Source organism: Tabrizicola oligotrophica (assembly GCF_011008935.1).
Classification (GTDB): Bacteria; Pseudomonadota; Alphaproteobacteria; order Rhodobacterales; family Rhodobacteraceae; genus Tabrizicola_A; species Tabrizicola_A oligotrophica.
Map to the genome: position 1 here is coordinate 111,723 of NZ_JAAIVJ010000004.1, position 55,969 is coordinate 167,691.

General features: G+C 65.5%; 52 protein-coding genes, 1 tRNA gene and 1 other RNA gene (2 of these 54 only partly in view). 26 read left to right on the top strand and 28 right to left on the bottom strand.

Going from position 1 to position 55,969, the window contains the following annotated elements:
• The 3 genes from G4Z14_RS09125 to G4Z14_RS09135 form a co-directional block, all read left to right on the top strand.
• Positions 1–430: the 3' portion of a 5-guanidino-2-oxopentanoate decarboxylase gene (locus tag G4Z14_RS09125; RefSeq protein ID WP_164624926.1), read on the top strand. 1,142 nt of this gene lie to the left of the window's left edge; the window shows 430 of its 1,572 coding nt (coding positions 1,143–1,572); the start codon falls outside the window, past its left edge; the stop codon is at positions 428–430.
• A 121-nt stretch (positions 431–551) separates the two neighbouring features.
• A complete protein-coding gene (locus tag G4Z14_RS09130) occupies positions 552–1,919 on the top strand; it encodes an aspartate aminotransferase family protein (protein WP_164624928.1) in 1,368 nt (455 codons plus the stop codon).
• A gap of 12 nt (positions 1,920–1,931) precedes the next feature.
• A complete protein-coding gene (locus G4Z14_RS09135; RefSeq protein WP_164624930.1) occupies positions 1,932–3,320 on the top strand; it encodes a glutamine synthetase family protein in 1,389 nt (462 codons plus the stop codon).
• A gap of 66 nt (positions 3,321–3,386) precedes the next feature.
• Here G4Z14_RS09135 and G4Z14_RS09140 read toward each other — a convergent pair whose 3' ends face one another.
• Positions 3,387–4,082, bottom strand: coding sequence for a sirohydrochlorin chelatase (locus G4Z14_RS09140; protein WP_164624932.1), 696 nt, complete (start codon positions 4,080–4,082; stop codon positions 3,387–3,389).
• Here G4Z14_RS09140 and G4Z14_RS09145 point away from each other — a divergent pair.
• The 3 genes from G4Z14_RS09145 (at position 4,056) to G4Z14_RS09155 (ending at position 8,017) form a co-directional block, all read left to right on the top strand.
• On the top strand, positions 4,056–5,309 hold the full coding sequence (locus G4Z14_RS09145; RefSeq protein WP_164624934.1) for a mandelate racemase/muconate lactonizing enzyme family protein: 1,254 nt from the start codon (positions 4,056–4,058) through the stop codon (positions 5,307–5,309). The two genes, G4Z14_RS09140 and G4Z14_RS09145, sit on opposite strands and share 27 nt — an antisense overlap.
• Positions 5,310–5,396: 87 nt before the next feature.
• Entirely contained in the window at positions 5,397–7,196 is a 1,800-nt protein-coding gene (lepA, locus tag G4Z14_RS09150) for a translation elongation factor 4 (RefSeq protein ID WP_164624936.1), read from the top strand.
• Positions 7,197–7,399: 203 nt separating this feature from the next.
• Entirely contained in the window at positions 7,400–8,017 is a 618-nt protein-coding gene (locus G4Z14_RS09155; protein WP_164624939.1) for a hypothetical protein, read from the top strand.
• 323 nt (positions 8,018–8,340) lie between these two features.
• Here G4Z14_RS09155 and G4Z14_RS09160 read toward each other — a convergent pair whose 3' ends face one another.
• From G4Z14_RS09160 to G4Z14_RS09190, 7 genes are all read right to left on the bottom strand, one after another.
• Positions 8,341–8,556: a hypothetical protein gene (locus G4Z14_RS09160; RefSeq protein WP_164624941.1), complete on the bottom strand. Its 216-nt coding sequence runs from the start codon at positions 8,554–8,556 to the stop codon at positions 8,341–8,343.
• A gap of 226 nt (positions 8,557–8,782) precedes the next feature.
• Positions 8,783–9,838, bottom strand: coding sequence for a dipeptidase (locus tag G4Z14_RS09165; RefSeq protein ID WP_164624943.1), 1,056 nt, complete (start codon positions 9,836–9,838; stop codon positions 8,783–8,785).
• An 11-nt stretch (positions 9,839–9,849) separates the two neighbouring features.
• The gene (locus G4Z14_RS09170; protein WP_164624946.1) at positions 9,850–10,608 is read right to left on the bottom strand and encodes an ABC transporter ATP-binding protein; all 759 of its coding nucleotides are present in this window, start codon (positions 10,606–10,608) and stop codon (positions 9,850–9,852) included.
• Between the two features lie 159 nt (positions 10,609–10,767).
• Positions 10,768–11,598: an ABC transporter ATP-binding protein gene (locus tag G4Z14_RS09175; protein ID WP_164624948.1), complete on the bottom strand. Its 831-nt coding sequence runs from the start codon at positions 11,596–11,598 to the stop codon at positions 10,768–10,770.
• Between the two features lie 13 nt (positions 11,599–11,611).
• Positions 11,612–12,517: a nickel transporter permease gene (gene nikC / locus G4Z14_RS09180; RefSeq protein WP_164624950.1), complete on the bottom strand. Its 906-nt coding sequence runs from the start codon at positions 12,515–12,517 to the stop codon at positions 11,612–11,614.
• Positions 12,518–12,525: 8 nt separating this feature from the next.
• On the bottom strand, positions 12,526–13,581 hold the full coding sequence (locus G4Z14_RS09185) for an ABC transporter permease (RefSeq protein WP_164624952.1): 1,056 nt from the start codon (positions 13,579–13,581) through the stop codon (positions 12,526–12,528).
• Positions 13,582–13,624: 43 nt separating this feature from the next.
• A complete protein-coding gene (locus G4Z14_RS09190; protein WP_164624954.1) occupies positions 13,625–15,223 on the bottom strand; it encodes an ABC transporter substrate-binding protein in 1,599 nt (532 codons plus the stop codon).
• A gap of 152 nt (positions 15,224–15,375) precedes the next feature.
• Between G4Z14_RS09190 and G4Z14_RS09195 the strand changes: the two genes are divergently transcribed.
• Positions 15,376–16,410: a dipeptidase gene (locus G4Z14_RS09195; protein WP_164624956.1), complete on the top strand. Its 1,035-nt coding sequence runs from the start codon at positions 15,376–15,378 to the stop codon at positions 16,408–16,410.
• Here G4Z14_RS09195 and pip read toward each other — a convergent pair.
• From pip to G4Z14_RS09220, 5 genes are all read right to left on the bottom strand, one after another.
• Positions 16,407–17,363, bottom strand: coding sequence for a prolyl aminopeptidase (gene pip / locus G4Z14_RS09200; RefSeq protein ID WP_164624958.1), 957 nt, complete (start codon positions 17,361–17,363; stop codon positions 16,407–16,409). The genes G4Z14_RS09195 and pip overlap by 4 nt on opposite strands.
• 19 nt (positions 17,364–17,382) lie before the next feature.
• On the bottom strand, positions 17,383–18,393 hold the full coding sequence (locus G4Z14_RS09205; RefSeq protein ID WP_164624960.1) for a histone deacetylase family protein: 1,011 nt from the start codon (positions 18,391–18,393) through the stop codon (positions 17,383–17,385).
• The gene (locus G4Z14_RS09210) at positions 18,390–18,857 is read right to left on the bottom strand and encodes a GNAT family N-acetyltransferase (RefSeq protein ID WP_164624962.1); all 468 of its coding nucleotides are present in this window, start codon (positions 18,855–18,857) and stop codon (positions 18,390–18,392) included. The genes G4Z14_RS09205 and G4Z14_RS09210 overlap by 4 nt, the downstream gene beginning before the upstream one ends.
• Positions 18,854–19,777, bottom strand: coding sequence for a BKACE family enzyme (locus tag G4Z14_RS09215; protein ID WP_164624964.1), 924 nt, complete (start codon positions 19,775–19,777; stop codon positions 18,854–18,856). The genes G4Z14_RS09210 and G4Z14_RS09215 overlap by 4 nt, the downstream gene beginning before the upstream one ends.
• A gap of 69 nt (positions 19,778–19,846) precedes the next feature.
• Complete coding sequence (locus G4Z14_RS09220) at positions 19,847–20,437, bottom strand: TetR family transcriptional regulator C-terminal domain-containing protein (RefSeq protein WP_164624966.1); 591 nt, start codon at positions 20,435–20,437, stop codon at positions 19,847–19,849.
• A gap of 85 nt (positions 20,438–20,522) precedes the next feature.
• Here G4Z14_RS09220 and G4Z14_RS09225 point away from each other — a divergent pair, with 85 nt between their 5' ends.
• Together G4Z14_RS09225 and G4Z14_RS09230 are read left to right on the top strand one after the other, a co-directional pair.
• The gene (locus G4Z14_RS09225) at positions 20,523–22,538 is read left to right on the top strand and encodes an oxidoreductase (protein WP_227751627.1); all 2,016 of its coding nucleotides are present in this window, start codon (positions 20,523–20,525) and stop codon (positions 22,536–22,538) included.
• Positions 22,538–24,046, top strand: a complete 1,509-nt coding sequence (locus G4Z14_RS09230; protein ID WP_164624967.1) for a trimethylamine methyltransferase family protein — start codon at positions 22,538–22,540, stop codon at positions 24,044–24,046. The genes G4Z14_RS09225 and G4Z14_RS09230 overlap by 1 nt, the downstream gene beginning before the upstream one ends.
• A gap of 236 nt (positions 24,047–24,282) precedes the next feature.
• Here G4Z14_RS09230 and G4Z14_RS09235 read toward each other — a convergent pair whose 3' ends face one another.
• The 5 genes from G4Z14_RS09235 to G4Z14_RS09255 all read right to left on the bottom strand — a co-directional run bounded on the left by G4Z14_RS09235 (position 24,283) and on the right by G4Z14_RS09255 (position 27,438).
• Positions 24,283–24,774 (bottom strand): type 1 periplasmic-binding domain-containing protein, encoded by a 492-nt coding sequence (locus G4Z14_RS09235; protein WP_164624969.1) that lies wholly within the window; start codon positions 24,772–24,774, stop codon positions 24,283–24,285.
• Between the two features lie 259 nt (positions 24,775–25,033).
• A tRNA-Arg gene (locus G4Z14_RS09240) sits at positions 25,034–25,110 on the bottom strand.
• An 11-nt stretch (positions 25,111–25,121) separates the two neighbouring features.
• Positions 25,122–25,589, bottom strand: a complete 468-nt coding sequence (locus G4Z14_RS09245; RefSeq protein WP_164624971.1) for a GNAT family N-acetyltransferase — start codon at positions 25,587–25,589, stop codon at positions 25,122–25,124.
• A 4-nt stretch (positions 25,590–25,593) separates the two neighbouring features.
• Positions 25,594–27,054 (bottom strand): hypothetical protein, encoded by a 1,461-nt coding sequence (locus G4Z14_RS09250; RefSeq protein WP_164624973.1) that lies wholly within the window; start codon positions 27,052–27,054, stop codon positions 25,594–25,596.
• Between the two features lie 72 nt (positions 27,055–27,126).
• Complete coding sequence (locus tag G4Z14_RS09255) at positions 27,127–27,438, bottom strand: ETC complex I subunit (RefSeq protein ID WP_164624975.1); 312 nt, start codon at positions 27,436–27,438, stop codon at positions 27,127–27,129.
• Between the two features lie 348 nt (positions 27,439–27,786).
• Between G4Z14_RS09255 and uvrB the strand changes: the two genes are divergently transcribed.
• A complete protein-coding gene (uvrB, locus tag G4Z14_RS09260) occupies positions 27,787–29,970 on the top strand; it encodes an excinuclease ABC subunit UvrB (RefSeq protein WP_164624977.1) in 2,184 nt (727 codons plus the stop codon).
• 243 nt (positions 29,971–30,213) lie between these two features.
• On the top strand, positions 30,214–30,729 hold the full coding sequence (locus G4Z14_RS09265) for an REP-associated tyrosine transposase (RefSeq protein WP_164624978.1): 516 nt from the start codon (positions 30,214–30,216) through the stop codon (positions 30,727–30,729).
• Between the two features lie 155 nt (positions 30,730–30,884).
• On the opposite strand, the gene ettA is transcribed toward G4Z14_RS09265, so the two are convergent.
• Both ettA and G4Z14_RS09275 read right to left on the bottom strand, forming a co-directional pair.
• Entirely contained in the window at positions 30,885–32,540 is a 1,656-nt protein-coding gene (ettA, locus tag G4Z14_RS09270; protein ID WP_164624981.1) for an energy-dependent translational throttle protein EttA, read from the bottom strand.
• 60 nt (positions 32,541–32,600) lie between these two features.
• Positions 32,601–33,476, bottom strand: a complete 876-nt coding sequence (locus G4Z14_RS09275) for a bifunctional helix-turn-helix transcriptional regulator/GNAT family N-acetyltransferase (RefSeq protein WP_164624983.1) — start codon at positions 33,474–33,476, stop codon at positions 32,601–32,603.
• Positions 33,477–33,613: 137 nt separating this feature from the next.
• Between G4Z14_RS09275 and G4Z14_RS09280 the strand changes: the two genes are divergently transcribed.
• Both G4Z14_RS09280 and dacB read left to right on the top strand, forming a co-directional pair.
• Complete coding sequence (locus G4Z14_RS09280) at positions 33,614–34,213, top strand: nicotinate-nucleotide adenylyltransferase (protein ID WP_164624985.1); 600 nt, start codon at positions 33,614–33,616, stop codon at positions 34,211–34,213.
• Positions 34,214–34,318: 105 nt separating this feature from the next.
• Entirely contained in the window at positions 34,319–35,752 is a 1,434-nt protein-coding gene (gene dacB, locus G4Z14_RS09285; RefSeq protein WP_164624987.1) for a D-alanyl-D-alanine carboxypeptidase/D-alanyl-D-alanine endopeptidase, read from the top strand.
• A 114-nt stretch (positions 35,753–35,866) separates the two neighbouring features.
• On the opposite strand, the gene G4Z14_RS09290 is transcribed toward dacB, so the two are convergent.
• Positions 35,867–36,742 (bottom strand): DMT family transporter, encoded by an 876-nt coding sequence (locus G4Z14_RS09290; protein WP_164624989.1) that lies wholly within the window; start codon positions 36,740–36,742, stop codon positions 35,867–35,869.
• A gap of 177 nt (positions 36,743–36,919) precedes the next feature.
• Between G4Z14_RS09290 and ffs the strand changes: the two genes are divergently transcribed.
• The 8 genes from ffs to G4Z14_RS09330 all read left to right on the top strand — a co-directional run bounded on the left by ffs (position 36,920) and on the right by G4Z14_RS09330 (position 45,569).
• Positions 36,920–37,017: signal recognition particle sRNA small type (gene ffs / locus G4Z14_RS09295), an RNA gene on the top strand.
• 94 nt (positions 37,018–37,111) lie between these two features.
• A complete protein-coding gene (locus tag G4Z14_RS09300; protein WP_164624991.1) occupies positions 37,112–38,368 on the top strand; it encodes an ABC transporter substrate-binding protein in 1,257 nt (418 codons plus the stop codon).
• A gap of 24 nt (positions 38,369–38,392) precedes the next feature.
• Complete coding sequence (locus tag G4Z14_RS09305) at positions 38,393–39,124, top strand: ABC transporter ATP-binding protein (RefSeq protein WP_164624993.1); 732 nt, start codon at positions 38,393–38,395, stop codon at positions 39,122–39,124.
• Positions 39,117–39,815, top strand: a complete 699-nt coding sequence (locus G4Z14_RS09310) for an ABC transporter ATP-binding protein (protein ID WP_164624994.1) — start codon at positions 39,117–39,119, stop codon at positions 39,813–39,815. The genes G4Z14_RS09305 and G4Z14_RS09310 overlap by 8 nt, the downstream gene beginning before the upstream one ends.
• Positions 39,815–40,744 (top strand): branched-chain amino acid ABC transporter permease, encoded by a 930-nt coding sequence (locus G4Z14_RS09315; RefSeq protein WP_164624996.1) that lies wholly within the window; start codon positions 39,815–39,817, stop codon positions 40,742–40,744. The genes G4Z14_RS09310 and G4Z14_RS09315 overlap by 1 nt, the downstream gene beginning before the upstream one ends.
• Positions 40,741–42,258 (top strand): branched-chain amino acid ABC transporter permease, encoded by a 1,518-nt coding sequence (locus G4Z14_RS09320; RefSeq protein WP_164624998.1) that lies wholly within the window; start codon positions 40,741–40,743, stop codon positions 42,256–42,258. The genes G4Z14_RS09315 and G4Z14_RS09320 overlap by 4 nt, the downstream gene beginning before the upstream one ends.
• A 3-nt stretch (positions 42,259–42,261) precedes the next feature.
• Complete coding sequence (locus G4Z14_RS09325) at positions 42,262–44,571, top strand: LamG domain-containing protein (protein ID WP_164625000.1); 2,310 nt, start codon at positions 42,262–42,264, stop codon at positions 44,569–44,571.
• A 23-nt stretch (positions 44,572–44,594) separates the two neighbouring features.
• Positions 44,595–45,569, top strand: a complete 975-nt coding sequence (locus G4Z14_RS09330) for a response regulator transcription factor (RefSeq protein WP_164625002.1) — start codon at positions 44,595–44,597, stop codon at positions 45,567–45,569.
• A 41-nt stretch (positions 45,570–45,610) separates the two neighbouring features.
• Here G4Z14_RS09330 and G4Z14_RS19170 read toward each other — a convergent pair whose 3' ends face one another.
• Positions 45,611–47,935 (bottom strand): Hint domain-containing protein, encoded by a 2,325-nt coding sequence (locus G4Z14_RS19170; RefSeq protein ID WP_164625004.1) that lies wholly within the window; start codon positions 47,933–47,935, stop codon positions 45,611–45,613.
• Between the two features lie 241 nt (positions 47,936–48,176).
• Between G4Z14_RS19170 and G4Z14_RS09340 the strand changes: the two genes are divergently transcribed.
• Complete coding sequence (locus G4Z14_RS09340) at positions 48,177–48,470, top strand: hypothetical protein (protein WP_164625005.1); 294 nt, start codon at positions 48,177–48,179, stop codon at positions 48,468–48,470.
• Here G4Z14_RS09340 and G4Z14_RS09345 read toward each other — a convergent pair.
• Positions 48,467–48,706 (bottom strand): hypothetical protein, encoded by a 240-nt coding sequence (locus G4Z14_RS09345; protein WP_164625007.1) that lies wholly within the window; start codon positions 48,704–48,706, stop codon positions 48,467–48,469. The two genes, G4Z14_RS09340 and G4Z14_RS09345, sit on opposite strands and share 4 nt — an antisense overlap.
• Positions 48,703–49,488: a formate/nitrite transporter family protein gene (locus G4Z14_RS09350; RefSeq protein ID WP_164625008.1), complete on the bottom strand. Its 786-nt coding sequence runs from the start codon at positions 49,486–49,488 to the stop codon at positions 48,703–48,705. Before G4Z14_RS09350 ends, G4Z14_RS09345 begins: the two co-directional genes overlap by 4 nt.
• Positions 49,489–49,587: 99 nt before the next feature.
• Between G4Z14_RS09350 and G4Z14_RS09355 the strand changes: the two genes are divergently transcribed.
• Positions 49,588–49,917, top strand: a complete 330-nt coding sequence (locus G4Z14_RS09355; protein ID WP_164625010.1) for an antibiotic biosynthesis monooxygenase family protein — start codon at positions 49,588–49,590, stop codon at positions 49,915–49,917.
• A 3-nt stretch (positions 49,918–49,920) separates the two neighbouring features.
• Here G4Z14_RS09355 and uvrC read toward each other — a convergent pair whose 3' ends face one another.
• From uvrC to G4Z14_RS09375, 4 genes are all read right to left on the bottom strand, one after another.
• The gene (uvrC, locus tag G4Z14_RS09360; protein ID WP_164625012.1) at positions 49,921–51,774 is read right to left on the bottom strand and encodes an excinuclease ABC subunit UvrC; all 1,854 of its coding nucleotides are present in this window, start codon (positions 51,772–51,774) and stop codon (positions 49,921–49,923) included.
• Between the two features lie 311 nt (positions 51,775–52,085).
• Entirely contained in the window at positions 52,086–52,862 is a 777-nt protein-coding gene (locus G4Z14_RS09365; protein WP_164625014.1) for an SDR family oxidoreductase, read from the bottom strand.
• Position 52,863: 1 nt separating this feature from the next.
• Positions 52,864–53,052 carry a hypothetical protein gene (locus G4Z14_RS09370; protein WP_164625016.1) on the bottom strand — a complete coding sequence of 63 codons (189 nt, stop codon included), beginning with the start codon at positions 53,050–53,052 and terminating at the stop codon, positions 52,864–52,866.
• Positions 53,053–53,844, bottom strand: coding sequence for a S49 family peptidase (locus G4Z14_RS09375; protein WP_164625018.1), 792 nt, complete (start codon positions 53,842–53,844; stop codon positions 53,053–53,055).
• Positions 53,845–53,932: 88 nt separating this feature from the next.
• On the opposite strand from G4Z14_RS09375, the gene G4Z14_RS09380 reads away from it, so the two are divergent.
• The 3 genes from G4Z14_RS09380 to G4Z14_RS09390 form a co-directional block, all read left to right on the top strand.
• Complete coding sequence (locus tag G4Z14_RS09380; RefSeq protein ID WP_164625020.1) at positions 53,933–54,817, top strand: LysR family transcriptional regulator; 885 nt, start codon at positions 53,933–53,935, stop codon at positions 54,815–54,817.
• An 86-nt stretch (positions 54,818–54,903) separates the two neighbouring features.
• Entirely contained in the window at positions 54,904–55,371 is a 468-nt protein-coding gene (locus G4Z14_RS09385) for a formate dehydrogenase subunit gamma (protein ID WP_164625022.1), read from the top strand.
• Positions 55,368–55,969, top strand: partial view of a formate dehydrogenase beta subunit gene (locus G4Z14_RS09390; RefSeq protein WP_164625024.1) — the 5' portion only. The gene runs 925 nt beyond the window's last position; 602 of the gene's 1,527 nt are visible here — the first part of the coding sequence; its start codon is at positions 55,368–55,370; its stop codon lies beyond the right edge, outside the window. The genes G4Z14_RS09385 and G4Z14_RS09390 overlap by 4 nt, the downstream gene beginning before the upstream one ends.

The window sequence follows — 55,969 nt, forward strand, 5'->3', positions numbered from 1 at the left end:
CAATCTCTATTACGACCACGACCGGCCCGACGGCTATTTCAATGCCGCCACCGGCTATGGCGCGCTCGGCTATGGCCCCGGCGCGGCCGTCGGCGCGGCGATCGGTGCGCCGGGAGAAAAGGTGGTCTGCCTGATCGGCGATGGCGGCCTGCAATTCTCGCCGGGCGAGCTGCGCACCGCCGTGGATGAGCGTCTGCCGATCACCTTTCTGGTCTGGAACAACGCCGCCTATAACGAGATTGCCGACGCCATGCGCGCCGCCAATACCGAGGTGATCGGCTGCCACCCCTCGCCCCTGAAGCTGGAGCCCTTCGCGGCGGCCTGCGACCTGCCCTTCGCCTCGGTTCCCTTCGACCCCGAGGCGCTGCACTGGGCGCTGGCTCAGCCGCACAGCGGCCCGCGGCTGATCGAGGTTCGCGTGCCGGCCTGACGCCCCGGATTTTCACCGAAAAAAGCGCCCGGCAAGAATTTTCACCGAAACTTCGCGCCGGCGCTTTAATTTGATCAAATTATGCGGCATAAGACTGCGACCATCTGTTGAGAGTCGCCCCATGGCCCAAGACCTGATTGCCGGTGTTGCCTCCGATCGCCTTGCCGCCTTCGCCGCGCGCGAGGCCAAACGCTATGCCGCCTCGCGGCCCAAGGCCAAGGCGGCGCTCGACAAGGGGGCGGAGGCCTTCCTCGGCGGCGTGCCGCTGCACTGGATGAAGGACTGGCCGATGCCGCATCTGCCCCTGGTCGCCAAGGCCAAGGGCGCGCGCCTGACCGACATCGACGGCTATGAGATCGACGATTTCTGCCTTGGCGACACCGGCAGCATGTTCGGCCATTCGCCCGAGCCGGTGGCCAAGGCCATCCGCCATCAGGCGACGCGCGGGCTGACCTACATGCTGCCGACTGAGGATGCGCTCGAAGCCGGCCGCCTGCTGCGCGAAGTGTTCGGCCCCTTCCGCTGGCAGATCGCCACCACCGCGACCGATGCCAACCGCTTTGCCATCCGCGTCGCCCGCGCCATCACCGGGCGGCCGAAGATCCTTGTGTTCAACGGCTGCTATCATGGCACCGTCGATGACGCGATGGTGGAGCTGTCGAACGGCAAGGTGCAGAACCGGCAGGGGCTGATGGGGCAGGTTGCCGATCTGACGCTCGGCGCCAGCTGTGTCGAGTTCAACGATCTCGCGGCCGTCGAGGCCGCGCTGCAGACCGGCGAGATTGCCGCCATCCTGACCGAGCCGGTGATGACCAACTCCTGCATGGTGCTGCCCGATGCCGGCTTCCATGACGGGCTGCGCACGCTGTCGCGCCGCTACGGTGCGCTCCTCATCATCGACGAGACCCACACGATTTCCTCGGGCCTTGGCGGCTATACGGGCGTGCATTCGCTGTCGCCTGACATGTTCGTCGTCGGCAAATGCGTCGCCGGCGGGCTGCCCACCGCGGTCTGGGGCATGACCGACGAGACCGCGCAGCGCTACGAGGCGGCCAACGCCCGGCGCGCGCCCGGCCATTCGGGCATGGGCACCACGCTCTCGGCCAACCCGCTGCAATTTGCCTGCCTGCGCGCCAATCTGTCCGAGGTCATGACCGCGCAGAATTATGACCACATGGAAAAGCTGGCCGAACGGCTGGCCCATGGCCTTGCCGCCGTCATCGACCGGGTGAAGGCGCCCTGGCATGTCGTCCGCGTCGGCGCGCGGGTGGAATTCATCTGCGCCCCCGGCCCGCTGAAGAACGGCGCCGAGGCCGCGCATGCCCATCAGCCGCAGGTCGAGGCCGCGCTCCACACCGCGCTCTTGAACCGCGGCAGCCTGATCGCGCCGTTTCACAACATGATGCTCATCAGCCCCAAGACGCGAAAACGTCAGGTTGATCGCCTGATCGCCGCCTTCGACGAAGTGCTGACCGAACTTTTCCGCTGAAAGACCAGAGACATGACCACCAACTCCCCCTCCGGCTCCACTGTGACCGAGGCCGAAGCCTTCCTCGCCGCCCATCCGGAGATCGAGGCGTTCGACATCATCCTGCACGATTCCAACGGCATCGGGCGCGGCAAGATCATCCGCCGGCACGAGCTGTTGTCGATCTACAAATCCGGCCGCCACATGCCGATCTCGATCCTCGGGCTCGATATCTGCGGCGAGGATGTGCATGAAACCGGGCTGATCTGGGATCAGGGCGACGGCGACCGCCGGGCCTGGCCCATTCCCGGCACGCTGGTGCCCCTGGCCGGCACCAACCCGCCCCGCGGTGAGCTGTTCCTGTCGCTTTACAATCTCGACGGCAGCCAGATGACCTCGGACCCGCGCCACGCGCTGCAAAATCAGGTCGATGCCTGGGCCGCCGAGGGGCTTTACCCCGCCGGGGCCTTCGAGCTGGAATTCTTCCTTCTGGAAAACGAGCGTGACCAGAACGGCAAGATGATCCCGGCGCGCGACGTGCTGGACCGCCGCCGCAATTCGAAAACCGACGTCTATTCGGTGGACCAGCTGCACGGCATGCTGCCCCTCTTCAACGACGTCTACGCCGGCGCCAAGGCCGCCGGCATCAAGGCCGAAACGCTGATTTCCGAATTCGCCCCCGGCCAGTATGAGCTGACGCTGCATTACCGCGAGAACGTGATGCAGGCCGCGGACGATCTGATGCGGCTGAAGCGGCTGGTGCGCATGCACGCCCGCCTCCACGGTGTCACCGCCTGCTTCATGGCCAAGCCGAACGAGAACTATGCCGGCTCGGGCATGCATTTCCACGTCTCGATGCTGGACAAGGCGGGCCGGAACGTCTTTGTCGAGCCGGTCGAGGGCCAGTATAACAACACCATCAAGCACGCCATCGGCGGGCTGCAGCAGACTATGGGCGAAAGCATGCTGGTCTTTGCGCCGCACGCCAATTCCTGGCGCCGCTTTGCCAGCCAGAGCTATGCGCCGGTCAGCCCGACCTGGGGCGTCAACAACCGCTCGGTCGCCTTGCGCATTCCGGCCGGCGACATCCGCGCCCGGCGGATCGAGCATCGCCCGGCCGGCGTGGATGCCAACCCCTATCTGGTGGCCGCGACGGTTCTGGCCGGCATCCGCCACGGGCTGAAGCACCAGATCGACCCCGGCCCGGAAACCACTGGCAACGGCTATGATGCCGAAACCACGGTCATCATCCCCGAGGACTGGCGCTCGGCGATCAAGCTGGCGCAGGATTCGGCCTTCCTGAAAGAGGCCCTGGGCGAAGACATGCACCGCACCTTCACCGCCGTGAAGGCCGCCGAATACGCCCGGGTGATGCGCACGGTGAGCGAAGTCGACTTCGACCTTTACCTGCACACGGTCTGAAACCTGCGCCCTCCCCTCCCCCTTGTGGGGAGGGGCCGGGGGTGGGGGCAGCCGGGTGACGAAAGCTCACCCCCAGCGGCAGCCGCCCGCACAGACCCCACGCCCTTCGCGCACTGCCTCGGCGATCAGCCCCGGCACCCGCGCATCCAGCCCCAGCGCCGGCAGGAGCCGGCCCTGAAACCCGGCCTTGGCCAGCGCGGCCGGGATATCTTCGGTCACATGGTCGCCGCCGGCGGCAAAGAACGGCAGGCAGACCGACCCCGGCCCAAAGCCGGTGATCCCTGCCAGTTGCGGCGCCTGGTCGATGAAGCCGCAGGCCACGCGCAGCCCCCGCGCCGCCACCATCGCCGCCACCCGCCCGGCAATCGCCGCCGGAACCCGGCTCTTGAAACTGCCATGGGCGGCGAGGATCGCCGCGGTCGCGCCGGTTTCCACCACCAGATCCACCGCCAGCGCCTGCACCGCCTCAAGACAGCCGAACGGCTCCAGCATCCGCCAGCCCACCGCGCCAGCCCGGGCCAATTCGCCCGGCAGATGCACGCGGGTAAACCAGCCCCCGGCCATGAACAGCGGAAAGACCACCAGCCCCGGCCCGAGCCGCGCCACTGCCGCCGCCAAGGCCCCCGGCGCGGCCAGCGTCGCCGATCCCACCGCCCGGCCCGGCAACAGCGCGCCGACCTGCCCGGCCAGCCCGGCCAGCGCCGCCTCGGCTGGCGCCGGATCAGACGGTTGGCCATGTGCCACGATCAGAACCGGTTCCATCCCATCCTCTCTGCCCAAATATCCCCGCCGGAGTCCTGCCCCGTCGCCACCGGGCCAGCCCTGTCGGGAAATGACCACCCCCCGCCGACTGCCCGGCTACTCTGCCCCAAAAGGGAGCGCCCGATGAAGATCGTCAAGCTGGAAAGCTTCACCACCCCCGCCGTCAGCTTTGTCCGCGTCACCTCCGACACCGGCGCCGAAGGCTGGGGCCAGATGTCGACCTACAACGCTGACATCACGGCGCAGGTGTTTCACCGGCAGGTGGCGCCGCATGCGCTTGGCACCGACGCGCTCGACTTTGAAGACACGATCCGGCGGATCTACGAAAAGGAACACAAGTTCCCCGGCAGCTACCTGCGCCGGGCGCAGACCGGGCTTGACACCGCGCTTTGGGATCTGCGCGGCAAGCTGGAAGGCAAGCCGGTGGCGACGCTTCTGGGCGGCAGCCCCGGCAAGGTCCGGGCCTATGCCTCCTCTATGAAGCGCGACATCACGCCCGCAGACGAGGCGCGGCGGTTCCAGCACCTGCGCGACACCTTTGGCTTCACCGCCTTCAAATGGCGCGTCGGCGCCGAATGCGGGCGGGACAACGACGAATGGCCGGGCCGCACCGAAGAGGTGATCCCGGTGGTTTCCAAGGCGCTTGGCGATGGCATCGACAAGCTGGTCGACGGCAATTCCTGCTATTCGCCCGCCCGCGCCATCGAAGTCGGCCGGATGCTCGAGGACAACGGCATCGGCCATTTCGAAGAGCCCTGCCCCTATTGGCACCCCGACCAGACCGCCGAGGTCCGCGCCGCGCTGGCGCTCGATGTGGCGGGGGGCGAGCAGGATTGCGAATTTTCCAGCTGGGAATTGATGTTCGATCGCCGCGCCGTCGACATCGCCCAACCCGACATCATGTATATGGGCGGGATGCACCGCACGCTGGAGGTCTGCCGCATGGCCGCCGCCCATGGCCTGCCGGTCACGCCACACGCCGCCAACCTCGGGTTGGTGACGATCTGCACCATGCACCTGCTGCGCGCCATTCCGAACGCCGGAAAGTATCTGGAGTTTTCCATCGAAGGCCCGGACTATTACCCGTGGCAGGAGGGGCTTTTCCTCGGCCAGCCCTATGCCATCACCGACGGCCACGCCACCGTCACCGACGCGCCGGGCTGGGGGGTGGAGATCAACCCGGGCTGGCTGGACAAGGCGCAGTATCAGGTCAGCGCCATGGCCTGACTGCTTTCCCGCGCTGGCGGAAACGGCCCCTGCGCCCCCCAACACAGGCCCTTCCCCGGCAGGCGGCACTCCTATATATCCGCCGCCATGACCCAGCTTGACCTCATCCGCAACTTCTCCATCGTGGCCCATATCGACCACGGCAAATCCACCCTTGCCGACCGGCTCATCCAGATGACCGGCACTGTGGCCGAACGCGACATGAAGGCGCAGATCCTTGACTCGATGGATATCGAGCGCGAGCGCGGCATCACCATCAAGGCCAACACCGTTCGCATCGAATACCCGGCCAAGGACGGCAAGACCTATATCCTGAACCTGATCGACACCCCCGGCCACGTCGACTTTGCCTATGAGGTCTCCCGTTCGATGCGCGCGGTCGAAGGCTCGCTTCTGGTGGTCGATGCCTCCCAGGGGGTCGAGGCGCAGACGCTGGCAAACGTCTATCACGCGCTGGATGCCGGCCACGAGATCGTGCCGGTGCTGAACAAGATCGACCTGCCGGCAGCTGAACCGGAGCGGGTCAAGCAGAACATCGAGGATGTCATCGGCCTTGACGCCTCGGACGCCATCGCCATTTCCGCCAAATCCGGCCTCGGCATTCCCGACGTGCTGGAGGCCATCGTCACCCGCCTGCCCGCCCCCAAGGGCGACCGCGACGCGCCGCTGAAGGCCATGCTGGTCGACAGCTGGTATGACCCCTATCTCGGCGTCGTCGTCATGGTCCGCATCATGGACGGCGTGATGAAAAAGGGCGACCGGGTGCGGATGATGCAGACCAATGCGGTCTACGGCATCGACAAGCTGGCGGTGCTGAAACCGCAGATGGTCGACATCGCCGAACTGGGGCCGGGCGAGATCGGCATCTTCACCGCCTCGATCAAGCAAGTCCGCGACACCCGCGTCGGCGACACCATCACCCACGAACGCGGCGGCTGCACTCAGGCCCTGCCCGGCTTCAAACCCGCGCAACCCGTGGTGTTCTGCGGGTTGTTCCCGGTCGACGCCAACGACTTCGAGGCGCTGCGCGACGCCATCGAGAAACTGTCGCTGAACGACGCCTCCTTCTCGACCGAAATGGAAACCTCCGCCGCGCTTGGCTTCGGCTTCCGCTGCGGCTTCCTTGGGCTTCTGCACCTGGAAGTCATCCGCGACCGTCTGGAACGCGAATATGACCTTGACCTGATTACCACCGCGCCTTCGGTGGTGTTCAAGCTCTACATGAAGGACGGTGAAGTGCGCGACCTGCACAACCCCGCCGACATGCCCGACCTGACCTATGTCGACCACATCGAGGAACCGCGGATCAAAGCCACCATCATGGTGCCCGATGACTACCTTGGCGACATCCTGAAACTGTGCCAGGAGCGCCGGGGCGTCCAGCTGAACCTGACCTATGCCGGCAACCGCGCCATGGTGGAATATGACCTGCCGCTGGCCGAAGTGGTGTTCGATTTCTACGACCGGTTGAAATCGGTGACCAAGGGATACGCCTCCTTTGACTATACGATTTCAGAATATCGTGAAGATTTCCTTGTCAAAATGTCGATCCTCGTGAACGAGGAACCCGTCGACGCCCTGTCGATCATGGTCCACCGCGACCGCGCCGAAGCCCGCGGCCGGGCGATGGTTGAAAAACTGAAAGACCTGATCCCCCGGCACATGTTCAAGATCCCGATCCAGGCGGCGATTGGCGCCCGTGTGATTGCGCGCGAGACCCTGAGCGCCATGCGCAAGGACGTGACCGCGAAGTGCTACGGCGGGGATGCCACGCGGAAGAAGAAGCTTCTGGAGAAGCAGAAGGCCGGCAAGAAGCGGATGCGGCAATTCGGGAAAGTGGAGATCCCGCAGGAGGCGTTTATTGCGGCGCTGAAGATGGACAATTGATTGTCCTATTTTGAGGGGCGGTGGGCGGCAGCGGTTGGCATGGCCAATCGCGTGCCAACCACCTAGATTATTGGTCGTGGATAGACGGATCTATTAGGATTGCGAAACCAGTTCCATTCGCTTACGAAGCAAGTTTCGCCGACACCGTCAATTCAGCGTGCAGAAAAATTCGCGACGGCATCTCTCATCGGAAAGTTTAGGTGATGGCAAGATTTTTAAGTTTCATCTTCAAACTTCTAGGTGTAACATCAGCGGTCTATTTGGTTTACTTAACATTGTTTACACTTTTTGAAGGCGTCAAGAATCTGTATGATGGCGTTGACGGGACAGTTAGAGCGGCCTCAATCACCGCTTTCGTAACTGTGGTTACTTTCTTGATCGGAAAACTTTGGGAACAGTCACGAGATCGAAAGGCGAAAATCAACTCCGAGAAAATAGCCGTTTACAAAAGATTCTTTGACTTCTATTTTGATATGTTCTCGTATGAGAAGATTCACGGGAAGCCGAAAGAACCTGGCGACATCCTTCGTGAACTTGTGGAATTTCAGAAGGATCTAGTTTTCTGGGGTTCCGACCAAGTCCTCCGTGCATTTCTAGGTTTTAAAGATGAACTTGCCATCTTTACCGAAAAGAGGCCAAACGATGCATCAAATGACGAAACTCAATTGGCCCTAGCTCGTGTAATGAAGTCGGTTGCTGCTCTCCTAGTCGCCATGAGGCGAGATATCGGTTACTCTTTTACAGCATTCAACGCTAAGGACCTTGGAAGACTCCAGTTAGCCGACGACGAGGAAAACAAACAGCTAATGAAGTATCTATAGCAAGCGTAGGGTGCGCATTTATGGCGCACCAACCCTCTCCCCCCACAGGCCCGCGCCCGACCTCGGGTGGGCGCTCCAACCGCTGTTCTAGGCGGTTTATGGTTCAGCCAATCCCACCGATGTTCTACCGGCAACCGGTGCAAACGCGCCCTCCCGGGGGGAGGTCGGGCGCGGGCCGGCGGCGCGTTCGCGCCTTGATTCCGGCCTTTGGCGCCCCGCAGGTCGGGCTTCAGCGCAACTCCCCGCTGCTGGCCTCCCGCCTTGTCATGGACGCCCCTGCGCGGGATCAGGCGGCCCGGCGCTTTCCTGATCCGCCATGCCCCCTATTCGACACAGCCCGGCACCCGCAAGTCGCGGCAGAAATAGCCGGCCGCGCCGCCGATGACGGCGCCGGTCAGGGGGCTGCCTCCGGTGGCGTCGGCAATCACCGCGCCGCCCGCAGCACCGACAAGGCCGCGTTCGGTGTCATTGGCAAGGCATCCCGTCAGGCCAAGGGCAGAGAGGATGACAAAGGCAAGAGCAATGGGGTTGCGTGTCATGGCAGGTCTCCGCTGCAAGAGTTCCCCGCCAAGCCTGCGCGCAAGTGCACGGATTTGCACGGGTGGCGCATCGGGCGCGGCCCGGACGGGCGGCTTTCGGGCCTGCGGCGGCCGCGAAACCGGCGACATTCCGCCAAGGGACCGGGCAGACGGGGCCATATGACGGGTTTCGCGCCGCGGGTCGGATCGCCGGCCTTTCGTCCGGTTTGACGGGGTCGGCCCCGCCCTACCCCCAGGTCCTGTCCAGCACCCGGAACCAGTTCTCATGCGCGATCTTGGCGATGAGCCGCTCGCCATAGCCATGCCTCCGCATCGCCTCGATCAGGTTCTGCTGGCCCGCCACATCGCCAATCCCCACCGGGATCGTCGCGCCGTCATAGTCGGACCCAAGGCCGACCCCGTCCTCTCCCAGATGCTGCAACAGGTGGTCCAGATGGGCCAGCACGTCCTCCCAGCCCATCTCGGCCGATTGCTTGCCGTCGCGGCGCAGGAAGGAGGTGGCGTAGTTCAGCCCCACCATGCCGCCGCTGTCGCGGATCGCGGCCAATTGCCTGTCGGTCAGGTTGCGCGAGGAGGGCGTGACCGCATGGGCGTTGGAATGGGTGGCGACCAGGGGCGCATCGGTCAGGGCGGCCACGTCCCAGAACCCCGCCTCATTGATATGGCTCATGTCCAGCATGATCCGCAGGCGGTTGCACTCCCGCACCAGCCGCTTGCCGGCCTTGGTCAGCCCCTTGCCGGTATCGGGGCCAGAGGGATAGGCAAAGGGCACGCCATGGCCAAACACCGTCGGCCGCGACCAGACCGGCCCCAGCGAGCGCAGGCCCATGGCGTGGAAGCTGTGCAACGCGTCAAGGTCGGGGTCGATGGCCTCGGCCCCTTCCATATGCAGGATGGCCGAAATCACCCCCTTGGCCAGACATTCGCGCAACTCCGCCACTGTGCGGCAGACCTTGAAAGCGCCACCCGAGGCCCGCTCCATCCACAGCAGATGCCCCGCCTTGGCCAGGGCAATCGGTTGGGCCGTGTGGTGGTCGATCAGGTCGGGCAAGGGCAGCGCGAAGGGTGGGTTTTCCATCGCGGCCATATAGTCGGGCGCGTCATGGGCGATGGGGGACGGGATATAGATGGCGAAAAACCCGCCGGCAAAGCCGCCCCTCTGCATCCGCGGCAGGTCGAGATGGCCTTCGCGGCCGTCCTTCAGCCACAGCGTGTCGCGCTGGTCCGGATGGTCCAGCAGGCGCAGGAGGAAATCGTTGTGACCGTCGAAAACGGGAATCATCAGGGGTCCTTTCAGCCGGCCAGCATCCGGTCGGCGCTGGCGGCAAACAGGCTGCGGGCATAGTCGGTTTTCATTTGCGCCCCGGCAAGCTGGTCGCGGGTGAGTTCCTCCACCGCCTGCCCGTGCTGCATCACCAGGATCCGGTCGCACATATGGTCGATGACGGCGAGATCATGAGAGACCATGAGGAACGTCAGCCCGCGCTCGGCGCGCAGGCGGTTCAGAAGGTTCAGCGTCTCGGCCTGCACCGAGGCATCGAGGGCGCTGGTCGGCTCGTCCAGAAGCAGGATTTCCGGCTCCAGCATCAGGGCGCGGGCGATGGCGACGCGCTGGCGCTGACCACCGGACAGCTGGTGGGGAAAGCGGAACCGGAAGCTGCGCGGCAGGCCAACATCATCCAGCGCCCGCATCACGCGGGCATCAGTGTCGCCGATGCCATGGATGGCCAGCGGTTCGGAGAGGGTGCGGTCGATGGTGTGGCGGGGATGCAGGCTCGCGTAGGGGTCTTGGAACACCATCTGCACCCGCCGGGCAAAGCCCTTGCCCGCGCCCCGATCCAACGGCTGCCCGTCAATCCGGATCGCCCCGCCCGACACCGGCGCCAGCCCGCAGATCGCCCGCAGGATGGTGGACTTGCCCGAGCCGCTTTCACCGACAAGGCCAAAGCTTTCGCGGGCCTCGACGGCAAGGGAAACATCCTTGACCGCCAGCACTCTGTGGCCCTTGGACAGGAAGGTGACGGAGAGGTTGTCGATTTCAATCAGGGCCATGTGCGGAGTCCTTTCGACACGCCTTGCGCCATGCCCCCCACCCCCAACCCCTCCCCACGAGGGGGAGGGGAGGTGACAGGATGGCAGGCAAAAGCGCCTCCCCTCCCCCTTTGTGGGGAGGGGTTGGGGGTGGGGGAGGACTGGCGCAACCAGACCATCCTACACCGCCCAATCCGCGTTGCGGTCCAGTCCCGGCAAGGGCTGGCGCGGGCCGCCGATGCGGGGCAGGCAATTCAGGAGGCCCTGCGTATAGGGGTGTTTCGCCTGCATCAGGTCCTGCGCGGCCAATTCCTCGACCACCTTGCCCTTGTACATCACCAGCACCCGGTCGCAGAACCGCGCCACCAGCCGCAGGTCATGGCTGATGAAGATCAGCCCCATGCCCCGGTTGCGCACAAGGCCATCGAGAATGGCCAGAACCTCGGCCTGCACGGTCACGTCCAGCGCGCTGGTCGGTTCATCGGCGATCAGGAGGTCGGGGTTCGGGATCAGCATCATGGCGATCATCACCCGCTGGCCCATGCCACCCGACAATTCATGCGGATAGGCCTCCATCACGCGGCCGGGGTCGCGGATCTGCACCGCCTCCAGCGCGGCGATGGCCTTGTCATGCGCTTCCATCCGCGACAGCCGGTCGCGCTGGCGCAGACCCTCCATCAGTTGTGCGCCGACTTTCATCACCGGGTTCAGCGAATATTTCGGGTCCTGCATCACCATGGCAATGCGCGGCCCGCGCAAGGCGCGCATCTCGCGTTCCGTGGCGCGCATCAGATCCTGCCCGTCGAACGCCATTCTGTCGGCCTCGATCCTTCCCGGCGGGCGGATCAGGCGCAGCACGGCGCGGCCAGTCATGGTCTTGCCCGAACCGCTTTCGCCAACAATGCCCAGCCGCTCGCGGCCAAGCTCGAAGGACACGCCGCGCACGGCCTCGACCAGACCCGCCTCGGTGTCGAAACTGACGCGCAGGTTCTTGACGGAAAGCAGGCTCATCTCCCGGCGCTCCTCATCTTCCGGCACTCCTTGGGTCCAGAACATCGCGCAGCCCGTCGCCCAAGAGGTTGAAGCCCAGCGAGACGATGAAGATGGCAAGGCCGGGCATGGTGGCGACCCACCATTGCTCGAACAGGTATTTCCGCCCCGCCGAAATCATCGCGCCCCATTCCGGCAAGGGCGGCTGCACGCCAAGGCCCAGAAAGCCAAGGCCGGCCGCGATCAGGATGACGCCGGCCATGTCCAGCGTCACCCGGATGATGACCGAGGGCAGGCACATCGGCATGACATGGCCAAGGATGATCCGCGCCGGCCCTGCGCCTTGCAGGCGGACGGCGGCGATATAGTCGGAGGTGCGCACCGTCAGCGTCTCGGCCCGCGCGACGCGGGCATAGGGCGGCCAGGAGGTGAGCGCGATGGCGAGGATGGCATTTTCCATCCCCGGCCCCAGAACCGCGACAAGGGCAAGGGCAAGGATCAGCTTCGGAAAGGCAAGGAAGATGTCGGTGATCCGCATCAGGATCTCATCGGTCCAACCGCCGAAATAACCCGCCACAGTGCCGACCAGAAGGCCGAAGACTGGCGCGGTGACGGCGACCAGCCCGATGATGAACAGCGTGATCCGGCTGCCGTAAAGAATGCGGCTGAGGATATCGCGGCCGAAATCGTCGGTGCCGAGGAGGTGGCCCGGCGTCAGCGGCGGCAGAAGCCGGTTCGACAGATCTTGCGTGATCGGGTCATGCGGGGCGAGCCACGGGGCGAAGGCGGCCATCACCAGAAGGACGGCGACAATGGCCAGGCCGACCATCGCCAAGGGGTTCCGCCGCATCCGGAGCCAGGCCATGAAAGCCTGCCCCAGCCGGGCCTGCCGACGCGAGGTCGGGTTCGGGTCGCGCAGCCATGTGGTGATCTGGCTCATGCCAGTGCTCATGTTCTGGCCCTCGGATCGACGAGTTTGTAGAGGATGTCGCTGAGCAGGTTCAGCCCGATATAGACCATGCCGACGACGATGGTGCCGCCCATCACGGCAGGCATGTTGTTGGCCATCAGCGCGTCGGTGATATAGCTGCCAAGGCCGGGCCAGCCAAAGATGGTTTCGGTCAGCACTGCACCTTCCAGCAGGCTCGCATAGCTGAGCGCCACAACGGTAATCAGCGGCACCATGACATTGCGCATGGCATGCACCCAGATCACCCGGCGCTCGGGCATGCCCTTGACGCGCGCCGTGGTGATGTATTCCTGCCCCAGCTCGTTCATCATGAAGCTGCGGGTCATCCGGCTGATATAGGCCATCGAGAGATAACCCAGCAGCCCCGCGGGCAGGATGATATGGGAAATCGCGTTGGCGAACATGTCCCAGCGCCCGGCCAGCGCGGTGTCGATCAGGATCATGCCGCTGCGCTGCGTCACCTCGAATTCGAACATCATGTCATAGGCGGCATCCAGCCGTCCTGGCCCGCCGACCCAGCCGAGAACGCCGTAGAACAGCAAAAGCCCCATCAGCCCCAGCCAGAACACCGGCATCGAATAGCCCATCAGCCCCACCAGCCGCACGATCTGGTCGGCCCATGACCCCGGCTTGGTGGCGGCCAGCACCCCCGCCGGCACGCCCAGCGCGACGCCGAAGATCGTGGCCAGCGTGGCGAGTTCCAGCGTGGCGGGGAAGAAGCGGGCGATCTCCGCGATCACCGGCTCGCGGGTTCGGATGGAAATGCCGAAATCGCCCTGCAAGGCCTGCCAGACATAGATGCCGAACTGCTTCCACAGCGGCTCGTCCAAACCGAGGCGCAGCCGCTCGGCGGCGATCTGGGCATCGGTGGCGCGGTCGCCAAGGATCGACAGCACCGGGTCGATCGGCACGATGCGGGCGATGATGAAAGTGACGAACAACAGCCCGATGAAGGTGAACAGCAGGGACGCGGCAACGCCGATCAGGCGTTTCACCGTGCGGGTCAGCGGGGATGCGGCAAGGGTGTCTGACATGCGGAAAGGGCCGGGCGATCTGCGGACCGCCCGGCCTTGGGTCTTACTTCGTCACGGTCCAGTAGGCCGCCGAGTCGGTGGCGCCGCCGGTGTAGAAGCCGTTCACATTGGCGCGCAGGCCAGTCTGATAGCCGATCTGGAACATCACGATGAAGGGCGAGGTCTCGCGGTGCGCCTTCTGGATTTCCTCGTACATCATCTTGCGCTTGGCGCCGTCACGCTCCATCACCGCCGCTTCGGTCTTGCCGTGCCATTCGCCCGGCTCATAGGCGTTGCGATAAGCCAGACCGCCGGTGCCGGCATCGTCGGCATTGTCGGCGTTCATCGAGAAGGCCGAGGCATTGGTGTGCGGGTCGGGATAATCCGGGCCCCAGCTTTGCAGCGTGCCGTCATGCTGACGCGCGCGGTAGCGCTTCAGCTGTTCGGCCCCCTCGCCGATGTTCAGCTCCACCGTGATGCCGGCCTGCCCGAAGGTGTTCTGGATCGACTGCGCCATCTCCATCCGGTCGGTGGCGTTGCGCACGTCCAGCACGATCTTGGGGTTCTCGATGCCGCTTTCCGCGACCAGCGCCTTGGCCTTTTCGATGTCGAGCTTGTAGGGCTGATCTTCCAGCGCGCCGAGATAGCCTTTCGGCAGATAGGCCTGATGCACCACCATGTTGCCCTTGAGGAAGCTGTTCGCCATGCCGTCATAGTCAACGGCCCAGCGCATCGCTTCCAGAAGCTTCTGGTTCTTGTACATCTCGTTCTTCTGGTTGAACGACAGGTAGAAGATCTGCCCGCCGACGTCGCCTTGAATCTTCACGTCGGCATTGCCGGCCATGCCTTCGATGTCCACCGGGGTCAGCTCGCGCGCGATGTCGATGTCGCCCTTTTCCAGTTGCAGGCGCTGGGTGGCGGCTTCGGGGACGTGCTGCATGAAGACCTTGGCCAGCGCCGGGGCGCCGCGCCAGTGGGTCGGGTTGGCCTCAAGGATGTAGCCTTCGTTCGGTTTGAAGGATTTCAGCACATAGGCGCCGGTGCCGGCCGAGTTCGACTTCAGCCATTCATTGCCGAAATCGCCGGCAACCTCGTTCGGCATGACCAGTTCCTTGTCCACCACCGAGGCGATGCCCGCCGTCAGGCAGTTGTAAAGGAAAGTCGGCGCATAGGGCTTGTCGACGGTCAGCGTCAGGGTATCGCCGTCGGCCTTGACCATGCTGTCGACGTTTTCAGCCGTCCAGCCGAACTGGTTCAGGATGAAGGCGGGGGACTTGTTCAGCTTGACCGCGCGCTGCAGCGACCATGCGGCATCTTCGGCGCGCACCGGATTGCCAGAGGCAAAGGTCACGCCCGGCTTCATCTTGAAGCTGAAGGTCAGCCCGTCCTCCGACACCGACCAGCTTTCGGCAAGGCCCGGAATCAGCTCGCCCGGTTTGGCCGGATCAAGCTCGATCAGCCCGTCATAGACGTTGTTGACCACATCGAGACCCGAGAATTCATAGGCCTCGCCGGGATCGAGCGCGACGATGTCGTCAATGGCGTCGGCAATCACCAGCGTATCGGCGGGGGTTTCGGCGAAAAGCGCAGCCGGGGCGGTACCGATCAGCAGGCCGGCGACGGCAGCTGCGCCAAGGCGGCGAAGAACGGGATCAAGCTTCATCATCAACTCCCTGATTTTGTTTATTATTTACGGAAATGCCCTGAGTCTTCGGGCCATTCCTTGACCAATTGGGCAGTTTTCGTCATGGCTTGTCAACACGCGCGGCGGGATTTGATGTCGCATTCAGACAACTTGGCGAAAAGGCGGGCAGGATGACGGATTTTCCGATCTTTGACGGGCACAATGACCTTTTGTCCTGCCTGCAGCGCGAAGGAGAGACGGCGCAATCGGGATTCTTTGCCGGGCGCGACGGCGACATCACGCTGGAAAAATGCCGTGCCGGGGGCTTTGCCGGTGGGCTTTTCGCAATCTGGCCCACCAATGATCCGGCCACCCGGGTAGACCCGATGGCAACCCTGCGGGAGTTCCCCGAAATCCCGCAAGGCCGGGCGCTGGCCGACACGCTGGCGCAGGCGGCGCTTTTTGCCCGCCTCACCCGGTCGTGGCCCGACGCGCTGCGTGCCTGCCGCTCGGTGGCCGAGATCGAGACGGCGCGGGCGGAGGGGGCGATTGCCGCCGTGCTGCACCTGGAGGGCGCCGAAGCGATTGGCCCGGACATGGACCTTCTGCACCTGCTCTATGCCGCCGGGCTGCGCTCGCTCGGGCCGGTGTGGAGCCGCCCGAACGCCTTTGGCCATGGCGTGCCGTTCAACTTTCCGGCCAGCCCCGACACCGGGCCGGGGCTGAGCGAGGCGGGCCGGGCGCTGGTGCGCGAATGCGACCGGCTGGGGATTCTGGTCGACCTTGCCCACCTGAACGAAGCCGGGTTCTGGGATGTCGCCGCGACCAGCACGCGCCCGCTGGTCGCCACCCATTCCGCCGCCCATGCCGTGACCCCGGCGACGCGCAACCTGACCGACCGCCAGCTGGATGCCATGGCCGAGCGCGGCGGGCTGGTGGGGCTGAACTTCGGCTGCGCCTTCGTGCGGGCGGACGGGGCGAAGACCCCCGATACCGCGCCCGAAGTGCTGATCCGCCATCTCGATCACCTGCTGGAAAAGTTGGGCGAAACCGGCGTCGCGCTTGGCTCCGACTTTGACGGCACGATGATTCCGGCCTTCCTGAAGGATGCCGCCGGCCTGCCGAAACTGGTGCAAGCCATGCGCGACGCGGATTATGGCGAGGGGCTGGTCAGCCGCATCTGCTGGGGCAACTGGATGGGCCTTCTGTCCCGCGTGATCGGCTAAAGACCGGCGAACCCATCCGTCGCCCGCACCATGGCGTCGGCAATGCCCGGCTCGGTTCCGGTGTGCCCCGCGTCGGGGACCATGACGAGTTGCGCCTCTGGCCAAGCCCGGTGCAGATCCCATGCGGTGCGGGCCGGGGTGACGACGTCATACCGGCCTTGGATGATCACCGCCGGAATGCCGCGCAGCCGGCGCGCATTGGCGATGATCCAGCCGTCATGGTCGAAAAACCCGCCATGAACGAAGTAGTGGCATTCGATCGCCGCCATCGCCGCGGCATAGTGATCTGCGGCAAAGGCCTTCTCGCGAACCGGATTGGGCAGAAGCGACAGCGTCACCCCCTCCCACAGGCTCCAGGCCCGCGCAGCCCTCTGGCGCTCGGCTTCGTCGGGGCCGGTGAGGCGGCGGTAATAGGCGGCGACCATATCGGCCCGCTCCCGGGCGGGGATTACCGAAAGGTAATCCTCCCAGGCCTCGGGAAAGATCTGATCGGCGCCCGCCTGATAGAACCAGTCGATCTCGGATTTCCGGATGGTGAAGATGCCGCGCAGCACCAGTTCGGTCACCCTCTCCGCATGGGTCAGCGCATAGCTGAGCGCCAGCGTCGAGCCCCAGCTGCCCCCGACCACCTGCCAGCGCTCGACCCCAAGATGCTGGCGCAGCGCCTCGATATCGGCCACCAGATGCCATGTGGTGTTGTCGACCAGCGAGGCGTGCGGGGTGGACTGGCCGCAGCCGCGCTGATCGAACAGGATGATGCGATACTTCGCCGGATCGTGGCCTTGCCGCAGGAAGGGCGATACGCCGCCGCCCGGTCCGCCATGCAGCACCAGCGCGGGCTTGCCCGCCGGGTTACCGCATTCCTCGAAATGGATCTCGTGCAGGTCCGACACCCGCAGCCGGCCGGTGCGGTAGGGGGAAATCTCGGGGTAAAGGCCACGCCGGTTTGTCATGATGATTTCCCTTGCCGCGTCAGAACCCGCTCAGCACCGCGGCGAGGTTGTCGCCAAGCTCGGGGCAAAGATAGCCGCCCTCCTGCACGATCAGCACCGGCAGGCCCATGCCGGCCACCGCGCGGCCGATGCGGGCAAAGCCCGGCGTCGTCACCGCCAGTCCGGCAAAGGGATCGCCTTCAAAGGCGTCCAGCCCCAGCGCCAGCACCAGCGTATCGGCGCCCCAGTCGGCCACCGCCTGCATGGCCCGGTCGAGCGCGGCCATGAACCCCTCGTCGCCAGTGCCGCGATCGAGGCAGAGGTTCAGGTTCGCCCCATCGCCCGCGCCCCGGCCCCGCTCGTCGGGATAGCCCCAGAAGAACGGGTAGTAGCGCTCGGGATGGGCATGGATCGATACGGTCAGCACATCAGGCCGGTCATAGAAAATGCCTTGCGTGCCGTTGCCATGGTGCAGGTCGACATCAAGGATCGCCACTCTGCGCCCCGCATCGGTCAGGCGCTGCGCGGCGATGGCGGAGTTGTTCAGATAGCAGAACCCGCCCGCCAGTTCGGCAAACGCATGGTGGCCCGGCGGACGGCAGAGGGCGTAGACCACGCGTTCCGCGCGCAACAGATCGGCGCCATGGATCGCCGTCTGCGCGCTGGCATAGGCGGCCGCCCAGGTGTTCGCGCTGATCGGGCAGGAGGTGTCGGTCTGGTGAAACCCCGCCTGCCCCACGGCGGACAGGGGATAGCCGTCGGAGCGGTTCGCCGGGTGGATGTTGGGGATCACCTCGGCCGAGGCGCCGGGAATCCGGCTCCAGCGGGCGTGGATGGTCTGCAGGAAGGTGACATAACGCTGCGGATGGAGGCGCAGGATCGGCTCCAGCCCGGCATCCGGCGCCTGCACCACCGGACCGCCCAGACGCCGGACCGCGCCCAGAAGCGCATCGACCCGCGCCGGCTTTTCCGGGCAGGGCTGCGGCGCCCCCGAGGACAGGAAGAACTGCGGGTCATGCGCCCGCTGGGCATCGTCAAACACGGTAATCATGGGCGCATCAGGGCGGCAAGGCCCTCTCCTTCTAGGATCATCTGGTCGGCCTCGTCCCGCAGCGACAGGCCGAGGGCGGCATAGAACGCGCGCGCGGCGGTGTTCTTCCGCGCGACCATTAGGGTCAGGAACTGCGGTTGCCAGTCGGCACGGACCATTGCGGCGGCAAGAAGCTTGCGGCCAAGGCCAAGACCCCGGCCTGCGGGGCTGACGTAGACGTCCTGCACGAAAAGCCCGATCTCGCCGCGCCAGGTGGAATATTCGGGAAAGTAGAGGATCAGCCCCAGCGGATCACCCGCCCGCTCGGCCAGGAGCGCATGAAACCGCGGGCTGGGGCCGAAACCATGGGCCAGGAGACTGGCTTCGGTCGAGCCGATAGCCTCTCCCGTCTCGGCGGCCATGGCAACCAGGAAGCGCAGAAGTGTGGGAACATCGGCGGCGGCGGCCTTGCGGATGGTGGTCAAAACCCTACCTCCGCCGCGCCTTTCAGCGCCAGCATCGCACGCGCCTCGGCCGGGGTGGCCACCTCGCGGCCCATGCCCTCGACGATGGCGCGGATCTGCCGGACCTGCTGGGCATTGCTGCTCGCCAGCACGCCTTTGGAAATGTAGAGATTGTCCTCCAGCCCCACCCGCACATGCCCGCCCATGGCGGCGGCCATGCTGGCCATGGGAATTTGTTGCCGCCCGGCGGCAAGGACGGAAAACAGGTACTGCGCGCCGAACAGCCGGTCGGCGGTGCGTTTCATCAGCACCAGCATGTCGGGATCGGCCGCCATGCCGCCCAGAACGCCGAACACGAACTGGATATAGAGCGGTCCCGTCACCGCGCCGCGATCGACGAAATGCTTCAGCATGTAGAGATGCGAGACATCGTAGCATTCGAATTCGAACCGCGCGCCGCGGCTGCCCATTTCGGCCAGCACCTGCGCAATGTCGCGGGGGGTGTTCTTGAACACCAGATCATCGGAATTCTCGAGGAAAGGTCTTTCCCAGTCAAACCGCCAGCCCTTGATCCGCGCCGCCATCGGGTAAAGCGCGAAGTTCATGCTGCCCATGTTCAGACTGCACATCTCGGGCCGGAACTGCCGGGGCGCAGCAAGGCGGCTTTCCAGCGTCATCACCGCCGAACCGCCGGTGGTCATGTTGACGACGGCCTGACACCCAGCCTTGAGGGCCGGCAGGAAGCCCGCCCAATGCGCGGGATCGGCCGAGGGCCGGCCATTCGCCGGGTCACGGGCATGCAGGTGCAGGATGGTCGCCCCGGCCTCGGCCGCTTCCATGCCCGCGCGGGCAATTTCCGCGCCGGTGATCGGCAGATAGGGCGACATCGAGGGGGTGTGGATCGAGCCGGTGATGGCACAGGAGATGATGATCTTTGACATGAGGCCAGATTGACCGCGGATGCGCCGCGTCGCAAGCCCCCGGGATATTTGCGCCACATTGAAGGCGGCTCAGCGCAGCGGGCCGGTATGGGGCGCAAGGAAGGCCTCGACCAGTTGGCGGGCCGCAGGCGGGTCCATCCGGTCGGGCGCGATGCAGATTTCGACCCAGAGCCCGTCAATGAGCGCAATCAGGCCGGATGCAAGGCGGGAGGGGTCCACCTGTCGCCCGTGTGCAAGGGCGTGGCTCGCAATCGCGGCGGCGATGGCGCGGTGGTAGCGGTCATACTGGCGCAGATGTTCAGCCCGGAGGGCGGGGTTCACCGCGATCTCGCCCCAGAGCGCCAGCCAGATGTTCAGCCCGTCGCGCTGAAACTGACGGTCGGAGAGGAGGTCATCGAGGAGCGCACCAAGGGGAAGCGGCGTGTCAGTCCCGATGACTTGCAGCAAGGGTGCATAGGCGGCCGCGTAGCAGGCGGCCAGAAGCCCGTCCTTGCCGCCGAAGTGATGGCCGATCAGCCCGCGCGAGGCGCCCGAGGCCTTGCAGAGGTTGTCGATGGTGAAGGCGGTGATGCCGCCCTTGGCCAGCACCTTCAACCCGGCCTCGACCAGTTCGGCGGCGCGGTCTTCTGGCGCAAGGCGTTTGTATTTCGGCGCAGTCATGGTGCGGCCTTGTTGAACGGCGGCGGCCGGGTTTCTTGTTGAACACACATACAACAGTGCTAGCCTGCCGCCAAGGAGGATTGCCATGGACCCCCGCCACGCCATTCTGTTCGAGCCGGTCAGGATCGGCCCGGTCACTGCGCCGAACCGGTTCTACCAGACGCCGCATGCCACCGGCTTTGGCTGGCAGCGCCCGCAATCGGGTGCCGCCCTGCGCGGGATCAAGGCCGAGGGCGGCTGGGGTGTGGTCTGCACCGAATATTGCAGCATCCACCCGACCAGCGACGACAGCCCGCATGCTTTCCTGACGCTGTGGGACGATGATGACATCGCCCCCTTGGCCGCCACGGCCGACGCCATCCACACCCACGGCGCACTGGCCGGGATCGAGCTGTGGCATGGTGGCGCGCATGCCTCGAACCGGATGACCCGGCTGCCAACGCTGGCGCCGCAGGTGCAACCGGCACTGTTCCATTTGCCCACCACCGCGCGGGCGATGGATCTTGCCGACATCCGCGCCTTCCGCGGCTGGCAGCGCGACGCGGCGCGGCGGGCGAAACAGGCGGGGTTCGACATCGTCTATGTCTATGCCGGCCATGACTACCTGCCCTTCCAGTACCTGTCGCGCCGCAGCAACACCCGCGGCGATGCCTATGGCGGGTCGCTGGAGAACCGCGCGCGGCTGCTGCGCGAGATGCTGGAGGACACCCGCGAGGCGGTGGGCGATACCTGCGCCGTGGCGATCCGGCTGGCGGTGGACGAGTTGCACGGGCCGGACGGCGTCTGCGCCGAGGCCGAGGGCCGCGAGGTAGTCGAGATGCTGGCCGACTTGCCCGACCTTTGGGATGTGAACATCGCCGGCGCCTTGGGCAATGACAGCAAATCAGCCCGTTTCTCCGGCGAAGGGTTTCAGGAGGACTATATCCGCTTCGTCAAAGGCCTGACCTCGAAGCCCGTGGTCTCGGTCGGCCGCTTCACCTCGCCTGACCGCATGGTCGAGCAGATCAGGAAAGGCGTGCAGGATTTCATCGGCGCGGCCCGGCCCTCGATTGCCGATCCGTTCCTGCCGGCAAAGATCCGCGCGGGGCGGGCGGACGAAATCCGCGAATGCATCGGCTGCAACATCTGCCGGGCCGCGAACAACGAGGCCGTGCCGCTGCGCTGCACCCAGAACCCCACTATGGGCGAGGAATGGCGGCGTGGCTGGCACCCCGAGCGGATCGCGGCCTATCCCCGGCGCGAGACCGCGCTGGTGGTGGGGGCCGGTCCCGCCGGGCTGGAGGCGGCGCTGACGCTGGCGCGGCGGGGCCTTGAGGTGACGCTGGCCGAGGCTTCGCGGCAGCTTGGCGGCCGGGTTTCTCGCGAAAGCACTTTGCCGGGGCTGGCGACCTGGGCCCGGGTGCGCGACTGGCGGCTGACGATGCTGGGCAAGCTGCCGAATGTGCAGATCTATCGTGAAAGCCGGATGGCGGCGGACGACATTGCCGATCTGGCCCCCGATCATGTGGTGCTGGCGACCGGCTCGCACTGGCGGCGCGACGGGGTGGGCGTGGTGGAAATGCAGCCGCGACAGTTTCCGCGCGCCCTGACCCCGGACGACATCTTCGCCGGCGCAGAGATCATCGGGCCAGTGGTGATCCATGATGACGAGCACTATTTCATGGGCGGCGCGCTGGCCGAGAAACTGGCGCGCGCGGGGCATCCGGTCACGCTGGTCACGCCCTATCCGCAGGTGTCGGGCTGGACGGTCCTGACCGACGAGCAAGGCTTCATTCAGGAGCGGCTGATGGGGCTTGGCGTCACGATCCTGCCGCAGCACAGCGTGACGGAACAGGGCGCGACCCATGCCCGCGCCACCTGCCTGACGACGGGGCAGGCCCGTGACATCGCCTGCGGAGCGCTGATCCTTGTCACCGGGCGCCTGCCGGATGACCGGCTTTGGCAAGCTCTGCAAACCCGCCCTAACACCGTGCGCCTCGGCGATTGCCTGACCCCGTCCTCGATCGCCGATGCGGTCTATTCCGCCCACCGTTTTGCCCGGCTGCTGGGCGAACCGGACCGCCCCCCGCGCCGCGAGCGCCCTGCCCATGAAGGTATCTGATGCGCCAGCGCCGCCCGGCCCGCTCTGCCCATGCCATTCCGCAACGCCCCTTCGGGCAGGTTCCGCGCGGCTATGAGCCGATCCGGGTGCTTTCGGACGATCAGGTGGAGGCGATCCACAACGCCGCGCTGCGGGTCTTGGCCGAGCAGGGCATGCGGGTGCTGAACGGCCGCGCCCTCGCACTTTACCGCAGCGCTGGGGCGCGGGTGGAGGGCAACATGGTGTTCCTTGATCCTGCGATGGTGCAGGAGCGTCTGGCCACCCTGCCCGCCCGCTTCACCATTGCGGCGCGCAACCGGGGCAAGGATTTGCGCTTTGGCGGCAATGACATGGTGTTTTCCTCGGTCGGCGGCCCGGCCTATGTGATGGACCTTGACCGCGGCCGGCGCGACGGCACGCTTGCCGACATGCAGGATTTCCTGCGGCTCTGCCAAAGCCTGAACGTGATCCAGCAGGAGTCCGGTGGCCCGCTGGAGCCGATGGACCTGCCGGCCAGCACAAGGCATCTTGACCTTTACCTCAGCCAGATCACGCTGCTGGACAAGAGCTGGAACCTCAACGCGCTTGGCACCGAGCGCACGATGGACGGGCTACAGATGGCGGCCCTCTCGATGGGCTGGTCGCTGGACGATCTCGCGCGCCAGCCGATGATGATGGGGGTCATCAACACCAACTCGCCCCGGCAACTGGATGACCCGATGAGCCAGGGGCTGATTGCGCTGGCCGAACACGGGCAGGTCGCAATTGTCACGCCTTTCACGCTGGCCGGGGCGATGGCGCCGGTCAGCCTCGCGGGCGCGCTGGTCTTGCAACATGCCGAGGCGATGTTCGGGCTGGTGCTGACCCAGATCGTGCGCCCCGGCGTGCCGGCGATGTATGGCGGCTTCACCTCGAATGTCGACATGAAGACCGGCGCTCCGGCCTTCGGCACGCCGGAATATGCCAAGGCGGCACAGGCCTCCGGTCAGCTTGCCCGCCGGATCGGGGCGCCGTTCCGCTCGTCGAACACCACGGCGGCCAATGCACTGGACGCCCAGGCGGCCTATGAATCCCAGATGTCGCTCTGGGGCTGCCTGATGGGCGGGGCACATCTGGTGATCCATGCCGCCGGGTGGATGCACGGCGGGCTGACCGCGAGTTTCGAGAAGCTGATCCTTGATGCCGAGATGCTGGGCATGATGCAGGCCTATTTCACCCCGATGCGGGTGGACGGCGAAGCCCTGTCGCTGGAGGCCATCGCCGAGGCCGGGGTGGGCGGGCATTTCTTCGGCACGGCGCAGACCATGGCGCAATATGAAACCGCCTTCCACGCGCCAATGCTGTCGAACTGGGACAGCTATCCGAACTGGCAGCTGCGCGGCTCGGAAGAGGCGCCGGTGCGGGCCAACCGGATCTGGAAGGATCTGCTGGCCGGTTACGAGGCCCCGGCGCTGGACGCGGGCATCCGCGAGGAACTCGAAGCCTTCGTCGCCCGCCGCAAGGCCGAGGGTGGGGCGCCAACCAACTAGGCGCGGCGTCGCCCGGGCTGGTGGCAGACGACTGTAACCAAGCGGCCATGGCCATGCCCCCGGGGACTGCCCTTACGCGGCCACGTTCCTTTGCCCGCCGGCAGTTGCGCCGGTTCCTGACCCGGCCCCTGACTGGAAACCATCACCTCCGGGCGCGCAGCCCCCTGCCGCAGGGAACGCGAGGGAGTGCAGAATGAAGATCGGATTGGTTGCGGACAGCCTTGGCAGCCCATCCTTCAAGGCCATGCATGGACCATGCCGCAAGGATCGGCGTCTCGGGGGTGGAGGTCAACACCGGCGGCTGGTCCACCGCGCCGCATTTCGACCTTGCCGCCATGACGTCGAGCGCCCCGCCCCGTCAGGCGTTTCGCGCGGCCTTTGACGCTTGCGGGCTGGAAGTCGTCTGCCTGCATGCCAATGGCAACCCAACGCACCCACCGACCGCAAGCAGGCCGATTGCCTGCGCGACACCCTCCGCGTCGCCGGCGATAGGGGAAGCACGACGGTCTGCACCATGTCGGGCCTGCCGGCGGGGCGGCGGAACCGGTCAGGGCAGTGGCAAGGGTCACGACCGAGTCGATCGCCGGGTCCTTGAGCAACTCGGCCTTGAGCGCTTCGGCGGTGGCGGCGTTACCGTCGATGTTGGCGGGCAGCGGCAAGCCGATGATCTCGGAGCCGCCTGCCCTGGCGCCTTCTTCCAGCCCGGTGCAACGGGTTTCCAGATTCACCGCCCCGGATGCCGGCAACCATTTCGGCGGTGCCAAAGCAATTGAGGGCCCCGATCCTGTCCTTGTCGCCCGCACCCGACGATCCTGACCGCTTCAATCCGGCCAAGCCGTTGTGCCGCATCGTCGGGGCGGGCCCGCGGCAACCGCCGCCGCTGCCGGCCGAAGCTCTGGCCGAACAGGTCGTGTCCTGGCTCTGCGCCGCTGCGGCGACAGACAGTCAGCCACCCCGCCAAGCCTTGCCTTTGAAAAGGAAGAAGACTGGCGATCCCGGGAGGATTCGAACCCCCGACCAGCCGCTTAGAAGGCGGCTGCTCTATCCAGCTGAGCTACGGGACCGTTGCTGCCTTTTAGACCAACGACTTGGTCATGAAAAGGCTGTTGGGATCGTCCCAATAGCCTTCGAAGGGTCCGCAGACGGCATAGCCCGCGCGTTCATAGAGCGCACGGGCGGCGATGAAGGTGGGTTGCACCCCGGTCTCCAGCGACAGCCGGGTGACACCGGCGGCGCGGGCGGTGGCCTCGACGTGGGACAACATGGCCTTGGAAAGCCCCCTGCCCCGCGCCTCGTGCAGCACATGCATCGACTTGATCTCGGCATGGGCCGGATCGGCAAGCACCTTGAACGCCCCCATCGCCAGCGGTTTGCCCGCCTCGCGCGCGACGAAGAAATGCACTGCCGGGATGTCGAGCTCCGAGGCGTCCATCATGTGGATGCTTTCGGGCGGCGTATCGGCGTGCATGTCCGCGGTGTGACGCGCGAACAGCAGGTCCAGATCGTTGCCGACAGGGTTTTCGCGGGCGATGGTGACGGTCATGGGTTTACTGGCCGCCGCCCATCATGTCCTGGCCGTTGACCAGCAGACCGCCGGCCTCGGTGGTCTCGATCTCCCAGATCAGCTCGCCGTCGACACCGGGTTGGGCCATCATCTTGGCCATTTCCAGCATCGGAGCCATCTCGGCCATGCCCATCTCGGGCGGGCTGGCCTTGAGCGCCTCGCCGATCGCGTCGATCCCGGTCAGGCCAAGGCGGGCCTTGCCCACCGGCATCGGCAGGGCCGGGCCGACGGTCATCGCGCCTTCATAGGTCAGCCGGTAGGCGGGCGCGTTGGTCTCGCCGGGGGCAATGGCGATATCCACCGCGCCTGCAGGCAGGATCGCGGCCAGCATCTGCGCCTCGAAGTCGGCAGGAGGCGTGCCGCCCGCCGGCAGATCCAGCAGGCCAAGGCCCAGCCCGGCCGCGGCGGCGAGGTCAAACTTCGAGGCGGTCACGTCGATCGTCAGATCCGACGGGACCAGCGGTGCGGCGAAGGGCGGCAGCACACCTTCGGGCAGGCTCAGCCCTTTCAGGTTGAATGCCTCGCGGAACTTGCCGTCGGCCACGGCACCGTTCATGTCGATGGTCACGCCCACCTCGTCCAGCCCCACCGGCCCCATCGGGGTTTCAACCGCGATGGTCTTGTAGACCCCGGTCATCTGCACGTTCTGGAACAGCGGCATGGCGGTTTCCAAGGCGGTCTTCAGCCCGGCCTTGTCAGCCTCGATCAGCGCGGCGTCGGGGTGGGCGACAAAGAAGGCCAGCAGGCCATAAAGGCCCTGCGGCTGATAACCAGTCAGCCCGCCGGTGGCCGACCCTTCGGCCACGCTGGCGGTAAAGGCCATCGGCGGCATCCCCTCGCCGCCCGGCATCGTCATCTCATAGCCCAGATTGGCGGTCGTCGTGGTGAACTGGCTGTCCACGCCCGCCTCTCCCGCAACGGCAGTACCGTCCGCGGTCATGCTGTCCTGGGTCATCTTGATGGCCATTTCGCCCATCGTCGGGTCGGTCTGCGTCTGCTCGCTGACCATGTCGTTCAGCTCGAGATGATATTCGCTGCTGTCGCCCAGCGCTTCGTCAAAGGTGCCGGTCAGGATGACCTGACCGTAATCGGTCCTGGTCTTCATCGCGTTCGGGACTTCATAGGCCAGCGAGGCTGGCTGATCGACCGAGTAATCCCAGGTGCCGTCGCCATTGTCGATGACGGTCATGTCGATCTTGGAAACCGTCGCCGTCAGGCCGACATCGGCCGGAACCTTGGCCAGCAGCGGCGCGGCGTCGAACGTCACCTTGTAGGCGTCGCCATCCACCGCCACCGCCACAACGCCTTCGGTGGCGCCGACATAGGTCTGGAGCAGCGCCAGAAGCCCGGCCGCGCCTTCCTCGGTCGCTTCGGCCAGCGCGGTGGTTGACCACAGCGCCATGGCGCAGGTCAGGGAAATCGCGGAAAGGGACTGAATGCGCATGAGAAATCCTTTCATGAGGCGTTTGAAAATGAAAACGCCCACCAGCTGGGGCGGGCGCCGCGCGATGATGTCTCAGTGCGTCCAGGCGCCCCTGCGACCCGTGGCGAAGTTTTCGCCATAGCCGCCGGCGCGGACATTGTGCTTGCGGGGCTTCGGTTCCACCACCTCGGCCTCGATCCCCTTGGCGGCCGCATAGGCCAGCGCCGCCTCGCGGCTGTCAAAGCGCAGCTTGACCTGGGTTTGCGTGTCCGTGGACGAGGTCCACCCCATCAGCGGATCAACCGTGCGGCTGGAGGCCGGTGCATATTCCAGCACCCAGAGCTTGGTCTTGCCGACGCCCGATTGCATGGCGGTTTTCGCGGGCTGGTAGATACGGGCGCGCATGGCGGAAACTCCCTTGGCTTTGGCTGGTTTATTCCGAAATCCGGGGAAACATGCAAGGGCTTCCGGGCCTTTCAGGCGGCGTTCCGGGCAGGAAGCCGCTGCCGGCTGGTCACGGGGAGTGTGGGTGGGGTGTGTGGTGCGACCAACCGGCAGCTTCGTTGCTGCTTGCCCCGTCAATCTGCCCCAGTCTTTTCCGTCTGGCAACCATAAGATGTGATTTCCTGCGACGTTTCCCCTAAAATTGAATTGTTTCCGTCAATCCTTTCCCCATCAAGGTTAACGCCGGGTTGGGCCGCCCCTTTAACCGGAACAAAAACAGAATAGATTGGGCCGAGAAGGGAATCACCCATGCCCCACAACAACACCAACCTGCCCACCGAACGCCCCGACGTGCTGACCCGCCCCAAGCTGGAGGGCGGCAAGCGCTTTGTCATGCAGACACCGTTTCAGGCGGCGGGCGACCAGCCGACGGCGATTGCCGAACTTGCGGCGGGCGTTCTGGCGGGCGAGCGCGATCAGGTGCTGCTGGGCGCCACCGGCACCGGCAAGACCTTTACCATGGCCAAGGTGATCGAGGAAACCCAGCGCCCGGCGATCATCCTCGCCCCGAACAAAACGCTGGCCGCGCAATTATACGGCGAATTCAAAAGCTTCTTTCCCGACAACTCGGTCGAATACTTCGTCAGCTACTACGACTATTACCAGCCCGAAGCCTATGTCGCCCGCACCGACACCTATATCGAGAAGGAATCCCAGATCAACGAACAGATCGACCGCATGCGCCACTCGGCTACCCGGGCGCTTCTGGAACGTGACGACGTGATCATCGTGGCTTCGGTCAGCTGCATCTACGGCATCGGCTCGGTCGAGACCTATTCGGCGATGACGCAGGATCTGACGGTGGGCGGGATCTACGACCAGCGCAAGGTGATTGCCGAACTCGTGGCCCAGCAATACCGCCGGCAGGACGCCGCCTTCCAGCGCGGGGCGTTCCGGGTGCGGGGCGATGTGGTGGAGCTGTGGCCGGCCCACCTTGAAGACCGGGCCTGGCGGTTTTCCTTCTTTGGCGAAGAACTGGAATCGATTGTCGAATTCGATCCGCTGACCGGGGCCAGGACCGACAATTTCCGCCAGATCCGTATCTATGCCAACAGCCACTACGTCACCCCCCGCCCGACGCTGCAACAGGCGATCAAGGGCATCAAGGACGAGCTGTTCCACCGGCTGAAGCAACTCAACGCCGAGGGCAAGCTGCTGGAGGCGCAGCGGCTGGAACAGCGCTGCAACTTCGATCTGGAGATGCTGGAGGCGACCGGCAGTTGCGCCGGGATCGAGAACTATTCGCGCTGGCTGACCGGGCGCGGCCCCGGCGAGCCGCCGCCGACGCTTTTCGAATTCATCCCCGACAATGCCATCGTCTTTGCCGATGAATCCCACGTCTCGGTGCCGCAGATCGGCGGCATGTATCGCGGCGACTACCGGCGCAAGTTCACGCTGGCGGAACACGGCTTCCGCCTGCCGTCCTGCATGGACAACCGACCCTTGAAGTTCGAGGAATGGGACGCGATGCGCCCGCAATCGGTGTTTGTCTCGGCCACCCCGGCGGCATGGGAGCTGGAACAGACCGGCGGGGTGTTCACCGAACAGGTGATCCGCCCCACCGGCCTGATTGACCCGCCGGTGGAAATCCGCCCGGTCGAGATGCAGGTCGACGACCTTCTCGACGAAATCCGCAAGGTGGCCGCTCAGGGCCTGCGGGTGCTTGTCACCACCCTGACCAAGCGCATGGCCGAGGACCTGACCGAGTATTTCCATGAACAGGGCATCCGCATCCGCTATATGCATTCCGACATCGACACCATCGAACGCATTGAAATCCTGCGCGACCTGCGGCTTGGGGCCTTCGATGTTCTGGTCGGCATCAACCTTCTGCGCGAGGGATTGGACATTCCCGAATGCGGCCTTGTGGCCATTCTCGATGCCGACAAGGAGGGCTTCCTGCGCTCGGAAACCTCGCTGATCCAGACCATCGGCCGCGCCGCGCGCAACGCCGAAGGCCGCGTCATCATGTATGCCGACCGCATCACCGGCAGCATGGAGCGGGCGCTGGCCGAAACCAACCGCCGTCGCGCCAAGCAGGAGGCCTATAACGCCGCCCATGGCATCACGCCGACGACGATCCGGAAGAACGTCGAGGACATCCTGCTGGGCATCTATCAGGGCGACACCGATCAGGCGCGGGTCACGGCCAAGGTCGACAGGGCCAATGTCGGGCAGAACCTTGCCACGCATCTCGAGGCGCTGCGCCTTGCGATGCGCAAGGCCGCCGAGAATCTGGAGTTCGAGGAAGCCGCCCGTATCCGCGATGAGGTCAAGCGGCTGGAGGCGGTGGAACTGGCCGTCGCCGATGACCCGCTGGCCCGGCAATCGGTGATCGAGGAGGCGGTGGAGGAGGCCGTGAAATCCCGCGGCCGCTCCACGGCAGGTCGCGCCGGGCAGCGGGGCGGCAAGCGGAGCAACCGGGGGCGGTAGGGCGGAGCCCCCTCATTTGCCCGGAATCAAGGCGCTTGCACCGCCGGGTATGCCATTGGTTCGAGAAACCAATGGCATGGCCCGACCTCCCCCTGGGAGGGCGCGTTTGCACCGTCAACCCCTAGCCGGCTACGCGTAGGGTGGGTGGTTCCAAGGATTTGCCAAGGCAAATCATTGGGTTCACCCACCCTGCTCCCCCCTCGATTTAACCGCCTGTTAACCTTGCCACCGCAATCTGCGGTCATGTCGCATTACATCCGCCCCCGCATTGACGCCGCCTGCATCTTCTTCACGCTCGCCCTGGCGCGGCGCGGCAGCGACCTGTTGTTGCGCGAGGTGAACAGGTTGCGACAGGCTGTGGCTATCACCAAACGCGACCTGCCGTTCGAGATCAACGCTTGGGTGGTGCTGCCCGATCACCTGCATGCGGTCTGGACTTTGCCTGCGGGCGACAGCGACTATCCCCTGCGCTGGCGGCTCATCAAATCGCGGTTCTCACATGGGCTGGACGCGCAACCGCGCAGCCCAAGCAAGGTGGCGCAGGCGGAAAAAGGGATCTGGCAGCGGCGCTACTGGGACCACCACATTCGCGACGAAGCCGATTATGCCGCGCATTTGCGCTATTGCTGGGGAAATCCAGTCAAACACGGATTGGTTGCTCGCGCCTCGGATTGGCCGTTTTCCTCCATTCATCGCGATATGCGTTTCGGCTTGGTCGAGCCGGAATGGGCTGAGGTGGCAGGCGAGTTTGGCGAATAGTGGTGGGTGAACCCGCGCCCTTGGCGCAGAACCACCCACCCTACGGTGTTGGCAGGGCAGGTGGTTCCGCGAATTTGCCCACCACGGGGTTCATGTAGGGTGGGTGGTTCCAAGGATTTGCCCTCCAAATCGTTGGGTTCACCCACCAGCCGACCTTACCTGCTGAACCGCTTGTATTTCACCCGCTTCGGCTCCAGCGCATCCGGACCCAGGCGCCGGACCTTGTCTTGCTCATAGGCCTCGAAGTTGCCCTCGAACCATTCGACATGCGCGTCGCCTTCGAAGGCCAGGATATGCGTGCAGAGGCGGTCAAGGAAGAAGCGGTCGTGCGAAATGATGATGGCGCAGCCGGCGAAGTCCTCGATGGCGGCTTCCAGCGCCTGCAGGGTTTCGACGTCCAGATCGTTGGTCGGTTCGTCAAGCAGCAGGACGTTGCCGCCCGACTTCAACAGCTTGGCCATGTGGACGCGGTTGCGTTCCCCGCCCGACAGCAGGCCCACCTTCTTCTGCTGGTCGGTGCCCTTGAAGTTGAAGGCCCCGGTATAGACGCGGGAGTTCATCTGCATGTCGCCAAGGTGAATGACCTCGGCCCCGCCCGAGATTTCCTCCCAGACGTTCTTGTTCGGGTCGAGCGCGTCGCGCGACTGGTCGACATAGGCCAGTTGTACGGTGTCGCCCAGCGTGATGTTGCCCTCGTCGGGCTGTTCCGAGCCGGTGATCATGCGGAACAGCGTCGACTTGCCGGCGCCGTTCGGGCCGATCACGCCGACAATGGCGCCCGGCGGCACGGTGAAGCTGAGATCCTCGATCAAGAGCTTGTCGCCCATGTGCTTTTTCAGGCCCGTGACCTCGATCACCTTGTTGCCCAGACGCTCGCCGTTCGGGATGATGATCTGCGCGCTGGTGGCGCGTTCCATGACGGTCTGGCCTGCCATTTCGTTATAGCGCGCCAGACGCGCCTTGCCCTTGGACTGCCGGGCCTTGGCGCCGGAGCGGATCCATTCCAGTTCCTTTTCCAGCGCCTTCTGCTTGGACTTGTCCTCGCGGGCTTCCTGCGCCATGCGCTTGGCCTTCTGGTCAAGCCAGGCCGAATAGTTGCCCTCGTAGGGGATGCCCCGGCCGCGGTCGAGTTCCAGAATCCAGGTGGTGATGTCATCCAGGAAATAGCGGTCGTGGGTGACGATCAGGATGGTGCCCTTGTAGTCGATCAGGTGCTTTTGCAGCCAGGCGATCGATTCCGCGTCAAGGTGGTTGGTCGGTTCGTCGAGAAGCAGCATGTCGGGCTTTTCCAGCAGCAGCTTGCACAGCGCGATGCGGCGGCGCTCGCCGCCCGACAGGCTTTCGACATTGGCGTCATCGGGCGGGCAGCGCAGCGCGTCCATGGCGACGCCGACGGTGGCTTCCAGTTCCCACAGGTTGCCGGCGTCGATCTGGTCCTGCAGCTGCGCCATTTCCTCGGCGGTCTCGTCCGAGTAGTTCATCGCCAGCTCGTTGTAGCGGTCAAGGATCGCCTGCTGCTCGGCCACGCCCAGCATGACGTTCTCTTTCGCCGTCAGCTTGGGGTCGAGATAGGGTTCCTGCGCCAGATAGCCGACCTTGGCGCCCTTGGCGGCCCAGGCCTCGCCTTTGAAATCCTTGTCCATGCCGGCCATGATCTTCAGAAGCGTCGATTTACCGGCACCGTTGACGCCCACGACCCCGATCTTGACGCCGGGCAGGAAGTTCAGGTGGATGTTCTCGAAACAGGTCTTGCCGCCCGGATAGGTCTTGGAGACGTTCTCCATGTGATAGACGTATTGATAGCTGGCCATGATGATCTCCAATCGCGGGGTTGCGCCCCATGTAGCGACTGGGGGCCGGGGCTGCAACTCTTAGAGGGGCTTCTCCATCCAGACATCCGCCGGAAACCCGGTATAGGCGGCGCAGTCGATCCAGCCCATGCGGCGATACAGGGTGATGGCCTCGGTCAGGGCCGAATTGCTGTCGAGTTTCAGGTGCTGATAACCCAGTTCGCGGGCGCGCGTCTCCAGCAGCACCATCAGGCGGCGGGCAAGGCCCTGCCCCCGCGCGTCGGGATGCACCCAGAGGCGCTTCACTTCGGCCACCCCCGGCTCCAGCGGGCGCAGCGAGGCGCAGCCGATGGGCAGGCCGTCGCTGCGCGCGATCAGAAACGCCCCCTGTGGCAGGCGGTAAAGCGGGGCGTCGGCCAAGGGCAGCGGCAGCTTTTCGGCGGGCAGGCCGGGAATGGTGTCAAGAAGCAGCTGGAAATAGGCCGCAAGGCAGATCAGGGCGGCGGGGTCGTCGGGATCGGCGTCGACGATCTCGGTGACATCGTGCAGAAGCTGGGTGGCGATCAGGTCCATGGCCGCCAGGAGCGCAGGGCCTTGGCGACCGGCGCGGGCGAGGGTGGTCTCGGCGGCGAGATGGCCGATGGCGCGATAGGCGGCATTCTCGGCGGCGCCTGTGGGCGTCAGCCGGGCGATGCGCCGGCGCCGGTCGGCCGGGTCGGCTCCGGTTTCCACCAACCCCTCGTCTTCCAGCGCGCGCAACAGCCGCGACATCAACCCGGAATCCAGCGCCAGCTGGTCGCGGATCCGGGCAACGTCGGTTCCCCCTGCTGTCACAAGTTGCAGTACCCGCGCTGCGCCGAGGGGACGACCGCGCCCGAGATACGAGTGGTCGAGCGCCCCCACCTCGCGGGTGACGGCACGGTTGAACCGGCGAAGGCGGTCGATGTCCGAGAGCATGAGAGGTTTCCCCGAAGGACTATACCTGACTGTAGTCAGATATAATTTCCACAGTCAAGCCGTTGAAACTCGGCGGAGGCATTGTTTCCGCCCGCCGTTTGCGGTCAATTGCCGGGCAGGACAGGAAAGCGGGATGAATGCGCGCGGGATTTCCCATCGCAAGCAAGGGTATGGTCATCGGCCTTCTGGGCGGGTCGTTCGACCCGGCCCATGAGGGCCATGCCCATATCACCCGCGAGGCGCTGAAGCGGATGAACCTCGATCAGGTCTGGTGGCTGGTGACACCCGGCAACCCGCTGAAGCCCCGGCAGCCCGCTCCGCTGGCTGATCGGGTGCTGCGGGCGAAGCGGATGCTTGGCGGGCATCCCCGGGTCAAGGTGACGGTGCTGGAACAGGCCCTGGGCACCCGCCTGACCGCCGACACGATCGACCGGCTGCGGGCGCTCTATCCCGGCGTCCGGTTTGTCTGGCTGATGGGGGCGGACAATCTGGTGCAGTTCCACAAATGGGGACGCTGGCGGGATATCCTGCGCAGCGTGGCCGTCGGCGTGCTGGCGCGGCCCGGGTCGGGCGTGGCAGCACGGCTTTCGGTTGCGGCGCAGTCGTTCCGGGTGCATCGCGTGCAGCGCGGCGAGGGGCTGGGCCGGCAGAAGCCGCCGGCCTGGGTCTTTGTGAACCTGCCGATGAATGATAGCTCTTCAAGCGAGATCCGGGCCAGGGGGTTGTGGCGGAAGTAGGGGGCTGTCCGCCCCCCGTCTGCGATTGCATCGCAGCCTTCCCCCCGAGGATATTTGGGAACAGATGAATGGCAGAGGTTTGCACAGGTGATCGCACGGCGTGAGATGTTGGCAGGGGTCCTGGCAGGCCTGGCCGGGGCGGCGCTGGCCGAGGCGCCCGCCGTAGTGCCGCGCCCGCCGCGTCGTCCGGAACCGGGAGAGGACCGCGCGACGCAGCAGTTGATCGAGGCGGCAAAGCTGTCGGGCAGCCTGGCTTTCGTGGTCGCCGACCGGGCGACCGGGCGGGTTCTGGCCGCGCGCGAGGCCGATACACCCCTGCCGCCCGCCAGCGTCGCCAAAGCCGTCACCGCGCTTTATGCGCTGGAAAAGCTGGGGCCGGCGTTCCGCTTTCGGACGCGGGTGATGCGGGTGGGCGATATCGTTCAGGGCCGGCTGGAGGGTGATCTCTACCTGGTCGGCGGCGGCGATCCGAATCTTGACACCGACCAGATGGGCGATCTGGCCGCGGCTCTGGCAGCCGAAGGGATCCGGGAAGTCGCCGGGCGCTTCTTCGCCTGCGACGGCGCCCTGCCCTATCGTTTCCAGATCGACGCCGAGCAGCCGGAGTACCTTGGCTACAACCCCGCCATTTGCGGGCTGAACCTGAATTACAACCGGGTGAATTTCGAATGGAAGCAGGCCGGCGACGGCTATGACCTGACGATGGACGCGCGGGGCGCGCGCTTCCTGCCGCTGGTCAAGGGCGCCAGCATCCGGCTTGCCGAGCGCAATGTGCCGCTTTTTGCCTATGAGGGCGACGAAAGCTGGACGGTGTCGCAGGCGGCGCTTGGCGAGGCGGGCAGTCGCTGGCTTCCGGTGCGCGCGCCGGCACCCTATGCGGCAGAGGTGTTCGCAACGCTCTGCGCGGCGCAGGGGCTGAGGCTGCCCAAGGCAGAGATCGTGGCGCGCGCGCCAGTCGAGGCGGTCGAGGTGGCGGCCCATTCTGGCGAGGCGCTGCCCGGGGTCTTGCGCTCGATGCTGAAGTTCTCCACCAACCTGACGGCGGAAATCGTCGGCTTGACCGCCAGCGGCGCGGGCACGCTGGAGGGCTCGGCCACCGCAATGACCGACTGGGCGCGGCGGCGGTTCGGGATTGCGGCGGTGTTTGGCGATCATTCCGGCCTCGGACCAAGATCGCGGATCACCGCGGCAGAGCTTGCGCAGGTCATGCTGCGCGCGGGCGAGGCGCGGAACGGCGCGATGCTCGCTGGCCTCCTGCGCGAGGCAGGCCTGACCGATGCCCAAGGTGAGGCGGTCAAGGGCAGCCCGGTGCGCATCCATGCCAAGAGCGGGACGCTGAATTTCGTGTCCAATCTGGCGGGCTATATTTCCGAGCCCGGGGGCGAACTGGCCTTTGCCATTCTCGCCGCCGACCCCGCGCGCCGCGCCGCTGTGCCGATGGCAGAGCGCGAGGAGCCGAAGGGCGGCCGCGGCTGGACCCGACGCGCGCGCAGGCTGCAGCAAGGGCTGATCCGGCGCTGGGTGGAAAGCTATCTTTGAGGCCGTCCAGGGCGAGGCTGCAGCGCGCGCAACCCGAAGGCATGTCGGACGCCGGGCCTTGCGCCGCGGTCGGGTGCTTGCAGGTCGGGCGCTTGCAGGTCGGGCGCTTGCGGGTCAGGCGCGCAGGTGGCGCAGCTGCCATGTGGCATGCGCCAGAATCGCCGTGATGATCGCGGCCCCGCCCCAAAGCGTCGCCATGCCGGGGTATTCCCCCAGAATCCACCACACCAGCAGCGGCCCCATGACGATTTCCAGCATGGTGATGAGCGAGACTTCGGCCGCCGGCAGATAGCGCGGTCCAATCTGGAGCAGGCCGACACCTCCGGCAAGGATCACGCCCCCCGAAAGCGCCAGAAGGCCCCATTGCCGGGGCTCCAGCGGCTCGAACGAGGCGAAGGGCAGCGCGAGAAGGGCGGTCACCAGATAGCCAAAGGCAATCGCGACGATCAGGTTCTGACCCCGCTCCTTGCGCAGCAGGACGTAATACCCGGCGATGGTCAGGGCGTTCAGCAGCGACATGGCGTCCCCCAGAAGCGTGCCGCCGCCCAGAGACCCGACGGCAATCACCGCCACCCCGCCAAAGACGACAAGGATCGTCAGCCCCGTGCCGCGGTCGATGGTCTCGTGCAGGAAGAGGCGCGACAGGATGGCCGAAAGAAAGGGCGCAGTGGCGAGGATCAGCAGGCTGTTGGCAACCGAGGTGTGTTGCAGCGAGGTCAGGAAGAAGATCGACCCGGTGCCTTGCAGGGCCATCATGGCAAGCGCGGCCGGGGTCAGAAGCGCGCGGAACCCGGGCCAGGCCGAAGGCAGGAAAAGGGCGACGAAGGCCAGCGTGGTGCAGGCCCCGGCCAACCCGCGCCAGAAGGCGATGGTCATGGCGTCGGCGCCGATCATCCGCACCACAAGCGCATCGGGAAAGAAAAAGGCGACGCCGGCAAAGGTGACAAGCAGGCCAAAGGCCTTGGGGTTCCGGGTGGCAAGGGTGTTCATGAAAATGTCCTGTCGCCGCCCGCCTGATAGCGCATGCGGGCGGGTCTGGCTTGTTCAAAGCCGACCTCGGCCCCGCCGCCTCGTCGGTCTTCGACCGCTCGTCGTCCGCCCCAGCCATGCGGCGGCGGGCAGTCGCGCGGGCCTTGCAACCGCGCCCGTCCCGGCCTATATGGGCCGTGAGAGGTTGGCGCGGGCAGGTGCCTCGCCAACCCGGTCAGGTCCGGAAGGAAGCAGCCGTAACGAGCCCCACTTGGGTCGTTGTCAGCCTCTCACCCCTCCCCCCCTCGCTCGGCGGCCTTAGTGCATTTGCACCATGGACAGGTGCGGCGCTTTGCCCTCCCCTTGGAAAAAACACCAAGGGAGGAATTCATGTTTACGCTCACCCGCCGGCACTTCCTGATGACCTCGGCCGCGACCGTTGCCGCCGCCGCCATTTCGGCCCCCGCCTTTGCGACCGACCCGATCCTGATCGGCGTGCCCACCGCGCAATCCGGTCCCGTCGGGGTGGCCGATCAGGCGGACTGGCTGAACGGTGTCACCATGGCGGTCAAAGAGATCAACGCCGCTGGCGGGGTGAACGGCCGCATGCTGGAGACCCGCGTGGTCGACATCGACCTCTTGACCCCCGAGGGCACGGTGGCCGCCTTCCAGAGCCTTGTCGAACAGGGCGTGCAGGCCTTGGCGCATTCCTTTGCCATCATTCCGCAGCCGGCGATGGACGTGGCGGCGACCACGGGTGTTCCCTACCTGCACGGCAACACCAGCCAGGCGAGCCTTGATCTTGTGAAATCCGACCCGCAGAAATACCGCAACATCTTCCAGATCGACGTGGCGGAAACCTATTACGGCGCGGGTTTTGTCAAGTTCCTGTCGAACCAGAAAGCCGCCGGTTGGGTGCCGAAGAACAACAAGGTCCACATCGTCCAGGAGCAGATCGGCTATACGCAGGTGATCTCAAAGGCCACGCAGGCGGCCATTGCGGCGTCGGGCGGCGAATGGGAGCAAGGTCCGGTCACCGACATCCAGTTCCCGGTCGCGGATTGGACGCCGATCATCCAGGCGCTGAAAGAGGCCGATTGCGGCACCATCATGATCGACCACTGGGTCGCCGCCGAGCTTGCCAGCTTCGCGCAATCCTATGTGCTGGACCCGGTTCCGGGCGCGCTGGTCTATCTGCAATACGGCCCCTCGCAGCCGGAGTTCCTTGATCTGGCAGGTGATGCGGCTGAAGGGTTTGTCTGGGGGTCGGTCATCGGGGTCTATGCCGACGAAAAGGGCATGGCCTTCCGCGAGGCCTATCAGGCCAAGTATCCCGGTACGATGGGCATGGTCTATACCGGCTCGGGCTATGACACGGTCAACATTCTGGCCGAGGTCTGGAAAACCGTCGACCCCGCCGATTTCGACGCGGTGGGTGCGGCGATCAAGGCGATCAGCCATCGCGGCGTCTGCGGCACCTATACTTTCGGCAATGCCGAACAGACCCCGGTCAGCTATCCGAACATGACCGATGATCCCGAAGCAGGCCAGGCCCACCTGATTTTCCAGGTACAGGACGGCGCGCATACCATCATTTCGCCCTCCACCCACAAGCAGGCCGACATGCGGCCCGCGCCCTGGATGTAAGCAGACACGTCAGGGGACAGGCCAATGACGGACGTGGACGGTATCTTCGGCTGCCGGGGGATCGGGATTTCCTTCGGCAACCGGGCGATCCTGAAGAATGTGTCTCTCGCTGTATCCCCCGGCGAGGTGCTTGGTCTTGTCGGCCCGAACGGGGCCGGCAAGACCTCTTTGTTCGAAATTCTCTGCGGGCGCTATACGGCGACCGCGGGGCAGGTGTTCATGGAGGGCCGCGACATCACCGCCATGGCGGTGCATGACCGTGCCCGCGCCGGTCTGGCGCGCACCTATCAAAGCCCGGTGGTGCCGGGCGCGCTGACCATCGGCGAGACGCTGCGGGCGGCGCGCTATGCCTACCGGCCTTTCAAGACAAGGATGGAGGCGGAATGGGCCTGCCATCTGGCCAACCTGCGCCAGCCCTGGGACCGGCTGGCGGGCAGTCTGGACACCTTCGACCGGCGCAAGCTGCTTCTCGCCTGCCTTCTGATGCGCAAGCCCAAGGTGCTCTTGCTGGACGAGCCGGCCTCGGGTCTCATCAATTCGGAAATCGACGAGCTTGATCTCATCATCCGCCGGCTGGTGGATGAATACGGCATCGCCGCCATCCTGATCGAGCACCGGCTGGAGCTTTTGTCCGCCATCGCTGACCGCGCGGTTGTGCTGGACATGGGCGAGGTGATCGCCACAGGCACCCCGCGCGAGGTCTTTGAAAACCCGCGGGTTCTGGCCGCCTATTTCGAGGAGCCGGCGCATGGCTGAAGTGTTGAAGATCACCGGGCTGACTGCCGGCTATGGCCCCTTGCGCGTGCTGCATGAGATCGACTTCAGGGTCTTGGAAGGCGAGCGGGTGGGGCTGGTCGGCCTCAACGGCCACGGCAAGACTACGCTGTTTCGGGCGATTTCCAGCCTTGTCGGCTGGCAGTCGGGGTCGATCCTGCTGCATGGCCGCGAAATCGGCGGCAGCCGGTCTGCCGGGCCGGGGCGCAAGACGCCCGCCATCGTGCGCGCCGGGTTGGCGATGACACCGCAGGGCGACGCGATCTTTCCCGGCCTGACCGTGGCGCAACATCTCGACTGCGGGGCCTATACGGTGAAGGCGTGGCGCGACCGCAAGGCGCGGCGTGAGATGGTGTTCGACATCTTCCCGCCCTTGCGCAAGCTGGAACATGCCTTGGTCGGCCGGCTTTCGGGCGGCGAGCGGCGGATGGTCTCGGTCGGCCGGGCGCTGATGGTGGAGGCGTCGCTTTACCTCATCGACGAGCCGTCGCTGGGCTTGGCGCCGAAGATCAGCGCCTCGGTGATCGAGGCGCTTTTCGCCCTGCCGAAAGACGGCCGCGCCATGGTGATCGCCGAACAGAACGTCGCGCTTCTGTCAGGAAAGGTCGACCGCATGGTCGGCATGCACGCCGGCCGCATCCGCGGCGACGTTGGCCATGTGAGTTTGTACTGATGGATATCTTCGTCACCCTCGTCCACGGGCTGAACCTTGCCGCGATTTACGGGCTGATGGCCATTGGCATTTCGCTTTTGTGGTCGTCGATCGGCATGATCAACATGGCCCATGGCGCGACCTTTGCGGTGTCGGGCTATGCTGCGTGGTTCATGGCCGATCTGATGAAGCCGGTCCTTCTGGCCGCCTTTGGCAAGGGCTTTGTCGGCACCGCCGCCATGGCCGGCATCACGCTGACGACCGGGGCGGCGATGGGGGCGCTCTTTGGCGCGCTGATCTATGCGCTGGCCTTCCTGCCCATTCATGACAAGCCGAACTTTCCGGTCCGCAGCCTGATCGTGACCTTGGCGATCAACCTCGCCACGGTGCAACTGCTGCTGTGGTATTTCGGACCCAAGCAGAAAAACCTGCCGAAGATCTTCGGCACCGGCAAGCTGGACCTTGGCCCGCTGTCGGCCCGCTATGACCAGATCGGCGCGATTGTGGCGACGGCGGCGATCCTTGGGCTGGTGCTGACGTGGCTCAGGGTTTCCCGCAAGGGGCTGGAAATCCGCGCCATGATGCAAAACCCCGAAGGCGCGGTCTTGTCCGGCATTTCGGTGCGCTGGACGGCGCTGCCCGTCACCATGCTGACCGGGGCCTTGGCAGGGCTTGCGGCGGTTCTCCTGTCGCAAACTATCTTCGTCTCGCCCACCTCGGGCACCATGCCGCTCATCAAGGGGCTGACCATCGCGCTGCTGGGCGGCCTCGGATCGGTGCCCGGCGCGGTCGCCGGCGCAGTCATCATCGGCTTTCTCGAAGCCATCGTCGGCGCCGTGCCCTTCCTTGGCCAGCGCTATGTGCTGTTCGCCACCTTCGTCTTCATCATCACCGTCCTCATCCTCCGCCCGCGCGGGATTGGTGGCCTTCTGGACGAGGCCCGCAAATGACCGAAAAGAAGTTCTACGAAATCGGCCAGCGCCCCTCCGAGGTCATCCTGCATCCGGCGGGGGATGCGCCCCTGCATCGCCGCCGCCTGCCCTTCACCCGGCGGCACTGGTTCAAATGGCGGTCACGCCTGAACGCCAAGACGCTGGAGCAGGAGCGGATGCTGGCCGACAAGCGCCCGCTGTGGTGGGCGCTGGGGCTGCTGGCGCTGGCGCTTGCCGCGCCCTTCCTGTCGAACCCGATGCTGACCATCGCCGCGATCTTCTGCATCTTTTCCGCGATCAACGTGCTTTGGACGCTCATCATCGGCACGGCGGGGATCTTCAGCCTTGCCACCTTGGCCATCGTCGGCATCGGCGCCTATGTGTCGGCCGCGCTGAACGTCTATCTCGGCCTGCCCTGGCCCTTGATGTTCGTGGCGGGCGGGCTGGCCGGGCTGGTGATCGGCGGCTTTCTCGCCTTGCCCTCGACCCGTCTGGATGGGCTTTACTATGCCCTCCTGACCATGGGCTTTGCCGAGATCTGCCGGGTGTTCGTCCAGCAGTTGAAGCCCCTCGGCCCGCAAAACGGCTCGATCAACAACGTCGCCAGCTTCATCCCCTCCGACTGGCAATTGCAAAGGCCGGGGCTGCTTCTGGGCTTTGCCGGGGCCTTCGTGATCCTGCTGCTGGCACTGCTGACCTTCCGGGTCGTCAATTCCGAACGGCTGGGGATGCTCCTGCAAACCGCGCGCGAGGATGAGGCCTTTGCCGAGGCGACCGGCATCGACTATCGCCGGGCGCGGCTGCATGTGTTCCTGATCTCGTCCGCGGGGCTGGGGGTGATCGGCGCGTTCTATGCGCAGTTCTACGGCTCGATCTCGCCGCAGGTGTTCTCGCTGGACCAGCTCATGCTCTTGTTTGCGATGATCGTCATCGGCGGGCTGGGGCGCAGCGAGGGCGCGGTGATCGGCACCGCCATCGTCGTGCTGATCGACAAGGGGTTTCTGAACCTGGGCCCGATCCGCATCCTTCTGGTCGCCGCCATCATGCTGGGCGTGACCTTGTTCCTTCACAACGGCCTTGCCGGCGCGCGCGAGCAATTTCGCGGCTGGCGCCGCCGCAAACAATCCGAGGCGCGCGCGCGCCGCACCGAAAAGGGGGGTGAGGTCATGCCCGAAGAAGCCATCGAAATCGCCGACAAGCAGGAAATCTACTATCGCCGGTTCCAGAAACGCCTGCGCGACCGGCTGAAGGCGCTCATCACGCCCGAGCTGATCGAGGAACACCGCCAGAACCCGCTTGGCCATCACTCCGACGCCTTGTCCCGCGTGCTGAACCACTTCCGCCGCGCCGAGGTGGCCGACAAATACGCCATCATGCGCCAGCCCGAGGCCTTTCACGCCTACAAGATCGTCGCCTTCTCCGGCACCCGCGGCGCCCCGCCCCGGCTGGTCGACGACCGCACCTACCATGACATCAACGAGGCCTATCACGCGGTCTTCCTGCTCCGCGTCAATGACCTGATGGAAGCCTGACCCATGACCAATACCCGGATTTTCGGCTATGCCGACCCTTTGGCCGCCCGCGCCGGCAGCCGCGTGGATTTCATGATTTCGGTCGAGGGCCGCGACGAGGTGGAGGCGCGGCTGGTTCGGGTGATCCATGGCGATGAAAACCCCGAGGGGCCGGGCTATCTGGAAGAAGCGGTCGATATTGACCTGCCGAAGGTGCTGAAGGTGAAGCGGCAGTTCACGCAAGTCGGCAGCTTCGCCCGCGCCGATGACCCCGAGGGGCGGCTGGACGGGCTGCAAAACTTCACGCTCTTTGCCCATGTCTTCCCGACCTTGCCCAAGGCCGAGCGCCAGCAGGTTCTGGGCCGCTGGGACATCGAAGGCTCCAGGGGGTTCGGTCTGGGTATTGACCCCGACGGCCATGTGGCGATGTGGCTGGGCGACGGCGCGGGGGTGGACGAGATCCGCACCGAGATCACGCTGGTGCCGCGCTGCTGGTATTTCGTCGCCGCCTCCTATGACGCGGCCAGCAAGGAAGCGCAGCTTCACGTCATCAACTGCGTGAGCCAGTGGAACAGCCGGATTTCCACCGTCGTCCCGTTCGAGGCCGACAGCTGGATCAAGGAGACCTTGCGCCATGGTCCGGGGGCGACAGCAGGGGCGGCGAGTTTCAAGCTGGCCTCCGCCACCGCCTGCAACCCGGTGCGCGGCCATTACGGCGCCTTCCTGTTCAACGGCAAGATTGACCGTTCTGGCGTCTACAGCCGCCCGCTGTCCCGCGCCGAGGTGATGGCGCTGGCCAAGGGCGATGCACCGGCGAAAGACGGGCTTCTGGCCTATTGGGACCCGACGGCGAACCTTGCGCGCGAGGGCGTCGGCGACACCATTCCTGACACTGGCCCGCATGGCCTGCACATGCAGGGCATCAACCGCCCGGTGCGCTGCATGACCGGCTTCAACTGGCGGGGCGAGGAAAGCTATCGGCTTGCCCCGGAAACCTTCGGCGGCGTGCATTACCACGACGACGCGATGACCGATTGTGCCTGGGACGTGACCCATTCGCTGACGCTTCCCGATGACCTGAAATCCGGGGTCTATTGCCTGAAGGTGTCGGGCGGCGGCGGCGAGGATTCCATTCCCTTCATCGTGCGGCCCAAGACGTCCAAGGCGAAACTCGCCTTCCTCTTGCCGACCTTCACCTATCTCGCCTATGGCAACGAACACCTGTCCTACGAGGCGCCGATCGCGCAGGCCATCACCGCCCATACCCCGGTGATCGTGGCGGAAGACCTTGAATACAAGAAGCTCGAGGAATTCGGCCTTTCGACCTATGACCATCACACCGACGGGGCCGGCTGCTGCTATTCGTCGTGGAAACGCCCGATCATCACCCTGCGCCCGCGCTACCGGCTGCCGGCGATGAACTTCCCTTGGGCGCTGCCGGCGGATCTCTCGCTGGTCTGGTGGCTGGAGCATGCGGGATATGACTATGACCTCATCACCGACCATGACCTGCACGCCGAAGGGCTGGACTGCCTGAAGCCTTATACTTGCGTGATGAACGGCACTCATCCTGAGTATTACTCGGAGGAGATGATGGACGCGACCGAGGCCTATCTGCGGCAGGGCGGGCGGGTGATGTATCTCGGCGGCAATGGCTATTACTGGGTCACCGGCACGCGGTCCGGTGATCCCGCCTGCATCGAGGTGCGCAAGCTCGATTCTGGCAGCCGCGCCTGGCAGGCCGAACCGGGCGAGGGCTATCTGGCCTCCACCGGCCAGCGCTCGGGCCTGTGGCGCAACCGCGGCCGCGCGCCGCAAAAGATCGTCGGTCTTGGCTTCACCACCGAAGGCATGGATGCCTCGGAACCCTTCGAGCGCATGCCCGACAGCTTCCACCGCCGGGTGTCGTGGATCTTTGACGGCTTGGGCGACGAGGACCTGATCGGCGATTTCGGCCTTGCCGGCGGCGGCGCGGGCGGGATCGAACTGGACCGCTATGACCTGGGCCTTGGCACGCCACCGCATACGATGCTGATGGCCTCGACCATCGGGCATTCCGACAACTACCCCCTCGTCAGCGAGGAAGTCACCTATGCCTTCCCCGGTCGCGGCGGCACGCAGGATGCGCAGGTGCGCGGCGACATGATCTATTTCACCACGCCCCGGCACGGCGCCTGCTTTGCCGCCGGCTCGATCGCCTGGTCCCAGGCCCTGCCCTGCAAGGACGGCGAAAACAACGTGGCCCGAATCATGCGGAACGTGCTCAATGCGTTCTTGAAGGAAGGGGATCTGCCGGGGGCGGCCTACAAGGGCGACGAAAAGCTCTGGCGGTAAGCGCGCGCGATCGGGGAGGGCGCATGGGCCTTGGCATCGCCAGCTTCTCTCGGTTCGTCACCGAGATGAACGACCGCACCCGCGAGGAAGATGCGGAAGGGCTGGCGCGCTGGGCGGTGGCCGAACTGTCGCAGACGATCGGCTTTGATGCCGCCTGGTATGGCTGGGCCAAGCTGCGCCCCGAAGGGGTGGAGGTCTACGCCAACGCCACGCTGAACCTGCCGGATGGCTTTTACGACTACTGGCGGACCATGTCGGATCAGGACCTGCTGGCGCGCTACATGATCGAAAACCCCGGCAAAGTGGCGATCTATGACCGCAAGCAGCCGCGCCAGACCGACGGCATGGCAAGCCTGTCGGATCAATTCGGGCTGAACCGGATGACCACGGCGATGAACGGGCATTACGGCGACTATGCCTCGTTCTACATCTCGTCCTACCGGGTGGGCGCGCAGGCCAGAAACTGGTCCGAGACCGAGCGCGACTATCTGCAATGCGCGGTGGATCAGCTGTCGTCGGCCATGAAACTGACCTCGGCCGAACCGGGCCGGCCTGACCGGCCCGGCACGGTGACCATTCTCGCCTCGGAAAACGGCATCGGCCTTTTGGGTCTGACCGCCCTTCGCGCCCAGTTCGGCGAGATCTGGCCGCGCTGGACCGGCGATCACCTGCCCGAACAACTGGCCCGGCTGATCGGCACGCCCGGCACCCACATCCTGCCAGACCGCGATCTGGTGGTGACGGTCGAGACCACCCCGCGCTTTCAGGGCATGGGCCTGCGCCGCCTGACCCTGCGTCGCCTGACGCGAATCGACATGCTGACTCCGCGTGAGCGCGAGGTGGCGCGCGCGCTGTCGGATGGACACAGCCACAAGGAGGTCGCCCGGCTTCTGGGGCTGGCGCCGGCAACGGTCCGGAACCAGACGCAATCCATCTACCACAAGCTTGGCATCGACAACCGCGCCAGCCTTTCGGCCATGCTGAACCAGCCCTCCTGACCCTTTGCCCTGCGACAAACCCGCAGGGCGAGGAGGCGGCGTCAGGCCGCCTTGCGCCGCGCTCCTTCGGGCGCGAGCAAGAGCCGCGCCTCATGCGCTTTCAGGATCAGCCTTGCCGCGTGATATTTCTCCGGGTCGGCAGCATCCGGCATCGTGGCGAAAATCTTGAACAGCTCGTCCCGCGCAGCTGCCTCCAATCCGCCGATGTTGCGCGCCGCGGGTTGGAAGCTCTCGCTCCAGACCCCGTCGGCCATAATCACCTCGTGGTGGTCGAACATCAGGTGGATATAGGTCACCTCCTGCACCATGGCCTGCAGGATTCCCGGCTGATCGGCCATGTGCAGCGCCCGCACCAACACTTCTTCGGCGCCGAAATACAGCGCCGCCCGCGGACCTTCGACCAGCATGCAATGCTGGCGCGACACCATCATGTCGCGGGCCGGCAGGTTCGGCCCGAGCGCCCCCTTGCGGAACAGGATCGGCTGCAGGCCCGCATCCGCCTGCAGGTCGGCCGTGTCAAAGCTGCGGCGGCCGACCCAGCGGATCGGCTGCAAGCCGCGGTCCCGGGTCAGAACCAGATCGCCCGGGCGCAGTGTCTCGATCGCGCGCGCGCCCGTCGCGGTTTCCACCAGGGCGCCGGGTGTGAAGCAGGCGATGCCGGTCTCGATCCCCGAAAAGGTCAGCGTGCCGATGGTGTTGCCGAAAGCGTCAAGGAACTGGACCACCCCCGACATCGGATCGAGCGGGTCGCGGATGATGAGGTAGGGGCCGGCGCTGGACAGGTCCAGCACGTCATTGTCCCCCGCCCCGCCGACGATGGTGTCGCCAACCCCGCCGACAAAGGTGTCAGACCCGGTTCCGCCGACCAACAGGTCATTGCCGGCGCCGCCGCTGAGCAGGTCATTGCCGGCCCCGCCTTCCAGGAGATCGTTGCCGTCGCCGCCGCCAAGCGTATCGTTGCCGGCCCCGCCATAGCCGCTGTCATTGCCGGTACCGCCGTCGATCAGGTCCTCGCCGGCCCCGCCGTCAAGGCTGTCATTGCCGGCGCCGCCGTAGACGGCGTCATTGCCCTCGCCACCAGAAGCGCTGTCATTGCCCGCGCCGCCATAGACGGAATCATTGCCGTCGTCGCCGCTCAGCGCGTCATCGCCGGCGCGGCCATCCATATAGTCGTTGCCACCGCCGCCAAAGAAGACGTTGGTATAGACGTCGCCGGAAAGGCCTTCGTTGTCGAAGCCAAGCAACGTGTCGTCAAAGGCCGACCCGAAGACGCCATCGACCCCGGACAGCACGTCTCCGGTGGCATGACCGCCCGAGGCGCTGTTGCTGGCAAGGTTGATCGAGACCGCCGCGTCGGACTCGCGGTAGTCGAGATAGTCCATCCCCTGACCACCGGCCAGCGTGTCGCGCCCCGCGCCGCCCGCCAGCGTGTCATCGCCCTGATCGCCGGACAGGTAGTCATTGCCCAACCCGCCCGACAGCACGTTGTTGCCGGTCGAACCATAAAGCGAGTCGTTGTAGATCGAGCCGAAGATGTTCTCGACCGCGACCAGCGTGTCGCCCGCCGCCGTGCCACCCGACCCGGCGCCGGTGGCAAGGTTGACGTTCACCGCCGCGGTGGACTCGGCATAGTCGACCGCATCGACCCCTGCCCCGCCGTCCAGCCGGTCCGATCCGCTGCCGCCCTGCAACAGGTCATTGTCATCGCCGCCATAAAGGCTGTCGGCGCCGGCGCCGCCGTAAAGGCTGTCGGCGCCGGCATTGCCGGTCAGGCTGTTGCTGCCGGCATCCCCCGTCATGAGATCGGCAAAGTTCGAGCCCAGAATGCTTTCGATCTGGCTCAGCACATCGCCGGCCGCATCACCTCCAGAGGCGCTGCCGGTCGCGAGGTCAATCGTGACCGCCGCGCCCGAGGCAGAATAGTCCACGCTGTCCGTGCCAAGGCCGCCGATCAGCGTGTCGGCACCGCCGCCGCCCGCCATCACGTCATTGCCGGCGCCGCCGTCGATCAGGTTTGCGCCGCCGTCGCCGGTCAGCGTATCGGCATAGGCCGAGCCGATCAGGTTCTCGATTTCGACAAGCACGTCGCCGGCCGCATGGCCGCCGCTGCCAAGCCCCGTCGCCAGGTTGACATCGACGCCGGCGTTCGAGGCGGCATAGCTCGCCACATCCAGACCATCGCCGCCATAAAGCGAATCCGCATTGCCGGTGCCGCCGATCAGCGTGTCATCGCCCGCACCACCATAGACGGCATCGGAACCATTCCCGCCATTCAGCGAGTCGTTGCCTTCAAGACCATAAAGCGTATCGGCCTGATTGCCGCCCGTGATGGTATTGCTGCCCGATGTGCCCGTATATGTGGCCACGTCCGGTTATCCTGCTCTGCCGTCCCGCCGTGGTCTTTGCCCGGTCGGGATCATTTCGTTTCTCCCGCCGATCCGGCGGAAGTTGCCTCTGGCTGTTGTGACACCGGGGAATTGAGGCAAATTCAAGGCAAATCGGGCAACAATGGCGAATTTGTCGCCATTGCGTGACCAAAATCCCGCGCAGATCAGTCGGTTGCCGGCGTTTACCGGCTGTTAACCCTGCGCCGGGCAGACTGGGTCGATGAACCGGAATCTCCTTGCCCTTACGCTTCTTCTTGCCGGCTGCGGCGCCCAGCCCGCGCCGGAATTCCTTGCCGCCCGACGCGCCGATGTCAGCCGCGACGGGCGGGCCTACACGGTCTTTTTCACCGACCGGCGGGTCGAGGTGATCCGCCTCGGCCATGCGTCCGGCGGCCAGCATCAGGCGATCCGCGCCACGATGATCGCGCTGATCCCCGAGGTGACGGGCTGCAAGCTGGTGGAAAGCACGCTGCAGGGCGACAGCGGCGAGATGCGGGGCTCGATCCGTTGCTAGCGGCGCAGGAACAGCTCCCACAGCGCCCAGGCCGTTGCCCCGGCGAAGACCACGCCCCAGCCGGGGCTTCCCATGGTGAAATCCACAACCGCCATCGTCCCCGGCACGGCAACGGTCACGGCCCGCACCCAAGGTTTCGCAAAGAACGGGTGGTCGCGGTCGAAGAACCGGGGCTTGACGGCGCCCGGCTTCGGCGCTTCGGGCTTCGGGGTTTCGGGCTTGGGCGGTTTGGTCATGCGCGGGCTCCTTTGCCACCAAGATAGGCATAGCGGTAGGCAAGGGCCACCCCGCCCGCGCCGCCAAGGATATTGCCAAGCGTCACCCAGAACAGGTTGCCCAGCGCCGCGCCCAGGGGGATCTCGGCCCCCGCCAGCGCGCCAAGCGGCAGAAAGAACATGTTGGCGATGGAATGCTCCAGCCCCAGGACGACAAAGGCGCTGATCGGCCAAAGGATAGCCAGAATCTTGCCGGTGGTGTCGCGGGCCGAAAAGGTCAGCCAGACCGCAAGGCAGACGAGCGCATTGCACAGCGCGCCCTTGACCAGCCAGGGCAGCGCCGAGCCGGCCGCCTTGGCTGTGGCCACACTGGCGGCGGCTTCGCCCATCGGCGCCTCCAGCAGGCCCGAGAGCGCAAAGGCCCCGGCCAGCCCGACCGCGCCCACCAGATTGCCCAAATAGACCACGCCCCAGTTGCGCAGAAGCGCGGTCAGAGTGATCTTGCCGTCAACGGCTGCCATCACCATCAGCGCGTTGCCGGTGAACAGCTCTGCCCCCCCGACGATGACAAGGATCAGCCCCAGCGCAAAGACCAGCCCACCCAAAAGCCGCAAAGGCCCGAATCCCGGATCGGCCCCGGTCATCACCATCAGCCAGGCCGCAGCGCCGAAGCCGATGAATGCCCCGGCCAGCACCGCCAGCGTGAACATCTGCCCCAGGGGCAGATGCGCCTTGGCCACCCCCGCCCCTTCGATCAGCGCAGCAATCTCGGCGGGTTTGTAGGCGTCGTGGTCGTTCGGCATCGCATCCTCCGCTGACTTGCGCGATCATGGCACGGGCGGCGCGGAAACGGGATGATTTATCGCAAGAGACGTGCCAGACTGGCCCGAGGAGGGCCCATCATGTCACAGAAATCCTTGGCAATCTCGCCCGGCTTTGCCGGGCAAACCGTTATCACCACCTTCGAGATGACCCCCGCCACCGCGCATGACCTGATGGAGCGGCTGCATGCCGCCTATGACGAGGTGATCCGCCATCAGCCGGGATTCATCTCGGCAGCGCTTCACATGAACGACGCGATGACGCGGATCTGCAATTACTCGCAATGGAAGCGGCGCGAGGATTATCAGGCCATGCTGCGCAGCCCGGAAATGCGCGAAAGGAACCGCGTCATCAACACGCTCTGCCGCGGGTTCGAGCCGGTGATGTATGAGGCGATGGAGGTTCTGTAGGCCTCAGCCGGGGTGGAAGAAGCCGTGGATCGTCTCGGCCATGGCCTGAGAAATGCCCTCGACCGCCATCAGATCCGGCAGGCCCGCGCGCGAAACCGCCTTGGCCGACCCGAAATGCGCCAGAAGCGCGCGTTTGCGGGTGGCCCCCACGCCGGGGATTTCATCCAAGGGCGTCGCTGACACCGCCTTGGCGCGCTTGGCGCGATGCGCGCCATTGGCCCAGCGGTGTGCCTCGTCGCGCAGGCGCTGGATGAAATACAGCACCGGATCGTTGCGCGGCAGGGCCATGGGAGGCAACCCGTCGCGGTGGAATTCCTCCTTGCCCGCGTCACGGTCGATGCCCTTGGCCACGCCGATCACCGCCACCTCATCGACGCCCATTTCGGCCAGCACCCCGACCACCGCCGAGATCTGCCCCGCCCCGCCGTCGATCAGCAAAAGGTCGGGCCACATCTCGGTCTTGCGATCCGGGTCTTCCTTCAAGAGCCGCTCGAAGCGCCGGGTCAGAACCTCGCGCATCATGCCGAAATCGTCGCTGTTCACCCCGGCCTCGGAGCGGATGTTGAACTTGCGATACTGGCTTTTCAGGAAACCCTCGGCGCCCGCCACGATCATGCCGCCCACCGCGTCGCTGCCCTGGATATGGGCGTTGTCGTAAACCTCGATCCGGGCGGGCGGCGCGTCCAGATCAAAAGCCTCGGCCAGCCCGGCCAGAAGCTTCATCTGGGTCGAGCTTTCCGACATCCGCCGGGCAAGGCTTTCGCGGGCGTTGCGCGTGGCGTTTTCCACCAGTTCGGCCTTCTCGCCACGCTGCGGCACCGCCAGCTCCACCTTCCGCCCGGCGCGGGCCGACAGGGCCTCGGCCACCAGATCGGGGTTTTCCACCGGATGCGACAACAGGATCAGCCGGGGCGGCTCCTTGTCGCCGTAGAACTGGGTCAGGAAAGCCTCAAGGATCTCCGGCTCCTCGGCCCCTGCCCCGGTTTTGGGGTAGAAATCGCGATTGCCCCAGCTTTGGTTGGCGCGGATGAAGAACACCTGCACGCAGGCCTGCCCGTGTTCCAGATGCAGCGCCACCACATCCGCCTCGGCCACGTTTGCCGGATTGATGCCCTGGGATTGCTGCACCTGCGTCAGCGCCTTGATCCGGTCACGCAGCGCCGCCGCGCGCTCGAACTCCATCGCCGCAGAGGCTTCGGCCATCTCGCGCGCCAGATTGGCCTGAACGGCAGTGGATTTGCCATCAAGGAACCGCTCGGCATCATCGACCAAGGCGGCGTAACCCGCCTCATCCACCCGCCCGACGCAGGGCGCGGCGCAGCGTTTGATCTGGTGCTGCAGGCAGGGCCGCGTCCGGCTGGCGAACATCGCGTCCGAGCAGTTGCGCAACAGGAACACCTTCTGCAACTGGTTCAGCGTCCGGTTCACGGCGCCCGCGCTGGCAAAGGGGCCGAAGTAGCGGCCCTTTTCCTTCTTCGCCCCCCGGTGCTTCTTGATCTGCGGAAAGGCATGCTCGCGGCTGATGAGGATGTTCGGGAACGACTTGTCATCGCGCAAGAGCACGTTGTAGCGCGGCTTCAGCTGCTTGATGAGGTTCTGCTCCAGAAGCAACGCCTCAAGCTCGGTCCGCGTGGTCAGGAACATCATCGAGGCGGTCTCGTGGATCATCCGCGAAATCCGCGCCGAATGTCCCGAGGGCCGGGCATAGTTCGACACCCGCGCCTTCAGATTCCGCGCCTTGCCGACATAGAGAACCTCGGAGGATGCGTTCAACATGCGGTAAACCCCTGGGCTGGAGTCCAGCGTGCGCAGGTAATCCTGAATCAGGTCATGGCCGGTGAGGGGTGTTTCGTTCATGCAGAAAGAGGCCTTCGGGATGCATTGATTCTTGCCCTTGGCTGCAATGATACCGGGCGCGGAGCAAGAGGGAAGAAGTCCACCGCTTTTGTGGATAACTTTGCGGAGAAGATTTCGGGAGCGCGGAATTTCCCTTGTTTTCAGCCCGCCTCAACGAATTGCCTATTTTTTAGGCAATTCCACAACGCGTTGATTTTCAACAAAACATTTTTTACCACCGGGCAAATCCCTGATAAATCAGGAGATTTTATGAACACTTCGTGACAGCTCTGCCGAAAGTGGACAACTCGTCGCCGGGCCCTGCCCCCCGGTCACTCAATCCCCAGCACGTCAGGGGTCTGCCACCCCAGATGCTGCCCGCCATCCACCGCGATCAGCTGGCCGGTGACAGCCGGGGAATCGAGGAAAAAGCCAAGCGCGGCCGTGATATCGGCCGGGTTCGCGCCGCGTTTCAAAACGGTAGCGGCGCGCTGGCGCGAGAAATGGCCGTCGCTTTGACGCAGGCCTTGCAAGGTCGGGCCGGGGCCTATGGCGTTGACGCGGATCTGCGGCGCAAGCGCCTGCGCCGCCGTCCGGGTCAGCGCCCAAAGCCCCATCTTGGCGATGGTATAGGACATGAATTCGGGGGTCAGCTTGTGGACGCGCTGGTCGATCATATTGAGGATCATCGCACTTGCCATCGCTTCTCCCGCCTCATCCACCCCGGCCTCGGGCGCCTGGGCGGCAAAGGCCTGGGTCAGCACGAAGGGCGCGCGCAGGTTCGATTCCATCGCCCGGTCCCAGCTCTTGCGGGTCGCCGAACGCAGTGAATCATATTCGAAGATCGACGCGTTGTTGATCAGCACGGTCAAGGGCCCGCCGAGCCCCTGCACGGCCATCGGCACCAGCTTTTCCACCTGGCTTTCGATCAGAAGATCGGCGCGCAGCGCGCAGGCCCGCCGCCCCAGCGCCGTGATCTCCCTGACCACCGCCTCGGCCTCCTTGCGCGAGGCGGCGTAGTGGATGGCCACGTCATAGCCCCGCTTCGCCAGATAAAGCGCCATTTCGCGGCCAAGTCGCTTGCCCGCCCCCGTCACCAATGCCCGCATGTCACCCCTTCCCGCAATCACACCCGGATGAACCGATCATATAGCGCCCGCAGCGCGGACAGACAGGTGCCTTGACGGCCTTCCGGCGCAACGCGGTCAGGCGGTCAAGCCGGTTCGGGAACAGCAGCTTGCCGATCATGCCGATCAGCGCCATGACGAGAAGGAAGATGAGGATGATCTTGAACAGCATCTACAAGCCATAGCGGGCCCAAAGCGCCCTGTCCTCGACAGATTGCATCAGATCCTCGGCGATGGACAGGCCAAAGCGTGCCAGAAGGCCGCGCTTCATGCCCAGCGGCACCAGATCAACCCTGGCGCCGAAGATCTCTTTCATCTTTGGCACCAGATGGCCAATTCCATCGGCCAGACCCAGATCGACAGCTTGCCCGCCCGCCCAGACATCCGCGTTGAAAAGGTCGGCCCCCTCGGCCAGACGGTTGCCGCGCCGCGCCATGACATGCGCGACAAAAGCCTGATGGATCGGGGTCTGCAGGGCGCGCAGCCGCTCGATGTCCTCGGGCTTTTGCGGCAGGAACGGATCGGCCAGGCTTTTCGACTTGCCCGCCGTGACAACGCGGCGTTCGATGCCGTGGCGGGCCATAGCTTCGGGGAAGCCGAAGCTGGCGAAGATCACCCCGATCGAGCCGAGGATCGAGCTGTCGTCGACCCAGATTTCATCGCCGGCGCAGGCCAGCCAATAGCCGCCCGAGGCCGCGACATCCTCGACAAAGGCATAGACCTTGACGCCCTTCTCCGCCGCCAGCCGCCGGATGCGGGCGGCGATCAGGCTGGACTGCACGGGCGAGCCGCCGGGGGAGTTGATCGCCAGCGCCACGGCAGCCGGTTTCATGCGGAAGGCCTTTTCGATCACCGGGGCGAGGCCTGCGTCGGAAAGCGCCGTGCGCCCGGTGCCGATGCCGCCCTGCAGGCGGATGACGGGGACACGCGGCGGCCGTTTCAGGAAGGGAATGAAGCGTTTCATGGCTTCAGAGGTAGGGTGCGCGCCGGCGTTGCGCAACCACGGCGTTGCACCGCTTGCCACGGCGGCCGCGGCGGGCCAATTTGCGGGGATGATCGACAAGCTGGAAATGTTCATCGCACTGGCCAACGAGCGGCACTTCGGCCGGGCGGCCGAGGTGATCGGCGTCACCCAGCCCAGCCTGTCCAGCGCCATCCGCCAGCTTGAGGATCAGCTTGGCGTGCAGCTTGTCTATCGCGGCAGCCGGTTTCAGGGCCTGACGCCTGAGGGCCAGCGCGTGCTGGACTGGGCGCGGCGGATCGTCGGCGACATGCGCGCCCTGAAAGACGAGATGCGCTCGGTCCATGCCGGGCTGTCGGGCAACTTGCGGATCGGGGTCATTCCGACCGCCCTGCCGATGGTGGCCGATCTGACTGCCCCCTTCACCGCCCGGCACCCCAACATGCGCGTCACGATCCTGTCGCGCACCTCAGCCGAAATTCTCGACGGCATCGACAGTCTGGAACTGGATGCGGGCATTACCTACCTCGACAACGAGCCTTTGGGGCGCGTCACCCAGACCCCGCTTTATACCGAGTTCTACCGGTTTCTCTGCGCCCCGGCTTCGCCTTTTGCCGGGCGGGCGCAGATCAGCTGGCATGAGGTGGCAAGTGAGCCGCTGTGCCTTCTGACTTCCGACATGCAGAACCGCCGCATCGTCAACCAGCACCTCGCCGAAGCCGGGGCGCGGGTGGCGGCGATGGTGGAGAGCAATTCCACCATCGCGCTGGTGTCGCATGTCCGCTCGGGCCTTTGGGCCAGCGTCGTGCCGATGAAGCTGGCCGAGATGTTCACCGGGCAGGGTCTGGTGGCCATTCCCATCGTGGAACCGGAGGCCGAGCATCTGGTGGGCCTTGTCACCACCCGCCGCGATCCGCAGACCCCGGTATTGCAGGCGCTGATCGAGGCGGCGGCGCGGCTCGGGCGGAAACGATAGACATCGCCTATTGAATGACGGGATATCCATATTGATTTCCCTATCACGCGGCGTACTACGGCATGCAGCTACCAAAGGGCCGCCATATGCTTGATTCTGTCGAAGTCACCTCTCGGGTTGGGGAAATCCTGACTGCCCACAAGGGGATGGAGGGGTCGCTTCTGCCGATCCTTCATGCCATTCAGGCCGAGTTTGGCCATGTGCCGCAGGCCGCGCTGCCGATCATCGCGCAGGATCTGAACCTGTCGAAGGCCGAAGTGCATGGCGTGATGTCGTTCTACCACGACTTCCGCGAGAACCCGGCGGGCAAGCATGTGCTGAAACTCTGCCGGGCCGAGGCCTGCAAATCGATGGGTGCCGACCGGGTTGCCGCCCATGCCCAGAAGGCCCTTGGCATCGAATGGCACGAAACCACCACCGATGGCCGCGTCACGCTGGAACCGGTGTTCTGCCTTGGCCTGTGCGCCTGCGCCCCCTCGGCGCTGGTTGACGGCAAGCTCGTCGGCCGCGTCGACGAGGCAAAACTGGACAGCATCATCGGGGGCCTGAAATGAAGATCTACCTGCCGCTCGATTCCGCCGCCGTAGCGCTTGGCGCCGACGAGATTGCCCATGCCCTGCATGCCCACGCCAAGGCCAAGGGCGTTGACCTGACGATCATCCGCAACGGCTCGCGCGGGATGGTCTGGCTGGAACCGCTGGCCGAAGTGGAAACCCCCACCGGCCGCATGGCCTTTGGTCCGATGGCGCTGGCCGATGTGCCGGCCCTCTTTGGTGATCTGGCGGCGCATCCAAAGGCGCTTGGCCTGACCGACGACCTGCCCTGGATGAAGGCGCAGACCCGGCTGACCTTTGCCCGCGTCGGCGTGATTGATCCGCTGTCGCTGGCCGACTATCGCGCGCATGGCGGCCTGAAGGGCCTTGAGCGGGCGCTTGGCATGGCGCAGGCCGACATGGTGGCCGAAGTCACCAACTCCGGCCTGCGGGGCCGGGGCGGCGCGGGCTTCCCGACCGGCATCAAGTGGAAGACGGTTTCGGAAGCCAAGGCCGACCGCAAATACATCGTCTGCAACGCCGACGAGGGCGACAGCGCCACTTTTGCCGACCGCATGCTGATGGAAGGCGACCCCTTCACCCTGATCGAGGGCATGGC

What these genes read in the sequence shown, in the direction of transcription:
- G4Z14_RS09130 (WP_164624928.1), top strand. Translation starts at nt 552, where the DNA reads ATGGCCCAAGACCTGATTGCCGGTGTTGCCTCCGATCGCCTTGCCGCC.
- G4Z14_RS09135 (WP_164624930.1), top strand. Translation starts at nt 1,932, where the DNA reads ATGACCACCAACTCCCCCTCCGGCTCCACTGTGACCGAGGCCGAAGCC.
- G4Z14_RS09145 (WP_164624934.1), top strand. Translation starts at nt 4,056, where the DNA reads ATGTGCCACGATCAGAACCGGTTCCATCCCATCCTCTCTGCCCAAATA.
- G4Z14_RS09140 (WP_164624932.1), bottom strand. Translation starts at nt 4,082, where the DNA reads ATGGAACCGGTTCTGATCGTGGCACATGGCCAACCGTCTGATCCGGCG.
- lepA (WP_164624936.1), top strand. Translation starts at nt 5,397, where the DNA reads ATGACCCAGCTTGACCTCATCCGCAACTTCTCCATCGTGGCCCATATC.
- G4Z14_RS09155 (WP_164624939.1), top strand. Translation starts at nt 7,400, where the DNA reads ATGGCAAGATTTTTAAGTTTCATCTTCAAACTTCTAGGTGTAACATCA.
- G4Z14_RS09160 (WP_164624941.1), bottom strand. Translation starts at nt 8,556, where the DNA reads ATGACACGCAACCCCATTGCTCTTGCCTTTGTCATCCTCTCTGCCCTT.
- G4Z14_RS09165 (WP_164624943.1), bottom strand. Translation starts at nt 9,838, where the DNA reads ATGATTCCCGTTTTCGACGGTCACAACGATTTCCTCCTGCGCCTGCTG.
- G4Z14_RS09170 (WP_164624946.1), bottom strand. Translation starts at nt 10,608, where the DNA reads ATGGCCCTGATTGAAATCGACAACCTCTCCGTCACCTTCCTGTCCAAG.
- G4Z14_RS09175 (WP_164624948.1), bottom strand. Translation starts at nt 11,598, where the DNA reads ATGAGCCTGCTTTCCGTCAAGAACCTGCGCGTCAGTTTCGACACCGAG.
- nikC (WP_164624950.1), bottom strand. Translation starts at nt 12,517, where the DNA reads ATGAGCCAGATCACCACATGGCTGCGCGACCCGAACCCGACCTCGCGT.
- G4Z14_RS09185 (WP_164624952.1), bottom strand. Translation starts at nt 13,581, where the DNA reads ATGTCAGACACCCTTGCCGCATCCCCGCTGACCCGCACGGTGAAACGC.
- G4Z14_RS09190 (WP_164624954.1), bottom strand. Translation starts at nt 15,223, where the DNA reads ATGAAGCTTGATCCCGTTCTTCGCCGCCTTGGCGCAGCTGCCGTCGCC.
- G4Z14_RS09195 (WP_164624956.1), top strand. Translation starts at nt 15,376, where the DNA reads ATGACGGATTTTCCGATCTTTGACGGGCACAATGACCTTTTGTCCTGC.
- pip (WP_164624958.1), bottom strand. Translation starts at nt 17,363, where the DNA reads ATGACAAACCGGCGTGGCCTTTACCCCGAGATTTCCCCCTACCGCACC.
- G4Z14_RS09205 (WP_164624960.1), bottom strand. Translation starts at nt 18,393, where the DNA reads ATGATTACCGTGTTTGACGATGCCCAGCGGGCGCATGACCCGCAGTTC.
- G4Z14_RS09215 (WP_164624964.1), bottom strand. Translation starts at nt 19,777, where the DNA reads ATGTCAAAGATCATCATCTCCTGTGCCATCACCGGCTCGATCCACACC.
- G4Z14_RS09220 (WP_164624966.1), bottom strand. Translation starts at nt 20,437, where the DNA reads ATGACTGCGCCGAAATACAAACGCCTTGCGCCAGAAGACCGCGCCGCC.
- G4Z14_RS09225 (WP_227751627.1), top strand. Translation starts at nt 20,523, where the DNA reads ATGGACCCCCGCCACGCCATTCTGTTCGAGCCGGTCAGGATCGGCCCG.
- G4Z14_RS09230 (WP_164624967.1), top strand. Translation starts at nt 22,538, where the DNA reads ATGCGCCAGCGCCGCCCGGCCCGCTCTGCCCATGCCATTCCGCAACGC.
- G4Z14_RS09245 (WP_164624971.1), bottom strand. Translation starts at nt 25,589, where the DNA reads ATGACCGTCACCATCGCCCGCGAAAACCCTGTCGGCAACGATCTGGAC.
- G4Z14_RS09250 (WP_164624973.1), bottom strand. Translation starts at nt 27,054, where the DNA reads ATGCGCATTCAGTCCCTTTCCGCGATTTCCCTGACCTGCGCCATGGCG.
- G4Z14_RS09255 (WP_164624975.1), bottom strand. Translation starts at nt 27,438, where the DNA reads ATGCGCGCCCGTATCTACCAGCCCGCGAAAACCGCCATGCAATCGGGC.
- uvrB (WP_164624977.1), top strand. Translation starts at nt 27,787, where the DNA reads ATGCCCCACAACAACACCAACCTGCCCACCGAACGCCCCGACGTGCTG.
- G4Z14_RS09265 (WP_164624978.1), top strand. Translation starts at nt 30,214, where the DNA reads ATGTCGCATTACATCCGCCCCCGCATTGACGCCGCCTGCATCTTCTTC.
- ettA (WP_164624981.1), bottom strand. Translation starts at nt 32,540, where the DNA reads ATGGCCAGCTATCAATACGTCTATCACATGGAGAACGTCTCCAAGACC.
- G4Z14_RS09275 (WP_164624983.1), bottom strand. Translation starts at nt 33,476, where the DNA reads ATGCTCTCGGACATCGACCGCCTTCGCCGGTTCAACCGTGCCGTCACC.
- G4Z14_RS09280 (WP_164624985.1), top strand. Translation starts at nt 33,614, where the DNA reads ATGCGCGCGGGATTTCCCATCGCAAGCAAGGGTATGGTCATCGGCCTT.
- dacB (WP_164624987.1), top strand. Translation starts at nt 34,319, where the DNA reads ATGTTGGCAGGGGTCCTGGCAGGCCTGGCCGGGGCGGCGCTGGCCGAG.
- G4Z14_RS09290 (WP_164624989.1), bottom strand. Translation starts at nt 36,742, where the DNA reads ATGAACACCCTTGCCACCCGGAACCCCAAGGCCTTTGGCCTGCTTGTC.
- G4Z14_RS09300 (WP_164624991.1), top strand. Translation starts at nt 37,112, where the DNA reads ATGTTTACGCTCACCCGCCGGCACTTCCTGATGACCTCGGCCGCGACC.
- G4Z14_RS09305 (WP_164624993.1), top strand. Translation starts at nt 38,393, where the DNA reads ATGACGGACGTGGACGGTATCTTCGGCTGCCGGGGGATCGGGATTTCC.
- G4Z14_RS09310 (WP_164624994.1), top strand. Translation starts at nt 39,117, where the DNA reads ATGGCTGAAGTGTTGAAGATCACCGGGCTGACTGCCGGCTATGGCCCC.
- G4Z14_RS09315 (WP_164624996.1), top strand. Translation starts at nt 39,815, where the DNA reads ATGGATATCTTCGTCACCCTCGTCCACGGGCTGAACCTTGCCGCGATT.
- G4Z14_RS09320 (WP_164624998.1), top strand. Translation starts at nt 40,741, where the DNA reads ATGACCGAAAAGAAGTTCTACGAAATCGGCCAGCGCCCCTCCGAGGTC.
- G4Z14_RS09325 (WP_164625000.1), top strand. Translation starts at nt 42,262, where the DNA reads ATGACCAATACCCGGATTTTCGGCTATGCCGACCCTTTGGCCGCCCGC.
- G4Z14_RS09330 (WP_164625002.1), top strand. Translation starts at nt 44,595, where the DNA reads ATGGGCCTTGGCATCGCCAGCTTCTCTCGGTTCGTCACCGAGATGAAC.
- G4Z14_RS09340 (WP_164625005.1), top strand. Translation starts at nt 48,177, where the DNA reads ATGAACCGGAATCTCCTTGCCCTTACGCTTCTTCTTGCCGGCTGCGGC.
- G4Z14_RS09345 (WP_164625007.1), bottom strand. Translation starts at nt 48,706, where the DNA reads ATGACCAAACCGCCCAAGCCCGAAACCCCGAAGCCCGAAGCGCCGAAG.
- G4Z14_RS09350 (WP_164625008.1), bottom strand. Translation starts at nt 49,488, where the DNA reads ATGCCGAACGACCACGACGCCTACAAACCCGCCGAGATTGCTGCGCTG.
- G4Z14_RS09355 (WP_164625010.1), top strand. Translation starts at nt 49,588, where the DNA reads ATGTCACAGAAATCCTTGGCAATCTCGCCCGGCTTTGCCGGGCAAACC.
- uvrC (WP_164625012.1), bottom strand. Translation starts at nt 51,774, where the DNA reads ATGAACGAAACACCCCTCACCGGCCATGACCTGATTCAGGATTACCTG.
- G4Z14_RS09365 (WP_164625014.1), bottom strand. Translation starts at nt 52,862, where the DNA reads ATGCGGGCATTGGTGACGGGGGCGGGCAAGCGACTTGGCCGCGAAATG.
- G4Z14_RS09370 (WP_164625016.1), bottom strand. Translation starts at nt 53,052, where the DNA reads ATGCTGTTCAAGATCATCCTCATCTTCCTTCTCGTCATGGCGCTGATC.
- G4Z14_RS09375 (WP_164625018.1), bottom strand. Translation starts at nt 53,844, where the DNA reads ATGAAACGCTTCATTCCCTTCCTGAAACGGCCGCCGCGTGTCCCCGTC.
- G4Z14_RS09380 (WP_164625020.1), top strand. Translation starts at nt 53,933, where the DNA reads ATGATCGACAAGCTGGAAATGTTCATCGCACTGGCCAACGAGCGGCAC.
- G4Z14_RS09385 (WP_164625022.1), top strand. Translation starts at nt 54,904, where the DNA reads ATGCTTGATTCTGTCGAAGTCACCTCTCGGGTTGGGGAAATCCTGACT.